The organism is Glaesserella sp., assembly GCF_041814905.1.
Taxonomy (GTDB): domain Bacteria; phylum Pseudomonadota; class Gammaproteobacteria; order Enterobacterales; family Pasteurellaceae; genus Glaesserella.
In genome coordinates this window covers 1-57671 of the sequence record NZ_JBGXYA010000002.1, presented here as the reverse complement: position 1 = coordinate 57671, position 57671 = coordinate 1, and the positions used below count along the sequence as shown (strand labels likewise).

Annotated in this window: 54 protein-coding genes and 1 pseudogene; 21 read left to right on the top strand and 34 right to left on the bottom strand. The window is 42.1% G+C overall.

The features are described 5' to 3' along the window. The first annotated feature begins 124 nt into the window (after positions 1–124). From ACEYJ7_RS00355 to ACEYJ7_RS00345, 3 genes are read left to right on the top strand one after another with little or no spacing between them, the layout of a single operon-like run. A complete protein-coding gene (locus tag ACEYJ7_RS00355; RefSeq protein WP_373777050.1) occupies positions 125–1102 on the top strand; it encodes a calcium/sodium antiporter in 978 nt (325 codons plus the stop codon). A gap of 20 nt (positions 1103–1122) precedes the next feature. Further along, entirely contained in the window at positions 1123–2856 is a 1734-nt protein-coding gene (locus ACEYJ7_RS00350) for a protein-disulfide reductase DsbD (protein WP_373777049.1), read from the top strand. A gap of 22 nt (positions 2857–2878) precedes the next feature. Continuing rightward, a complete protein-coding gene (locus ACEYJ7_RS00345) occupies positions 2879–3700 on the top strand; it encodes an SDR family NAD(P)-dependent oxidoreductase (protein ID WP_373777048.1) in 822 nt (273 codons plus the stop codon). Positions 3701–3762: 62 nt separating this feature from the next. Here the strand turns inward: ACEYJ7_RS00345 and ACEYJ7_RS00340 are convergent, their stop codons facing one another. From ACEYJ7_RS00340 to proQ, 6 genes are all read right to left on the bottom strand, one after another. Continuing rightward, positions 3763–4512: a VacJ family lipoprotein gene (locus tag ACEYJ7_RS00340; RefSeq protein WP_373777087.1), complete on the bottom strand. Its 750-nt coding sequence runs from the start codon at positions 4510–4512 to the stop codon at positions 3763–3765. A 7-nt stretch (positions 4513–4519) separates the two neighbouring features. Then, the gene (locus ACEYJ7_RS00335; RefSeq protein WP_373777047.1) at positions 4520–5155 is read right to left on the bottom strand and encodes an MBL fold metallo-hydrolase; all 636 of its coding nucleotides are present in this window, start codon (positions 5153–5155) and stop codon (positions 4520–4522) included. Between the two features lie 12 nt (positions 5156–5167). Next, entirely contained in the window at positions 5168–5728 is a 561-nt protein-coding gene (locus ACEYJ7_RS00330) for a DUF882 domain-containing protein (protein WP_373777046.1), read from the bottom strand. 156 nt (positions 5729–5884) lie between these two features. After that, positions 5885–7453, bottom strand: coding sequence for a L,D-transpeptidase family protein (locus ACEYJ7_RS00325; protein WP_373777045.1), 1569 nt, complete (start codon positions 7451–7453; stop codon positions 5885–5887). 87 nt (positions 7454–7540) lie between these two features. After that, positions 7541–9547, bottom strand: a complete 2007-nt coding sequence (gene prc / locus ACEYJ7_RS00320) for a carboxy terminal-processing peptidase (protein ID WP_373777044.1) — start codon at positions 9545–9547, stop codon at positions 7541–7543. A 41-nt stretch (positions 9548–9588) separates the two neighbouring features. Continuing rightward, positions 9589–10122 (bottom strand): RNA chaperone ProQ, encoded by a 534-nt coding sequence (proQ, locus tag ACEYJ7_RS00315; protein ID WP_373777086.1) that lies wholly within the window; start codon positions 10120–10122, stop codon positions 9589–9591. A 234-nt stretch (positions 10123–10356) separates the two neighbouring features. On the opposite strand from proQ, the gene ACEYJ7_RS00310 reads away from it, so the two are divergent. After that, positions 10357–10569: a cold-shock protein gene (locus tag ACEYJ7_RS00310; RefSeq protein ID WP_373777043.1), complete on the top strand. Its 213-nt coding sequence runs from the start codon at positions 10357–10359 to the stop codon at positions 10567–10569. Positions 10570–10626: 57 nt separating this feature from the next. Here the strand turns inward: ACEYJ7_RS00310 and trxB are convergent, their stop codons facing one another. From trxB to mdh, 4 genes are all read right to left on the bottom strand, one after another. Continuing rightward, positions 10627–11577 carry a thioredoxin-disulfide reductase gene (trxB, locus tag ACEYJ7_RS00305; protein WP_373777085.1) on the bottom strand — a complete coding sequence of 317 codons (951 nt, stop codon included), beginning with the start codon at positions 11575–11577 and terminating at the stop codon, positions 10627–10629. Between the two features lie 68 nt (positions 11578–11645). Continuing rightward, positions 11646–12494, bottom strand: coding sequence for a co-chaperone YbbN (locus ACEYJ7_RS00300; protein WP_373777042.1), 849 nt, complete (start codon positions 12492–12494; stop codon positions 11646–11648). Positions 12495–12550: 56 nt separating this feature from the next. After that, positions 12551–12805: a hypothetical protein gene (locus ACEYJ7_RS00295; protein ID WP_373777041.1), complete on the bottom strand. Its 255-nt coding sequence runs from the start codon at positions 12803–12805 to the stop codon at positions 12551–12553. Positions 12806–12907: 102 nt separating this feature from the next. Continuing rightward, the gene (mdh, locus tag ACEYJ7_RS00290) at positions 12908–13852 is read right to left on the bottom strand and encodes a malate dehydrogenase (protein WP_373777040.1); all 945 of its coding nucleotides are present in this window, start codon (positions 13850–13852) and stop codon (positions 12908–12910) included. A gap of 203 nt (positions 13853–14055) precedes the next feature. On the opposite strand from mdh, the gene argR reads away from it, so the two are divergent. After that, positions 14056–14517, top strand: a complete 462-nt coding sequence (argR, locus tag ACEYJ7_RS00285) for a transcriptional regulator ArgR (protein WP_373777039.1) — start codon at positions 14056–14058, stop codon at positions 14515–14517. Beyond that, positions 14517–15401: a TIGR01777 family oxidoreductase gene (locus ACEYJ7_RS00280; RefSeq protein ID WP_373777038.1), complete on the top strand. Its 885-nt coding sequence runs from the start codon at positions 14517–14519 to the stop codon at positions 15399–15401. The genes argR and ACEYJ7_RS00280 overlap by 1 nt, the downstream gene beginning before the upstream one ends. Positions 15402–15464: 63 nt before the next feature. Here the strand turns inward: ACEYJ7_RS00280 and ychF are convergent, their stop codons facing one another. The 3 genes from ychF to rsmC form a co-directional block, all read right to left on the bottom strand. Continuing rightward, on the bottom strand, positions 15465–16556 hold the full coding sequence (gene ychF / locus ACEYJ7_RS00275) for a redox-regulated ATPase YchF (protein WP_373777037.1): 1092 nt from the start codon (positions 16554–16556) through the stop codon (positions 15465–15467). A 129-nt stretch (positions 16557–16685) separates the two neighbouring features. Further along, a complete protein-coding gene (pth, locus tag ACEYJ7_RS00270) occupies positions 16686–17270 on the bottom strand; it encodes an aminoacyl-tRNA hydrolase (RefSeq protein WP_373777036.1) in 585 nt (194 codons plus the stop codon). 104 nt (positions 17271–17374) lie between these two features. Next, positions 17375–18364 (bottom strand): 16S rRNA (guanine(1207)-N(2))-methyltransferase RsmC, encoded by a 990-nt coding sequence (rsmC, locus tag ACEYJ7_RS00265; RefSeq protein WP_373777035.1) that lies wholly within the window; start codon positions 18362–18364, stop codon positions 17375–17377. A gap of 82 nt (positions 18365–18446) precedes the next feature. Between rsmC and ACEYJ7_RS00260 the strand changes: the two genes are divergently transcribed. From ACEYJ7_RS00260 to srmB, 3 genes are read left to right on the top strand one after another with little or no spacing between them, the layout of a single operon-like run. Further along, entirely contained in the window at positions 18447–18866 is a 420-nt protein-coding gene (locus ACEYJ7_RS00260; protein WP_373777034.1) for a DNA polymerase III subunit psi, read from the top strand. After that, a complete protein-coding gene (rimI, locus tag ACEYJ7_RS00255) occupies positions 18863–19300 on the top strand; it encodes a ribosomal protein S18-alanine N-acetyltransferase (RefSeq protein WP_373777033.1) in 438 nt (145 codons plus the stop codon). Before ACEYJ7_RS00260 ends, rimI begins: the two co-directional genes overlap by 4 nt. Before the next feature lie 8 nt (positions 19301–19308). After that, positions 19309–20637 carry an ATP-dependent RNA helicase SrmB gene (srmB, locus tag ACEYJ7_RS00250; RefSeq protein WP_373777032.1) on the top strand — a complete coding sequence of 443 codons (1329 nt, stop codon included), beginning with the start codon at positions 19309–19311 and terminating at the stop codon, positions 20635–20637. Between the two features lie 53 nt (positions 20638–20690). Here srmB and ACEYJ7_RS00245 read toward each other — a convergent pair whose 3' ends face one another. Beyond that, on the bottom strand, positions 20691–21224 hold the full coding sequence (locus ACEYJ7_RS00245) for a GNAT family N-acetyltransferase (protein WP_373777031.1): 534 nt from the start codon (positions 21222–21224) through the stop codon (positions 20691–20693). 205 nt (positions 21225–21429) lie between these two features. Between ACEYJ7_RS00245 and ACEYJ7_RS00240 the strand changes: the two genes are divergently transcribed. The 4 genes from ACEYJ7_RS00240 to ACEYJ7_RS00225 all read left to right on the top strand — a co-directional run bounded on the left by ACEYJ7_RS00240 (position 21430) and on the right by ACEYJ7_RS00225 (position 26901). Further along, a complete protein-coding gene (locus tag ACEYJ7_RS00240) occupies positions 21430–21717 on the top strand; it encodes a co-chaperone GroES (RefSeq protein ID WP_373777030.1) in 288 nt (95 codons plus the stop codon). Between the two features lie 25 nt (positions 21718–21742). Next, positions 21743–23386, top strand: a complete 1644-nt coding sequence (gene groL, locus ACEYJ7_RS00235) for a chaperonin GroEL (RefSeq protein WP_373777029.1) — start codon at positions 21743–21745, stop codon at positions 23384–23386. 140 nt (positions 23387–23526) lie between these two features. Beyond that, the gene (uvrD, locus tag ACEYJ7_RS00230; RefSeq protein ID WP_373777028.1) at positions 23527–25713 is read left to right on the top strand and encodes a DNA helicase II; all 2187 of its coding nucleotides are present in this window, start codon (positions 23527–23529) and stop codon (positions 25711–25713) included. Positions 25714–25998: 285 nt separating this feature from the next. Continuing rightward, a complete protein-coding gene (locus ACEYJ7_RS00225) occupies positions 25999–26901 on the top strand; it encodes an inorganic triphosphatase (RefSeq protein ID WP_373777027.1) in 903 nt (300 codons plus the stop codon). A gap of 50 nt (positions 26902–26951) precedes the next feature. Here the strand turns inward: ACEYJ7_RS00225 and ACEYJ7_RS00220 are convergent, their stop codons facing one another. After that, positions 26952–27863 (bottom strand): lysine exporter LysO family protein, encoded by a 912-nt coding sequence (locus tag ACEYJ7_RS00220; RefSeq protein WP_373777026.1) that lies wholly within the window; start codon positions 27861–27863, stop codon positions 26952–26954. A gap of 119 nt (positions 27864–27982) precedes the next feature. Between ACEYJ7_RS00220 and dinB the strand changes: the two genes are divergently transcribed. Together dinB and htpX are read left to right on the top strand one after the other, a co-directional pair. Continuing rightward, a complete protein-coding gene (gene dinB / locus ACEYJ7_RS00215) occupies positions 27983–29053 on the top strand; it encodes a DNA polymerase IV (protein ID WP_373777025.1) in 1071 nt (356 codons plus the stop codon). Between the two features lie 185 nt (positions 29054–29238). Continuing rightward, entirely contained in the window at positions 29239–30090 is an 852-nt protein-coding gene (gene htpX, locus ACEYJ7_RS00210; protein ID WP_373777024.1) for a protease HtpX, read from the top strand. A 35-nt stretch (positions 30091–30125) separates the two neighbouring features. Here htpX and ACEYJ7_RS00205 read toward each other — a convergent pair whose 3' ends face one another. From ACEYJ7_RS00205 to ACEYJ7_RS00175, 7 genes are all read right to left on the bottom strand, one after another. Beyond that, positions 30126–31178, bottom strand: a complete 1053-nt coding sequence (locus ACEYJ7_RS00205) for an AI-2E family transporter (RefSeq protein WP_373777023.1) — start codon at positions 31176–31178, stop codon at positions 30126–30128. Positions 31179–31267: 89 nt separating this feature from the next. After that, the gene (locus ACEYJ7_RS00200; protein WP_373777022.1) at positions 31268–31639 is read right to left on the bottom strand and encodes a cytochrome b562; all 372 of its coding nucleotides are present in this window, start codon (positions 31637–31639) and stop codon (positions 31268–31270) included. Positions 31640–31715: 76 nt separating this feature from the next. Continuing rightward, on the bottom strand, positions 31716–32933 hold the full coding sequence (gene fabB / locus ACEYJ7_RS00195; RefSeq protein ID WP_373777021.1) for a beta-ketoacyl-ACP synthase I: 1218 nt from the start codon (positions 32931–32933) through the stop codon (positions 31716–31718). A gap of 155 nt (positions 32934–33088) precedes the next feature. Further along, positions 33089–34387 (bottom strand): adenylosuccinate synthase, encoded by a 1299-nt coding sequence (locus ACEYJ7_RS00190; RefSeq protein WP_373777020.1) that lies wholly within the window; start codon positions 34385–34387, stop codon positions 33089–33091. A gap of 141 nt (positions 34388–34528) precedes the next feature. Beyond that, entirely contained in the window at positions 34529–35416 is an 888-nt protein-coding gene (hflC, locus tag ACEYJ7_RS00185) for a protease modulator HflC (RefSeq protein WP_373777019.1), read from the bottom strand. A 2-nt stretch (positions 35417–35418) separates the two neighbouring features. After that, a complete protein-coding gene (gene hflK / locus ACEYJ7_RS00180; protein WP_373777018.1) occupies positions 35419–36651 on the bottom strand; it encodes an FtsH protease activity modulator HflK in 1233 nt (410 codons plus the stop codon). Positions 36652–36745: 94 nt separating this feature from the next. Then, positions 36746–37786, bottom strand: a complete 1041-nt coding sequence (locus tag ACEYJ7_RS00175) for an MBL fold metallo-hydrolase (RefSeq protein WP_373777017.1) — start codon at positions 37784–37786, stop codon at positions 36746–36748. Between the two features lie 216 nt (positions 37787–38002). On the opposite strand from ACEYJ7_RS00175, the gene ACEYJ7_RS00170 reads away from it, so the two are divergent. Together ACEYJ7_RS00170 and trxA are read left to right on the top strand one after the other, a co-directional pair. Then, positions 38003–39307, top strand: coding sequence for a nucleobase:cation symporter-2 family protein (locus ACEYJ7_RS00170; RefSeq protein WP_373777016.1), 1305 nt, complete (start codon positions 38003–38005; stop codon positions 39305–39307). Positions 39308–39429: 122 nt separating this feature from the next. Beyond that, a complete protein-coding gene (gene trxA, locus ACEYJ7_RS00165) occupies positions 39430–39744 on the top strand; it encodes a thioredoxin (protein ID WP_373777015.1) in 315 nt (104 codons plus the stop codon). A gap of 136 nt (positions 39745–39880) precedes the next feature. Here trxA and sppA read toward each other — a convergent pair whose 3' ends face one another. Beyond that, complete coding sequence (gene sppA / locus ACEYJ7_RS00160) at positions 39881–41746, bottom strand: signal peptide peptidase SppA (protein WP_373777014.1); 1866 nt, start codon at positions 41744–41746, stop codon at positions 39881–39883. A 112-nt stretch (positions 41747–41858) separates the two neighbouring features. Between sppA and ACEYJ7_RS00155 the strand changes: the two genes are divergently transcribed. The 3 genes from ACEYJ7_RS00155 to kdsB are packed head-to-tail and all read left to right on the top strand — an operon-like array spanning position 41859 to position 43768. Continuing rightward, on the top strand, positions 41859–42422 hold the full coding sequence (locus ACEYJ7_RS00155) for a nitroreductase family protein (RefSeq protein WP_373777013.1): 564 nt from the start codon (positions 41859–41861) through the stop codon (positions 42420–42422). 9 nt (positions 42423–42431) lie between these two features. Next, positions 42432–42998 carry an elongation factor P hydroxylase gene (locus ACEYJ7_RS00150; protein ID WP_373777012.1) on the top strand — a complete coding sequence of 189 codons (567 nt, stop codon included), beginning with the start codon at positions 42432–42434 and terminating at the stop codon, positions 42996–42998. Positions 42999–43006: 8 nt separating this feature from the next. Then, a complete protein-coding gene (gene kdsB, locus ACEYJ7_RS00145) occupies positions 43007–43768 on the top strand; it encodes a 3-deoxy-manno-octulosonate cytidylyltransferase (RefSeq protein WP_373777011.1) in 762 nt (253 codons plus the stop codon). Here the strand turns inward: kdsB and priA are convergent. The 5 genes from priA to ACEYJ7_RS00120 are packed head-to-tail and all read right to left on the bottom strand — an operon-like array spanning position 43765 to position 49652. Next, on the bottom strand, positions 43765–45975 hold the full coding sequence (priA, locus tag ACEYJ7_RS00140; protein WP_373777010.1) for a primosomal protein N': 2211 nt from the start codon (positions 45973–45975) through the stop codon (positions 43765–43767). The two genes, kdsB and priA, sit on opposite strands and share 4 nt — an antisense overlap. 1 nt (position 45976) lies before the next feature. Then, positions 45977–46597: a LysE family translocator gene (locus tag ACEYJ7_RS00135; RefSeq protein WP_373777009.1), complete on the bottom strand. Its 621-nt coding sequence runs from the start codon at positions 46595–46597 to the stop codon at positions 45977–45979. Position 46598: 1 nt separating this feature from the next. Then, complete coding sequence (gene rarD / locus ACEYJ7_RS00130; RefSeq protein WP_373777008.1) at positions 46599–47459, bottom strand: EamA family transporter RarD; 861 nt, start codon at positions 47457–47459, stop codon at positions 46599–46601. 17 nt (positions 47460–47476) lie between these two features. Then, positions 47477–48376 (bottom strand): EamA family transporter RarD, encoded by a 900-nt coding sequence (rarD, locus tag ACEYJ7_RS00125; RefSeq protein WP_373777007.1) that lies wholly within the window; start codon positions 48374–48376, stop codon positions 47477–47479. A gap of 58 nt (positions 48377–48434) precedes the next feature. Further along, on the bottom strand, positions 48435–49652 hold the full coding sequence (locus tag ACEYJ7_RS00120) for a pyridoxal phosphate-dependent aminotransferase (RefSeq protein ID WP_373777006.1): 1218 nt from the start codon (positions 49650–49652) through the stop codon (positions 48435–48437). 141 nt (positions 49653–49793) lie between these two features. On the opposite strand from ACEYJ7_RS00120, the gene ACEYJ7_RS00115 reads away from it, so the two are divergent. Beyond that, a complete protein-coding gene (locus ACEYJ7_RS00115; protein WP_373777005.1) occupies positions 49794–51071 on the top strand; it encodes an isochorismate synthase MenF in 1278 nt (425 codons plus the stop codon). 51 nt (positions 51072–51122) lie between these two features. Here the strand turns inward: ACEYJ7_RS00115 and ACEYJ7_RS00110 are convergent, their stop codons facing one another. From ACEYJ7_RS00110 to ACEYJ7_RS00085, 6 genes and pseudogenes are all read right to left on the bottom strand, one after another. Further along, positions 51123–52103, bottom strand: a complete 981-nt coding sequence (locus ACEYJ7_RS00110) for a peptide ABC transporter ATP-binding protein (RefSeq protein WP_373777004.1) — start codon at positions 52101–52103, stop codon at positions 51123–51125. Positions 52104–52364: 261 nt separating this feature from the next. Next, on the bottom strand, positions 52365–53342 hold the full coding sequence (gene dppD / locus ACEYJ7_RS00105) for a dipeptide ABC transporter ATP-binding protein (RefSeq protein WP_373777003.1): 978 nt from the start codon (positions 53340–53342) through the stop codon (positions 52365–52367). A 10-nt stretch (positions 53343–53352) separates the two neighbouring features. Next, entirely contained in the window at positions 53353–54246 is an 894-nt protein-coding gene (locus ACEYJ7_RS00100) for an ABC transporter permease subunit (protein WP_373777002.1), read from the bottom strand. Positions 54247–54587: 341 nt separating this feature from the next. After that, a complete protein-coding gene (locus ACEYJ7_RS00095; protein ID WP_373777001.1) occupies positions 54588–55592 on the bottom strand; it encodes an ABC transporter permease subunit in 1005 nt (334 codons plus the stop codon). Positions 55593–55688: 96 nt separating this feature from the next. Then, complete coding sequence (locus tag ACEYJ7_RS00090) at positions 55689–57284, bottom strand: ABC transporter substrate-binding protein (protein WP_373777000.1); 1596 nt, start codon at positions 57282–57284, stop codon at positions 55689–55691. Between the two features lie 206 nt (positions 57285–57490). Further along, a pseudogene (locus ACEYJ7_RS00085) lies at positions 57491–57671 on the bottom strand (ABC transporter substrate-binding protein); the annotation flags it as partial.

Genomic DNA, 57671 nt, shown 5'->3' with positions numbered 1-57671 from the left:
AAGTTTTATGCATATTTATGCAAGGAGATTTGTCACTTTTGAGGCAAAAAACACAAAGTTTTATAGTAGCAAATCCGAAATTAACCTATACTATCCCTTGTTCATCATTCATTGAGGAAATATCATGTTACTTCCTGCTCTCGCTATTATCGGCGGTTTGATCATCTTAGTTTGGAGTGCCGATCGTTTTGTCGATGGTTCCGCCTCAACCGCCCGCCATTTTGGTATGCCGTCGTTATTAATCGGCATCGTGATTATCGGTTTTGGGACCTCCGCACCTGAAATGATTGTATCCGCATCCTCAGCAATGCAAGGTGCATCGGGTATTGCTCTCGGTAATGCTTACGGCTCAAACATCACCAATATTGCTCTGATTTTAGGGGTGACAGCAATATTACGTCCGATTACGGTTCATTCTGCGGTTATTTATAAAGAATTACCGATTTTACTTCTCGTTACCTTATTTTCAGCTTATTTACTTTATGATGCGACCGTAACCCGACTGGAAGCGGTAATTCTTTTAGCGATTTTTTCCGTTTACCTGCTTTGGACGATTGCATTAGGGGTCAAAAGCCGAAACGACCGTATTGCTCAAAGTGAATCCCTTGATGAGGACAATTTCAAAATGCCACTGACCAAAGCCTTATTTTGGATTGTTGTCGGCTTAGTTTTGCTTGTCGTCAGTTCCCAACTTTTAGTTTGGGGGGCGATTGAAGTTGCCCATTATTTCGGAGTCAGCGATTTAGTTATTGGTTTAACGATTGTCGCTGTCGGTACCTCGTTACCAGAATTTGCGTCATCGATTATTGCGGCTAAAAAAGGCGAATCGGATTTGGCATTAGGTAATATTGTCGGTTCTAACTTATTCAACGCTCTCGCCGTAGTTGGTGTCGCAGGAGCTATCGAACCAATGCAAGTTGCGCCTGAAGTGTTCTCACGCGATATGTTGGTGATGACCGCAATTACCGTATTACTCTTTTTCTTTGCTTATAGCTTTAAACGCAGACCCGGCAGATTAGGGCGAGTAAACCGAGTGGAAGGTACAATTTTCTTGCTCTGCTTTATCGCTTATACTGTTTATCTGTTTAAAACCGCTGTTTGATTATTCTAAGATTAAATTTTATGAGACACTTTTTAATTCTTTTATTTGGGATGTTGATTGCCTTCCCCGTTTTTACCGCCGGGCTAATAACTAAACAAAATAAATATCTTACCGATAATGAGGCCTTTATATTCTCGTCACAATTTGTCGAAGAAAAACTGCAACTGCATTGGCAGATTGCAGACGGTTATTATTTATACAAGAAAGAGATTGCTGTCCAAAGTAAGAATGCAACGTTGGGAGAACCGTTATTTCCACAAAGTGAAAGCCATCAGGACGAGTTTTTCGGTACAGTCGATATTTTTCGACATCAATTAAATATTGATATTCCGGTAAATTCCGTTCAACAAGATGCTTCCGTTGAAGTGCGCTACCAAGGTTGTACTAAGGGTTTTTGCTATCCGCCTAAAACTGTAGTGGTTGAACTTAATCAACAAGCGGTCGGTTTCGAGCAAAATTTTGCAAAAAATAGTAAAAAACTCACCGAAGAAGAGCAGTTAAAATCAGAACAGAATATCTTGATCGACAGGCTATACAGCGACAGCTTTTCCGTTTTTTGGTTCTTCCCGTTTGGTTTAGCTCTAGCGTTTACACCTTGCGTGTTGCCAATGTTGCCGTTACTTTCTGCGATTGTGATTGGACAGAAAAACCGTCCGAATACGTTACGCGCTTTTTTGCTCAGCTTTAGTTACGTACAAGGCATGGCGCTAACCTATACATTGTTAGGATTGGTTGTTACTGCCGTCGGTTTGCCGTTTCAAATTTTATTACAAAGCCCCCCGGTGTTAATCGCTATCTCTCTGTTATTTGTGGTTTTGGCGTTTTCGATGTTCGGCTTATACGATATTCGTTTACCGCATAGCTGGCAGCAAAAACTCAATAATTTAAGCCAACAACAAAAAGGCGGTTATTTTTCAGGCGTGTTCGTGATGGGGATTCTTGCAGGTCTCATTGCTTCTCCTTGTACTTCAGTTCCCTTATCTGCAGCCTTGCTATATGTAGTGCAAAGCGGTGATTTTTTCGTTGGTGGATTCGCTTTATATCTATTAGCGCTTGGTATGGGTGTGCCGTTAATGTTGCTCACACTGTTCGGCAATAAAATTTTGCCTAAATCGGGTAGTTGGTTACTGAAAGTAAAAACCTTATTTGGTTTTGTAATGCTAATGCTACCGATATTTTTGCTTTCTCGTGTTTTTCCGGCGTACCAAAGCACTATGTGGTCTCTATTAGCTATGTTTTTTTTCATTTGGCTCTTTCGTCAAATACCACAGACTAAAAGTTTCTTGATTAACTTTTTCCTTATTGTTCGATTTATTAAAGTCGTCGTATTCAGTGCAATTTTAGTGAGTGCCTGGATCATTATGAGCGAGTTACCCATTTTTAAAAATAATCAAGAAAACCCTGTTCCGTTTACTCAAATTCATTCTGTTTCCGATTTGGAACAACAGTTAGTAGCGGCTAAAGGTAAAAAAGTCATGCTCGATCTCTATGCCGATTGGTGTACTGCATGTAAAGAATTTGAAAATTATACCTTCCGTGCACCACAAGTACGGCAACAATTTGAAAAAATGGTTCTTCTACGAATTGATATGACCAGAAACTCGGCTGAAAATGATGAACTGATGAAACGCTTTCAAATACTCGGTTTACCGACTATTCTCTTTTTTGATGAACAAGGTAATGAACTGAGTTACGCCAGAGTAACCGGCTTTATGAAGGAAAAAGATTTCTCCGTATGGCTGAAAAAACTATAAGAAATAACGGATAGGAAACCATATGCGAACAATTTTAATCACAGGCTGCTCATCAGGTATTGGCTATGCCACTGCTCAACACCTCAAAAATGAGGGGTGGAGGGTAATAGCCAGTTGCCGTAAAGCGGAAGATGTTGAACGCCTGAAAAATGAAGGTTTTGAGGCAGTACAACTTGATGTCACTGACTCAAGACAAATTGCCGAGGCGTTTGATTACATCAATACAAGCGGTCGGTTAGATGCAGTTTTTTGCAATGCCGGTTATGGGCAGCCCGGTGCAGTGGAGGATATTCCCCGTGAAGCGTTACGTGAAATTTTTGAAACCAACGTATTTGGTGCTTGGGAAGTGATGAATGCCGCATTACAGATTTTCCGCCGACAAAATAACGGCAGAATTATTATTAATAGTAGTATTTTAGGCTTTGCCGCCATGCATTATCGTGGTGCATATAATAGTACAAAATTTGCATTAGAAGGCATGGCGGATACACTACGCCACGAGCTTTACGGTTCAAATATTTATGTCAGCCTATTAGAACCCGGTCCGATTCAAAGCCGTTTTCGTCCGAATTCGGTGAAAAAACTCTATCAATATATCGATATGGAAAACTCATTTCATAAAGCGTCTTACCGCAAACAGCTTGAACGCCTAAATACCAAAGGTAATGCAAACCCGTTTACTTTACCTGCTTTTGCCTGTGCGACGGTCTGCGCCAAAGCACTTAATGCCCGAATCCCCAAAGCACGCTACCAGGTTACTTCCCCGACCAAACTATTTTGGTGGCTACGACGCATTTTGCCAACCGTTATCTTTGATTATTGTTGCCGTAAAGGCGGCGGCTGACCTCTCCCAAAAATAAAAAGTCTCAAAAATTATTTGAGACTTTTTATTTCATCACTATTAATCTAATCAATATTTTTTAACTCATCTTCCGATAAAATTTCTTTTCCGTCATTGCCGGTGTTTCCATCTTTCACTTTAAATTCAAGATTTTGGAAATAAGCTTCGCGGAAAGTCACGTACGGATCTTGAGACTGTTTTAATATGGAATCTTGGTCAAGCAAGCTTGCTCGCGAGTCAATACTTTGAACACCCCATTTCGCAAATGTCCAAGGTGTCGTGAGTAGCGAAATCACCGGATAAGTACCATCAACGAGCCGACCTAGGTCTTGACGAGGTGTTGCCGGACCATAACCCGGCAGCATAACATAAGGACCTGTAGGTACATTATAAGTACCTAAAGTATCACCAAAAGTACGACGACCGTTTTCTAGTTTAAGATCATCCGTTAAGCTTGCAAAATCAATTAAACCGCCTAAACCGAAAATAGAATTAAACCAAAAGCGGGTAAAGTGAATCATCGCCTTTTCTCCTTCGCCTTCAAGTAATCTGTTTACAAAGCTTGCCGGCTCATCCAAATTATTTGCCACATTGACTAAACCTGTTTTTACTGGATTCGGCACATAATCGCGCCAACCTTTTGCAAGGGGCTCCGCAATATAAGGATCAAGATATTCATAATTTACTTTCCACATTGCTCGGTTAAATCCTTCTAACGGATCATTACGTTGCCCGGTTTCAGGATCAATAGAGGAGGAGCAAGCAGTCAACAACAGTGTAAAAGTGATAACTGTTAACGATTTGAATTTATTCATCATAATATTAAGTTTCTTTTAAAAATGGATTACTTTTTTTCTCACGACCAATAGTAGTGTGTGAACCATGACCGGGAATAATAATAAAATCATCTTCTAAATCAAATAATTTAGTACGTATCGAATGGATTAGCTGATCAAAATCACCTTTATAAAGATCGGTACGCCCAATACTATTTTGAAACAAAACATCACCGGTAAAAGCAATCCGGTTCTGGAAATCAAAAAAGCCTATATGACCCGGTGCGTGTCCCGGCAAATGGCGAACGTTAAAAGTTAAGGCGCCTACATTAATCTCATCGCCTTCATTCAACCAGTGATCAGGTAAAAATGCCTTTACCGGAGGTAGGCCATATCTTGCGCAAGTTTGCGGTAACATTTCGAATAAAGGTTGATCATCTTGCTGAGGACCAAATACTTCAACGTTAAAGCGCTGTTTAAGTGCCTCAACAGCCATAATGTGATCTAAATGACCATGAGTAATTAACAGTTTTTGAACATTGAGTTGTTGTTCTTCTACAAATTGAATGATTTTTTGCGCATCATCACCGGCATCAACAATTGCAGCATTTTTGTCACTATCCCAAATGATACTGCAATTTTGTTGAAATGCACTTACAAGAATTATTTGTAAATTGAACATAAATGACAATTATCAGGAACCGCGCCAAGTACGCACCGGACCGGTATCTACATGCACAAAGTTACTGCGAGGATAATAACCCACACCACCATTACTTAAACTTTCTGCAACGGATTTAATACGAGCCAGCGGTACGCCTTCAATACGGAAATCAATCGCTTTGCCTTGAATGTGATAACTGTTACTTGCCACCCCACGACTACGTTGGCGCATTTTGGCATTAGTTTGTGCTGAACGGTATCCACTTAACATCAAGATTTCGGAATTACGAGAACCCAAACGAGCTTGAATTTGAGTTAATTTAAAAAACAATCTTGGATCGATCGCTCGGACTTGATTAGTATGTCTGTCTCGCATGATATAGTTTAATTTAGTCAAACTTGAGCGGACAAAACCTGTCGGTAAGTAAGGGACTGAAAGTTTTTCTCCGGTATTTAAACTACGGATACGTAGTACCAGTGGTTTTGGCGTTGATACAATTGCACTTGCAACATTAGGCAAGAGTGCTGCACCTAACATAATTCCCCCGAGAGAGAGCCATCTTCTGCGTTGTAAATTTGGTTGCTGTTCCATCATTTTCCTCATTATTTTATATTTTAAATAATGATCTATCGTAAATAGTCTCCTACAATATACTCACGATAAATCATTCGCTTGAATTAGTAGTTTTATAAAAAATAAAGTTCCGAGAAGCAACATTTTCTTCTCGGAAATTTTTTAATTTATGAGCTAGATCACACTTTTTACTTTATTCCAATCCAGCGTAACTTTTGGAAGGTTTTTATCAAAACGATAAATATCCGGTAATGTATGTACTTTTCCGCCTTCAACCCAGGCAGTTACATAGTAAAGATAAACAGGATTATCCGAACGAATCGGTGCCGATGTCGTTTTCTTACTATTTAATACGTTATTTTTTTTCTGTTCCGACCAACCGGCTTCTTTAAGTAACAAGGTTGCTAATTCATCTGATTTTGCAACACGAATACAACCGGAGCTTAATGCGCGATCACTTTTATTAAATAAAGCACGGTTTGGTGTATCGTGTAAATAAATTGCATCTGAACTTGGCATATTAAATTTATAACGCCCTAATGCACTATCGTCACCGGCTTTTTGACGAATATGATAAGGGAAATTTTTATTCGGACTATCATATGCCGCCCAATTAATAGAGTGAGGATTTACCTTTTTACCGCTGCTATCAATAATTTCATAACCTCTGCGTTCTACATAGCTCGGATCTTTACGCATTTTAGGCACAAGATCTTTATTTTTAATACTCGCAGGCACATTCCAAGGCGGATTCACTACCACATTACTTAGTTTACTGTACATCACCGGTGTACGTCGGTCGTCACGACCGACAATAACTTTTGATTGTAAAACTAGATTGCCATCACGGAAATAATAAAGTTGATAACTTGGAATATTCACAAAAATCCCATCACTAAAACTAGGAATTAAACGCAAACGTTGTGCATTTAATGCTAATTTCGTAAAAGAAGCATCCGCTGAATTCTCTTGTTCGTTTTTCTGTTTTTTCCCTTTTGCCGATTTTTTCTCCGAACCACTGGTTGCTGCAACAGCAGAACCATGAGGAGAAAGAGCAAATATTCTATTTACCGTTTCCTGATAAATATGATTGCGTGGAACAAGATTCGAAACAAATTGTGCGTTAGTATCACTTTTCACCGATCTCACCCAATTGCTAATTTGCTCGTCTGTCGGGGACTTCGGTGAATAACTGCCTAAATTATATAGCCACTGATTTGCATATTTATCTACATTCTTACTGTAATAAAGATAATCCAAGAAGCTATCAGTCAATAAAATATCTCGAGCAAATCCATCTTCCATATTCAAAATTTGTTGTAAAGCAGCAGCCGATTTGGCAGATATACCGCTCACTGCAAATAACGCATATTCTTTTAAAAAGATCTTCTCCGCATTTTTATCTTCCCATAATGGAGCAAAGTCACTCTCTAAATAAGCTTTTGCGGTTGCTGCACTTACTAATAATTTATGATTGCCTACTTCATGTTGAATACGGCTTTGAGCAGCCGCCAGTTTTTCCGCTGCAATGCGTTTTTCTTCTTCTAATTGGATAGCGTATTCGGCTTGTTTAGCCAATGCTTTTGCTCTCGCCTGTTGAGCTTCAAAACTTAATTGTGACAAAACAGGATCTGCCACAGCCGTCTGTGAAGTCGTAGAGCCAGGTAACGCCGCAACAGCGGTTGTTTCGGCAATTGCCATACCTGACAACATCATAATAGGTAAAAACTTAAGTGCTTTCATGTAATAAGAATCCGATTTGAAAAAAATTTAATAAAACAGACCGCTTGTAGAGCGGTCTGCAAAATGCTCGTATTATAAACGATTTTTTTATTTTTTATCAATTTGTAACCAATCAACCATAATGTTCTCAGCTTCCGTTAAGAAGAAGTCCGGACCTTCATAATCTTTTGGTAATTGATCAATATTTTTTAATGCCTTTTTACCTTCTCGTTTAAAGCGAGCATTAAGATCTTTCAAACGTTTCGCCTCATCCGCGTCGTACTCTTTTAGACGCTCTTCTAAATTTAAAGAGGTAAACTTACGTTCATCACGTTCTTTACGAATCGCAATATCTTCTTTTAAGGTAATAAATTCAGGTTCTTTCTCAATACGTTCTTCATGCTTTTCAGTCAACGCTGAAACTGCATTGCGAGCATTTCCAACTTCTTTATAGTTAGCCGCCGGGATTTTATCCCATGGTAACGCATTATCTTCAAAGCTTTCACCCGTTTTTGCCGCATCAATAATTTCAGGGAAACGGATATCCGCCTCTACCCCTTTAAGCTGAGTACTACCGCCATCAATACGATAGAATTTCTGAATCGTATACTGAATAAAGCCTAACGGTTCTTGATCCAAATCATAAATAAAATTCAGAGAACGGCTTTGTTGCACTGTTCCTTTACCGAAAGATTGCTGGCCAATCACAATAGCACGATTATAATCTTGCATCGCTGCAGCAAAAATTTCTGAAGCAGAAGCACTATGACGGTTAATCATCACAATAATATTGCCGGTATATTGAACCCCGATATCCGGATCTTCATGGACTTTAATTCGATTAAAGGCATCACGAACCTGTACAACTGGACCTTCTTTAATAAATAACCCGGTTAAATCCACTACTTCGCTTAATGAACCACCGCCGTTCTCACGTAAATCGATAATTAAGCCGTCTGCTTTTTTGGCTTTCATCTCATCAAGTAACTTACGGACATCTTTGGTCAAACCAATATAGAACCCTGGAATTTTAATAACTGCAACATTTTTGCCACCAACTTTATCGATGGTTAATTTTGCCGCGCTGTCTTCTAAGCGAATCTGATCACGCACTAATGTCACAATTTTCGTTTTGCCGCCTTTTGCCGGCTCAATTTCAAGGTAAACTTTCGATCCTTTTTTACCTTTAATTTTGTCAACTACATCATCTAAACGCCAGCCGATAACATCTTCAATCTTATCCGCAGATTGTCCGACACCGACAATTTTGTCGTTAACGCTGATTTTTTTACTACGTGCCGCAGGCGCCCCCGGAACCAGAGATTTAACCTGAGTAATATCATCTTCCATTTCAAGAGTTGCACCAATACCTTCTAAAGAGAGATTCATGCTTTCTTGGAAACGTTTTGCCGCTCTTGGCGATAAATAACTGGTGTGTGGATCAATTTCTCTGGCAAAAGCGTTAAGATAAATTTGTAAAATATCATCCGCTTTATTTTGAGTTAAACGGCGAATCGCTAAGTTATAGCGTTTAATCAAGGTTTTTTGAATTTCAGGCCATTTTTTATCTTTTAAATAAAGATTGATGATGTCATTCTTAACACGTTGTCGCCAAAGTTCATCCGCTTCTGCCGTTGTTTTAGGGAAAGGGGCATGTTCACGATCATTTTCAATTTGATCGTGACCTTTTAAATCAGGTTCTTTATCTAAGAGAGATAACACATATTTATAACGTTCATAACGACGTTTAGTCATTAAATCGTACATCTCAAAAGCAATGTCTAATTTCCCTTCATATAACTCGTCATCCAGTCGATTGGCATATTTTGCTCGCATTTCATCAACATCTGATTGCAAAAAAGTATTATGTGCGCCATCAAGCCAATCAACATAACGGTTAAAAATCTTCTGGGAAAACTCATCATTTAATTGAAATTTATGATAATGAGATTGTGTTAAGCGGGCAGTTACACGTTTGGTTGATAAACTGTGTTGTTCTGTCGGCTGCGGAAGTACAAGCTCGCTTTCTTTAATGGTTGGTTCAACCGCAGATGTTGTTAATGTAAATACACCAAACAAAACACCGACAGCATAACTTAATCTATTGTGTTTCATGTCATTCCTATCATTAAATAATGGTGAAAATAAACGGAGAATTATTTCTTACCTTTTCCGAATTTACTTTCTAATGCAGCCAAACTCTCTAATGAAGCTTTCGGAGCTTGTTCTGTTTTTTTAGATTCCGCACGCTTTTTCGCATTTTGTTCTCGCGTTTTTTGTTTGAAAAATGCTTTGCGTTGTTCTTTCTTCTCTTTTAATTCCTGTGCTTTACGTTCTGAATAAGCAGCTTTCGCTTCCGCTAATGAATGTGCCGCATGTTCTGCCTGCATGGCGTCCACCACACCCGCATCCTCACCATTCAACCCGACACGTACCGCCCCTTCTTTACATGCATGCAAATAACGCCAACTCATAGTATAAGTTCGCAGGGCTTGGCGTAATAACGTTTTACTGACTTTATCATCGTTTGCCAATGCGGTTGCCAAATCTTGAAACAGCCCTACTTTCAATGGTTTAGCTTCTCCTTCCGCAATAAAACAAAGCGGAAACTGCTCAACCAGATAGTGAATGACTTCTTTTGTCGTCAATGCTGTTTTTTGATTTTGTTGTATTTCTTGTTGTTCAGACATAATATTTTCCAGTAATAATTTCATGGGGAGAAAAAATAGTGCTTACTATATTTTATTTACCCAACCTAGTCTATAGAGTTAAAGCTGAAGTTTCATTTAGACCCCAAGAAAATTTCAGTTTGTGTAAAAATTTATTAAATTTAATTTGCCTTCATTCAGGATAAATGCTCTAATCCCGTTTGGCGATGATTAATTTATCGCCACTTATTTTATTAATTTATTGAAGGACTATGTATGTCAAAATTAACAGGCACAGTTAAATGGTTTAACTCCGTTAAAGGTTTCGGTTTTATCACGCCGGAACAAGGTGGCAATGACGTTTTCGTTCATTTTTCTGCCATCATCAGTGAAAATTCTTATCGTAATCTTAAAGACGGCGATAAAGTAGAATTTGAAGTTCAAGCATCGGATCGTGGTCCTTCTGCAGTTAACGTAAAAGTACTTTAAGCTTTTATAAATATAAAGATAAAGCCATTAGCAAAACACTAATGGCTTTTTTGTCGGTTAAATCTGAGCGTCTAGAAATCTCTCCGCATCTAATGCAGCCATACAGCCACTTCCCGCAGAAGTAATCGCCTGACGATAATTATGATCCATAACATCACCCGCTGCAAAAACACCTTCTACGCTGGTTGCCGTGGCGTTACCGTCTAAACCGGATTTTACCACGATATAACCGTTTTTCAGTTCAAGCTGATCTTTAAATATATCCGTATTCGGGCTATGTCCGATTGCAACAAACACACCGTCTAAAGTTAACGACTCGGTATCACCGCTTTTGGTGCATTTAATTCTCACACCAGTTACCCCGGAATTATCGCCCAGCACTTCGTCTAATACACTATCGGTATGCAGAATGATTTTTCCTTCTTCTACTTTTTTCATTAAACGTGCAATTAAGATTTTTTCACTACGAAAAGTGTCACGACGATGAATTAAATGCACTTGTGATGCCACATTAGACAAATACAGCGCTTCTTCCACTGCGGTATTACCGCCGCCAATCACAGCCACCGGCTTATTGCGATAAAAGAAACCGTCACAGGTTGCACAGGCGGAAACGCCACGTCCTTTGTAATGTTCTTCCGAAGGCAAACCTAAGTATTTAGCCGATGCTCCGGTTGCGATAATTAATGCATCGCAAGTAAAAGTATTAAAATCACCCTTTAACGTAAACGGGCGTTGAGATAAATCAACGCTGTTAATATGGTCAAAAATAATTTCCGTATTAAACTTTTCCGCGTGTTTTTGCATTTTATTCATTAATTCCGGACCGGTAATATCTTCAAATTCACCCGGCCAGTTTTCAACCTCAGTCGTGGTGGTTAATTGTCCACCTTGTTGAATTCCGGTCACTAATACGGGATTCAAATTTGCACGTGCCGCATACACCGCTGCGGTATAACCGGCAGGACCTGAGCCTAAAATTAAAAGTTTTGCGTGTTTTGTAGTCATCATTCTTCTCCGAAAGCCGTCGTTTAAATTTGCAAAGTTTTAGTCAAAAACGACCGCTTGTAAATTAATTAATATAATAGGGAATAGAGCTGTCTGCGAAAGCGGGGGACTAGCGGGTCCGCATTTCCCATCGCCGACAAAATAGCTAAAAATTGTGTTTTTACTTCACCGTTACCGGCGGCTAAATCCTGTTTCAACCATTCAAACAACAGGGCTAACGCTTCTTCATTACGTTTAACCTGATGTAACTGATTCGCTAATTTTACTGCAATATCAGGGCGTTTCGTTTTAGCATAATCTGCTTGTAATTGTTGAATTTCCGGTGAATCCGCCGCTTGCTCAAGTAAACTGATTTGATCTTGCAATCCTTGCCAACGACTATCGCGATCTTGAATCGGAATCTGAGCTAAAACGGCTTTCGCTTGTTCAAGCTCTTTCATTGCGATATAAGTTTCCGCATAAAGCAAAGCAAAATCACTGTTCTTTTTGTCGGTTAATTCCCACGCTGATTTCAATAGCGGCAATGCCAAATCATACTGTTCCGCCTCTAAATACTCGAGGGCTTGATGAAACTGAAGCTCCTCTTCTTTCGGCAAAATATTACTCAAACGGACACGCAATTCCTGCTCACTGACCGCACCTTGAATCGCATCAACCGGTTGCCCGTTTGCAAAAAAATAGCTGGTTGGCACCGCTTGTACACGGAATTGAGCCGCAACCATAGGATGCTCATCACAATTCACTATCGCGAGCAAAAACTGCTTCGGATATTCATCCGCCAAACGGCGAAACAACGACTCCATTTCAAGGGATGCCGGCTCTCGAGGAGAAATAAAATGAAAAACCACAGGCACTTCGGCTGTGGCATTGATGACTTCACTAAAATTCGTTTCGTTTACGTTAATGATATATTCCATATTTCCCTTAAAGCGGCAATATCTTAAAAGACATTGCCGCTTTCTACTTAAATAGTTTAATTAGCGTGATAGCGCTTAATGACTTTAATTGCACCACCGTGACCTAAACAAGCCGTATCGTCCTTAGCAACGGAATAACTACCGTCTCGACAAACAGCCGTAACTTCCGGCGGCAAATCTTTTGAAGAGGTGAGTTGAATCGTGGAGGAATCGTCAGTCGGCGTATTCACCACATCAACTTTTTGCCCGGCACTACATGCAACCAAACCTGTTGCAATCACAAGAATCGTAAGAAAATTATATTTTTTCATAACCAACTCCCTAGGTTCTCACAATTTCATTATAAAAAAGGGTTGAAAACAAACGTTGTTCTCAACCCACATAATGACGCTGTTTATCTTAGAATTCAAGCATTATCCGTTAACAAATTTTTCGCCTAATTCGATATCTGCTTTTAAGGTCGGAATCATTGCTTGAATCGCCGCCTCCTCATAAGCACTCAAGGTGCCGATTGGCAACAACTCTTCTACACCGTTTAAACCTAAACGGACAGGTTGGGCAAAGAAACGGGCATATTCGCCGTTACCTTCAACATAAGCATATTCTTTAACTTTCTCACCGGTTAAGCCTTTTAATACAGAACTTGCAAAACGTGCTGCCGCTTGTGCCATAGATAAAGTTGCCGAACCGCCGCCAGCTTTTGCTTCAACGACTTCAGTACCCGCGTTTTGGATGCGTTTGGTTAACGCTTCAACTTCCTCTTGGGTGAAGTCGATTTTATCTTCTTCATGCGCTTGAGAAAGCAATGGAAGAATAGTTACGCCAGAGTGACCACCGATTACCGGGATATTCACATGATGAACATCTTTGCCTTTTAATTCCGCAATAAAGGTTTCGGAACGTAGCACGTCCAATGAAGTAACGCCGAATAATTTACGCTTATCATATACACCGGCTTTTTTCAAAACTTCTGCGGCGATTGCAACCGTCGTATTTACCGGGTTAGTAATAATACCGATACAAGCATTCGGACAAACTACCGCAACTTTTTCAATTAAGTTGCGTACAATACCCGCATTAATATTAAACAAATCCGAACGATCCATCCCCGGTTTACGAGCTACACCGGCAGAAATTAATACTAAATTCGCGCCTTCAAGTGCAGGTGTCGGATCTTCACCGCTGAAGCCAACCGCTTTAACCGGTGTCGGAATGTGACTGACATCAACTGCAACGCCCGGAGTCACTGGTGCAATATCATACAATGCAAGCTGTGTACCCGCCGGAAGCTGCAATTTTAATAATAGTGCCAATGCCTGACCGATACCGCCTGCCGCACCTAATACTGCTACTTTCATAAAAAATTCTCCTTGGATTGAGTTATCGATAATGAGATAGTTAAAAGTGTATGTAAAATGAAGCAAAGATTCAAACGGCAAAGTGTAATTTTGAGAGATAGTGCAAATTTTCAAGAAAAAATTTCGCTGAGGATTGATTTATTTGCATAAATAAGCAAAAATTCTGCATATTTAAAAAATAAAATGAATAAAAAGGATACGATGTGGAAAAATTTGATTCACTGGCTGAAGCGTTTAAATCATTATTACGCGAAGCAAAATTCAGCTCTCAAAGTGAAATGGTTACCGCATTACAAGAACTTGGCTTTGAAAACGTGAACCAATCAAAAGTATCGCGTATGTTATCCAAATTCGGTGCAGTACGCACCCGCAACACAAAAATGGAAATGGTTTATCAACTCCCTTCGGAGTTAGGTGTGCCGACTACGTCCAGCCCGCTTAAAAACTTAGTAATTGATATTGATCACAACGACTTTTTGATCGTCATTCGTACAAGCCCGGGAGCCGCACAACTTATCGCACGTTTGCTCGATTCCATCGGCAAAGCGGAAGGGATTCTAGGCACCATCGCCGGCGACGATACGATTTTCGTCACCCCGACCCAAGGCACATCAATCAAACTATTGATTGAAAATATTACGGAGCTCTTCGAGAGTACACTCTAATGAAAATTTTAATCACCGGCGGCACAGGCTTTATCGGTAAAGTGTTGGTAAAGGCGTTAGTGGATTCCGGCCATCACCTCACACTATTAACCCGCCAAAAATTGGCCGATACACAAGCGGTCAGTTATTGCCAAAATTTTGCAAATTTCGACAATCTAAACGCGTTCGATGCCGTAATCAACCTTGCCGGCGAACCGATTTTCGATAAAGCATGGAACGAGCGGCAAAAACAGAAGCTCATCGCAAGTCGGCTTGAAATCACGCAACAACTCGTTGAATTAATTGCCAAAAGTGAGCATCCTCCGCATACACTGATTTCAGGCTCTGCAACCGGTTATTACGGTGATCTGCCATTTGCAAAAAATTACGACGAACAGACCGCTTGCGGTTCTTCCTTTGCCGCACAAATATGCCAACACTGGGAACAGACCGCCTTACAAGCTAAAAGCGACAAAACCCGTGTTTGTTTAGTCAGAACAGCTATTGTCTTAGATAAAAACGGAGGTGCGTTAAAACGAATGCTACCGCTTTATCGTTTAGGGCTTGCCGGGAAATTAGGTTCAGGCAAACAACATTGGGCATGGATTTCTCTCACCGATGAAGTACGTGCCATCCTGTTCTTATTAGAAAACGCCGACTGTCACGGCGCTTATAATTTTGTCGCGCCACAACTTACCACCAACGCCGATTTTAATCGCACGCTTGCTCAAACCTTAAAACGCCCTGCTATTTTTGCAGTGCCTGCTTTTATATTGAAATGGATATTGGGCGAACGTTCTCAACTGCTCTTGGACAATCAACCGCTAGTGCCGAAACGGTTGTTAGCAGCTGGATTTGAGTTTGAAGATACTGATTTAGCAGCATTTTTCCGCAAAAATCTATAAAAAAATCGGCACATTAACAAACCGGGAAAGTCCGATTGTTGATGTGCCAATTTTTCGATGAATTTAAACATTAAAACGGAAGTGCATCACATCACCGTCTTGTACGACGTAATCTTTCCCTTCCAAACGCCATTTACCTGCTTCTTTTGCGCCATTTTCACCTTTGAACTGAATGAAATCTTCATACGCAATCACTTCTGCACGGATAAACCCTTTTTCAAAATCGGTATGGATAACCGCTGCCGCTTTTGGCGCGGTTGCCCCGACAGCAACGGTCCAAGCACGAACTTCTTTCACACCGGCGGTGAAATAGGTTTGCAGGTTTAATAACGCATAACCGGCACGAATCACACGGTTTAAACCCGGCTCTTCGATACCTAAATCTTGTAAAAATTCGCTTTTCTCATCATCTTCAAGCTCAGCGATTTCCGCCTCAATTGCCGCACACACCGGCACAACCACCGAACCCTCTTTTTCCGCAAATGCACGTACTTGCTCCAAATACGGGTTATTTTCAAAGCCGTCTTCGTTAACGTTCGCTATATACATTGTTGGTTTTAAGGTTAAGAAATTATAGCTTTTAATTGCGTGTAACTCTTCTTTATCCAAATTAATCGAACGAATCATGCCGGCATTTTCCAATACCGGTAAAATTTTTTCCATCACCGATAATTCAAATTTTGCGTCTTTGTCTCCGCCTTTGGCACGTTTTTGTAAACGTTGAATCGCTCGCTCGCAACTGTCTAAATCCGCCAACGCCAATTCTGTATTAATCGTATCAATGTCATTTAACGGCTCAATTTTACCCGCAACATGAACAATATCATCATTTTCAAAACAACGTACAACATGACCGATCGCATCCGTTTCACGAATATTCGCCAAAAATTTGTTACCTAAACCTTCACCTTTACTTGCACCGGCAACTAAGCCTGCAATATCCACAAATTCCATGGTGGTTGGTAATACGCGCTCCGGTTTCACAATTTCTGCCAAGGCATCCAAACGAGAGTCCGGCATCGGTACCACTCCGGTATTCGGCTCGATTGTACAGAACGGATAGTTTGCCGCTTCGATACCCGCTTTGGTTAACGCATTAAATAATGTTGATTTACCGACATTCGGTAAACCGACGATACCACATTTAAATCCCATTTTTTGTTTCCTGTTATTTTTTAAACTTTGACTTCCACCCTGCTTGTAGGAAGAATAAGCGAATTTGCAAAAAATCAGCAAAAACCGACTGCTTGTTCCCACCCCCGCAAACGAGGGCAAAATAACTGATTACGCCTTAAACGTATTTAAGCGATTGGTCGCTTTCACAATGCCGTCTTTAAATAATATCTCAACACAACGACTTGCTTCGTCAACAGCTGCCTCGATTAACGATTTATCCGTCGGTGACGGTTTACCAAGCACGTAAGCAGCGACCAAATCCTTATGCCCCGGATGACCGATACCGATACGCACACGGAAAAAATTATTACTATTGCCGAGGGCTGCCACAATATCTTTCAAACCATTATGTCCGCCGTGACCGCCACCCTGCTTGATTTTGGCTACGCCGGGCGGTAAATCCAGTTCATCGTGGGCAACTAAAATTTCTTCCGGTTTAATTCGGTAAAAATTCGCCAATGCTCCGACTGCCTTACCGCTTAAATTCATAAAGGTCGTTGGCACTAATAAACGCACTTCGCCTTGCGCTGTATTGATTTTCGCCACTTTGCCGAAGTATTTTGATTCTTCTTTCAAGCTCACATTGAACCGACGGGCAATCTCGTTAATCAACCATTCCCCCGCATTGTGGCGGGTTTCTTCATATTTTGCTCCGGGATTGGCAAGCCCTACAATTAACTTAATTTGCGACACAATATTCTGCCTTGTAAATAAAAGGCGGTATTGTAGGCAAAACGAGGGAATTTAACAAGGAAGAAAAATTTGAAACCCAAAAGGGATATCCCTCATTGATTGATTTAACCGCGCACCGAATACACCTTAAATTTATTCGATTTGGCAAGCAGCTGATGCTTACCGAACGCTTGATCCAATAAATCGGGATACGGTAAAAAAGCGTTCGCGACAATCCGTAATTCACCACCTTTGTTTAAATGATTTTTCGCTTGAGCAATAAGCTCCTGCACCGCACGATAAGCGGTGTCTATACCATCATGAAACGGCGGATTGGACACGATCAGGTCGAAACGTCCGTTGATATGTGAAAACACATCGCTAGCCAATACTTCCCCTTCTAACCGATTTTCTGCCAACGTACGGCGACCGGACTCAATTGCCATCGCATGAATATCGGACATCGTCAGTTTAATTTTCGGAAATCGTTGTTTCAAAAATGCCCCGATGACTCCCGCGCCGCACCCAATATCCAACACTTTTCCGGTTAAACGATCCGCTTTGTCAAAGGTGGAAAGCAATAATTTGGAACCGTTATCCAACTCTGTCGAACTGAATACCGCAGGTAATGCAAAAATATCCAGCTCTTGCAAGCGGTAGGTTTTCCAGAATTTTTTGCAATCGAAACCCGGCAGAGTTTTCAGCTCAAATTGATACAACCCGCAACGGCGGGCAGAATCAATTTTATGAATATCACCGAACGGTTCCAGCAGATTTTCCACCGAACGTACACCGGCACGGTTTTCGCCGATAATCAACAGACATTGTCCGATCGGCGCTTGCGACAACCATTGAAACAGTTGAAACTGACATTCTTGCTTGTTTTTAGTCCAGTAAAAAACAGCCAAATCCGCCTGAATACGGCACGTCAAGCCAAATTCAACATCCGCGTGCAAACGGGCGTAATCAAAATAACTGCTAAAAGTCGCAACACGGGTTGCTTCGGCGTTAATCCGATCGGCAAAACGGTCGCGAATATCGCCAAACAGCAGCACCGATTTTGCGTTAAACAACTGCAAATGCCGTTCTAATACTTCACTTTCAATAGATAACATAAATTTCCAAAATTGATACGAAATAATTTCGCCATTCTACCGATTTTTGCTACCATTCCCCAACTTTTTGTGAGGAAAACCGATGAATCGACGCGATTTACTGCTAAATGAAATGAATATTACCCAGTGGGTACTGATAAAACCGCAGGTTTTGAAGGGCGATGCACAAATTCGCCTCTCCGAACAGGTTAAATTTGTGGTAGTGTGCGAAGAAAATCAACAACAAAGCGGCTTTTTTCAGGATGTGTTGCGTGCATTAGATTTAAAAAGTGATGAATATCAATGGCTGACATTGGAACAAACAATGCGCCTTGCATTTGATCATTCACCGATTTTCTGGCTGATTCAAGCGGAGGAACAATCCGCAAAATTTGCAAAAAAATACCCGAAACAGACCGCTTGGACACAAACCTCTTGGCAGGAAATCCACCAACCGCAACAAAAACGCCGACTTTGGCAACAAATGCAACCTTTTTGCCGACATTTTGAGGATAGTCAGTGATAGAACCGATTTCCGCTTATGATTTCGAACGTTTGTTTGAGATTGAACAACAAGCGCATAGCGTGCCGTGGTCGAAAGGAACCTTATTAAACAACCAAGGCGATCGCTATCTTAATTTAAAATTATCCATTGAAAATCAAATTGTTGCCTTCGCAATTTGCCAAACGGTATTAGACGAAGCAACGTTATTTAATATCGCCGTCGCACCGCAATGCCAAGGCAAAGGTTACGGCAAACGGCTTTTACAAGGTTTAATCGGGCAACTCAAGCAACAAGGCATTCTCACCCTTTGGCTTGAAGTCCGCCAATCCAACACCACCGCCCAAGGTTTATACCATGCTTTAGGCTTTAATGAAGTCGATATCCGCAAAAACTACTACCCGACCGCAAACGGCGGGTGCGAAAACGCGGTTGTGATGGCTTTGTATTTATAGAGAGAATTATGACAACACTCCAAACTTTTCAAGAATTTGACCTTAACCCGGAATTACTTGAAGCCTTAGATAAAAAAGGTTACAAACGCCCGACCGCAATCCAAGCCGCAATGATTCCGGCTGCGTTGGAAGGACGTGACGTACTCGGTTCGGCGCCGACCGGCACCGGCAAAACTGCCGCATTTTTACTGCCGGCCATCCAACATTTGCTCGATCATCCGCGTCGCAAGCCCGGTCCGCCGCGCATTTTAGTGTTAACGCCAACCCGAGAACTCGCGATGCAAGTCGCAGAGCAAGCGGAAGAAATTGCCCGATTCACCAATCTGAAAATCGCAACCATCACCGGCGGTGTTGCCTATCAAAACCACGGTGAAGTATTTAATACCAATCAAGATCTGGTTGTCGCCACGCCGGGACGTTTACTGCAATATATCAAAGAAGAAAATTTTGATTGCCGTTCGGTTGAAGTGCTGATTTTTGACGAAGCCGACAGAATGATGCAAATGGGATTCGGGCAAGATGCGGAAACCATTGCAGCAGAAACCCGATGGCGTAAATATACGTGGTTGTTTTCCGCAACGCTTGAAGGTGAATTATTGGTTGATTTTGCCGAACGCGTTCTTAATGACCCGGTGCAAGTTGATGCGGAACCAAGTCGCCGTGAACGTAAAAAAATTCAACAGTGGTATTATCACGCCGATAATCTTGATCACAAAACCAAATTATTGGCTCGCCTTATCAGTGAATTTGATATTGAACGTGCGATTGTGTTCGTCCGTCGCCGTGAAACCGTACGTGAACTCAGCGAAATTTTACGTAAACGCGGTATTCGTTCTACCTATTTGGAAGGTGAAATGGCGCAAACCCAACGTAATCAAGCAATTACCCGCTTAAAAGAAGGCGTAGTCAACGTGTTGGTTTCTACCGATGTTGCAGCTCGTGGAATTGATATTGATGATATCGATTTTGTAATTAACTTCGATTTACCCTACAGTGCCGATACTTATCTGCACCGTATCGGACGTACTGCACGGGCGGGCAAAAAAGGCTCGGCAGTTTCGTTAGTGGAAGCGCACGATTATAAACTGCTCGGTAAAATCAAACGTTACACGGAAGAACCGTTAAAAGCCCGTATAGTGGAAGGCTTGGAGCCTCGCACCAAAGCCCCAAAAGACGGCGAAGTCATTTCGATCAGTAAAAAAGAAAAGGCTCGGATTAAGAAGAAAAAAGAAGATAAAAAAGATGCGGATAAGAAAAAAGTTAAAGTTCGCCATAAAGACAGTAAAAACATTGGTAAGCGCCGCAAACCGACGAGTAACAAAACGGAAACCGAATAACCTACAAGCGGTCTGTTTTTGCAAATTTTTTGCAAATTCGGACCGCTTGTTCATTATCCTTTACGATACAGATTCTGGGCATACCATGTATCGCCGATTTTTTCCGCGTTTTCCACCCGTTCCACAAGCTGAAAACAGCAACGTTTTGCCACAGCATTGCTGCGCTGATTATGAACTGCGCATTTTAAAAAATAGTGGTCGAAAATCGGATGTATTTCTTCCATCACGCGTTGGATGCTCTGAGTCACAATGCCTTTTCCTTGTACGTCCGGCGAAAGCCAATAGCCTAAATAGACCGTTCGATTTTGCCAATCAATCGGTTTATTCAGGCTCAATGTGCCAACCGGATTATTCCGATAACAGATAGCCCACACATAAGAAATCCCCTGTTCTGCATCCTGTTCGCTGGCTTTCACAAAGTTGACGGCATCCTCTATTTTCTGTGTAAACGGCGTCCAATTCACAAATTGCGCCAAATAATCGCGATGACGAACGATTTGTTCAAACAGCGCTTGACTGTGCCGCAGCGCAATTTTTTCCAGCATAATGTCCGAAGTCACTGCAATGATAGCGGGCAGTTTTTGCATAACTTTCTCCATGAATATGGTCGTCTTTCGACAAATTTACGAAGAAATGATAGGCAGTTCAAGAGACAAGCGGTCTGTTTCTGCAAATTTTTTGCAAATTTTTAACTTTTCCCCTTGAAATTACGATCCATCGTCTCAAAATAGCACCGCGTTATGGTCGCGCGAGCGACCACATTTATTTCATGTCAATCTTAGGAGTAATTCAATGAAAATTCGTCCGTTACACGACAAAGTAATTTTAAAACGTGAAGAAATCGAAACTAAATCTGCCGGCGGTATCGTTTTAACCGGTTCTGCGGCAACTAAATCTACTCGTGGTACTGTGATTGCCGTTGGCAATGGTCGTACTTTAGATAATGGCACCGTACTTCCGTTAAACGTGAAGGTGGGTGACGTAGTTATTTTTAACGAATACGGAGTGAAAGAAGAAAAAATTGACGGTGAAACCGTGTTAATTATTTCTGAAGACAATATTTTGGCAATCGTTGAATAATTGAGATATTAAAGGATAAATAAAAATGGCAGCAAAAGATGTAAAATTTGGTAACGACGCTCGTGTAAAAATGTTAAACGGCGTAAACGTATTAGCAGATGCAGTAAAAGTGACTTTAGGTCCGAAAGGGCGTAACGTGGTATTAGACAAAGCCTTTGGCGCACCAACGATCACTAAAGACGGTGTATCTGTTGCTCGTGAAATCGAATTAGAAGATAAATTCGAGAATATGGGCGCTCAAATGGTTAAAGAAGTCGCTTCTAAAGCCAACGATGCGGCAGGTGACGGTACCACTACAGCAACCGTATTGGCTCAAGCTATCGTAAATGAAGGCTTAAAAGCGGTTGCCGCAGGTATGAACCCGATGGATTTAAAACGTGGTATCGACAAAGCAGTAGCGGCAGTTGTTGAAGAGTTAAAATCGCTCTCTAAACCGTGTGAAACATCAAAAGAGATTGAACAAGTCGGTACGATTTCTGCAAACTCAGACAGTACAGTGGGTAAATTAATTGCTCAAGCAATGGAAAAAGTGGGCAAAGAAGGCGTAATCACTGTTGAAGATGGCACTGGTTTAGAAGATGCATTAGATGTGGTTGAAGGTATGCAATTCGACCGTGGCTACTTATCACCATACTTCATCAATAAACCGGAAGCCGGCACAGTAGAATTAGAAAATCCATACATTCTTTTAGTGGATAAGAAAATTTCAAATATCCGTGAAATTCTGCCTGTATTAGAAGCGGTGGCAAAAGCGGGTAAACCGTTATTAATTATCGCAGAAGATATTGAAGGCGAAGCATTAGCAACTTTAGTTGTGAACACGATGCGTGGTATCGTGAAAGTAGCCGCAGTGAAAGCACCTGGCTTTGGCGATCGCCGTAAAGCGATGTTACAAGACATTGCGATTTTAACTGCCGGTACGGTCATCTCTGAAGAGATCGGTATGGAACTTGAAAAAGCGACTATCGAAGAGTTAGGTCAAGCAAAACGTGTGGTGATTTCAAAAGACAACACCACCATCATTGACGGTGTAGGTGATGAAGCACAGATCAAAGGTCGTGTGGCACAAATTCGTCAACAAATCGAAGATTCAACCTCAGACTACGACAAAGAGAAACTCCAAGAACGTGTGGCTAAATTAGCTGGCGGTGTTGCAGTCATCAAAGTCGGTGCAGCAACTGAAGTTGAAATGAAAGAGAAAAAAGACCGTGTAGATGATGCGCTTCACGCAACCCGTGCGGCTGTGGAAGAAGGTATTGTTGCCGGCGGTGGCGTGGCATTAGTGCGTGCGGCAAGCAAAGTGGCTGATGTAGTGAAAGGTGATAACGAAGAACAAAACGTGGGTATCCGTTTAGCACTTCGTGCAATGGAAGCACCGCTTCGCCAAATCGTGACAAACGCAGGTGAAGAAGCATCTGTTGTTGCTCGCAACGTAAAAGACGGTAACGGTAACTACGGTTATAATGCCGCAACCGAACAATACGGCGATATGTTAGAAATGGGTATTTTAGACCCAACTAAAGTAACCCGTTCTGCATTACAATTTGCGGCATCTATCGCAGGTTTAATGATTACGACTGAATGTATGGTCACAGACCTGCCGAAAGAAGAAAAAGCTGACTTAGGCGCCGGAATGGGCGGTATGGGGGGCATGGGCGGAATGATGTAATTTTGCCTAAACCTTAAACTTTGAAAAATGCCATCGGTTATTCGATGGCATTTTTATTTGCAAAAAATCTGCCAAAACCGACCGCTTGTAAGCTATAATAACGCAAATCACTGTATAAATTCACATAAAGAGGCGTAAGAATGGATTTTTCCTTATTGCTCGATGGCTTAAACGATAAACAACGCGAAGCCGTTGCCGCACCTGTCGGCAACTATTTAGTCCTTGCCGGAGCCGGTAGCGGTAAAACCCGCGTACTCACACACCGTATCGCGTGGTTAATCGGTGTTGAAAATGTGCCTGAATCCAATATTTTAGCCGTCACCTTTACCAACAAAGCCGCGGCAGAAATGCGTCACCGCATCGAATATACCCTTTCCCAAACCGGTCATCACCGCCTGTTCGGTATGTGGGTCGGGACGTTTCACAGCATTGCCAACCGTTTGCTCAGAGCCCATTATCTGGATGCCAATCTGCCGCAGGATTTCCAAATTATGGATACCGAAGATCAGCAACGCTTAATCAAACGATTACTGAAGTTACATAATATCGACGAAAAACATTTCCCGCCCAAGCAGGTCAGCTGGTTTATCAATGCCCAAAAAGATAAAGGCTCACGCGCCAAGGATATTGAACACCATGGCGATCAAAACACTCAAAAATTGGTGCAGATTTATCAAATTTATCAAGATGCCTGTGACCGTGCCGGGTTGCTGGATTTTGCCGAATTACTGATTCGTTGTTATGAGTTATTTAAAAACAAGCCACTGATTTTGCAGCGTTACCAACAACGTTTTCAGCACATTTTGATTGATGAATTCCAAGATACCAACAACATTCAATATGATTTGATTCGCTTGCTTGCCGGCGATAAAAGCAAGGTGATGATTGTCGGAGATGATGATCAATCCATCTACGGTTGGCGGGGAGCGCAAGTCGAAAATATTCAACGCTTTTTAAACGACTACCCGAATGCGGAAACGATTCGACTTGAACAAAATTACCGTTCGACCGGCAATATCTTAAATGCCGCTAACGCATTGATAGCCAATAATGACGATCGTTTAGGCAAAAATCTGTGGACTGACAGCGGTGACGGCGAACCCGTCGACATTTACTGCGCCTTTAACGAATTGGACGAAGCCCGTTTTGTTGCATCACAAATCAAACAGTGGAAAGAAGATGAAGGCGAGTTAAATCAATGCGCCGTGCTTTATCGGAGCAACAGTCAATCCCGTGTGATTGAAGAGGCGTTAATTCAAGCTAATATTCCCTACCGTATTTATGGCGGTATGCGCTTTTTTGAACGCCAAGAGATTAAAGACGCTTTAGCATATCTGCGTTTAATCGCTAACCGCCAAGATGATGCGGCATTTGAACGGGTCATCAACACACCGCCGCGCGGTATCGGTGATCGCACTTTAGATACGTTGCGTCAATTAACCCGTACCCGTCAAATCACTTTATGGCAAGCGATTCAGGTTGCCGTACAGGAAGAACAGCTGTCCGGACGGGCTGCCTCCGCATTGCTCCGCTTCGTGGAATTAATCAATGCCCTTGAACAAGAAACCGAACAAATGCCGTTGTTTGAGCAAACCGATTACGTCATCAAAAAATCGGGGCTCTATGACATGTACAAACAGGAAAAAGGGGAAAAGGGCGAAGTGCGAATCGAGAACTTGGAAGAATTGGTGACGGCAACCCGCCAATTTGTCAAACCGGATGAAGCCGAGGAAATGAGTGATCTCAGCGCCTTTTTAACCCATGCCTCACTGGAAGCGGGCGAAACCCAAGCTTCCCCGCATCAAGATTATGTGGAATTAATGACGTTACATTCGGCAAAAGGATTGGAATTTCCCCGTGTTTTCATTGTCGGTGTGGAAGAAGGGCTGTTCCCAAGCGGCATGAGCTTTGAAGAAGGTCGTTTGCAGGAAGAACGCCGTTTGGCTTACGTCGGCATCACGCGCGCCAAAAAGAAGCTGACCATCAGCTATGCGGAAAGCCGTCGCTTATACGGTAAAGAAGAGCGCCATTTGCCTTCACGTTTTATTGCCGAATTACCCGAGCAACATATTCGTGAAGTACGTTTACGCGGTACCATTAACCGCCCGGCACAATTTGCAAATTTCCGCACGAATCCGACCGCTTGTAGCGCACCGCAAACCGAAGCCGCATGGAAAATGGGGCAAAAAGTCCGCCATGAAAAATTCGGACAAGGGACTATTATCAACGTCGAAGGCAGCGGCGATCAAACCCGTCTGCAAATTGCCTTCGTTCAACAAGGGATCAAATGGTTGATCGCCAAAATTGCCAAATTGGAAAAGGTCTAGATTGATGAATTCAATTTACGACGTTGTTCCGAATTCGGCAACATAGTAGAATATAGAGGCGAATAACGGACTGTCAGCGAACATCGCTACCCTGTCGTTACTTTCGATCATTCAACAATCGGAGGTAGGGGTTTTGCGTTTTCCGGCGTATTCAATCACAAGAGATTTTTTAGCTCTACTTGCTCGATATCTTATGCGAATGGATGAATATTGAATACGCTGAAATCTGTCGTATCGCAATAAATTCCGATTACGGCAGAAAGCAAAACAATCGGAGAATAAGCCATGAAACATGAAATCGAACTCAAATTGACACTTGCCGAGTCAATCATTCCAACGATTAGGACTTGGTTAGCACAATTACCTACTTTTGGGTATGAAAAACAACCGCTGGAAAACAGCTACTATGATAATGCGGAACGCTTTTTTGCCTTAAATGACATTGGGTTACGCGTCAGAAAAAAAGCCCAACGGTTTGAAATGACACTAAAAACCGGCGGTAAAACGATAGGCGGATTGCATATTCGCCCCGAATACAGTGTCGAACTTCCGAACGAAACACCGGATCTCCAACGATTAGCCGCCGCGGAAGGGCTACCGTTTCAGGCAGATCCGAATAGCCTGCAATCTTCACTCCATCTTTTGTTTAAAACAGACTTCATTCGAGAAAGATGGCTTGTGGTGCAAGATTTGGCACAAATCGAAATCTGCCTGGATCAAGGCGATATAACCAACTCATTGATCAAAGAAAATATCTGTGAATTAGCGCTGGAATTAATCGAAGGAAACCCGATCGAGCTTATTCAGCTGCTCAGAACAATGCCGATAATCGACGGAATATATTTCAGCGCATTAAGCAAAGTCGAACGCGGTTATTTACTGAATGACGCCGAAAAAGCATCGAAAGATGTTGAGCAGTTACTACAGGCCGATATTATTGAACGCCCGTTTATCTGCCTCTATCAAATTGAACAATATATTGCCGATTATCTGCGTCGATTGGATTACCATCCGCAATTGCTGGGTAAATTCTTAGAAATTCATCAACGATACAACCAACAATTACATTTTAAGTATGACACGGGCAAAGAAAATTGGCGAACCGTACAACATTTTTTAGCCAGTGCCGAGTATTTTAAATACAACCTGAATTCCCTTGAGCGAATTTGCCGGGAAAACATCAAATAATCTCTCCTACGCTGTGAAAACTGCAGAACCGTTTTCACAGCGTCACTTTGTTATTTGTCAAGTCCGATAAAAAATGCCAATAAAATTGGTACAACCAAATTCACAATAAAGCCAAAACTGATTGCGAGCGGCACTATTTGGATTCCGCCCGTTTTTTGGATAATCGGCAAGGTAGCATCAAGAGATGTCGCTCCACCCAATCCAACTGCCGTCGACGGAAAAAACCGCATAAAGAATGGAATCGCAAACAGGCAGAAAATCTCCCGTGATAAATCGTTAAAAAAGGCAATACTGCCGTAAACTGCTCCCCAAGCATCGTTCACCAACACACTGGAAAGAGAATACCAACCAAAACCTGATGCCAATGCTAAAGCTCGAATTAACGGCAAATCCAGCAAATAAGAGGCAATCACACCTCCAATCAAGCCACTTCCCATAAATACTAATGAGGTAAAAATACCACGTTTGTTTAAAAAGACTTCTTTAAGCGGAATTCCGCTGTTTCTTAATTGGATGCCGACACAAAAAATCATCAAGACCAAGACATAAGTGCTGGAATGTAATGGAAAATCAATGATTCCCTTGGTAAAAAAACCGAATAACGCCCCAACGAGTACCGTTAAACAGAGCTGTAAGGATTCCGATAATACTTTCCAACGGGAAGGTAAATCTTCCAAGCGATGAGTGCTACGAGCCATCGGATAGAGTTTATCAAAGACAACGAGGGCGATAATATTACAGCCGTGTAAGATAGCGGTAAGCCCGAAAGCAATAGCACCAATTTGCGGTAATTTGGTAGTCAGTTCGTCTAATTGCCCGAGGGAAATCCCCATAATCAATAAAATCAGATAGAGGCAATACATGGTAATTCGGTTTACCCACTGCAATAGAATTTGGTTCGAAATACGAAACAAGTAGCCCAAAAAAAGTGGCACAAAGGCGATCATTAAGCCGTAAATCATTTTTTCTCCTTATTTTTGAGAGAAGCATTCTAACGCTTATCCGACAAAACAAAACTGTTTTTATATACAGTTATTTGTTATACTACAAGCGGTCATTTTTACACAATATTTTGCAAATTATGGATCCTCAACGAAAAATCATTCACATCGATATGGATTGCTTCTACGCTGCGGTGGAAATGCGTGAAAACCCAAGTTTGGCAGGTAAACCGGTTGCCGTCGGCAGTAATGTAAAGCAACGCGGAGTCTTGACTACCTGCAATTATGAAGCGCGTAAATTCGGGCTACGCAGTGCAATGGCGACGGCACAAGCGTTGAAACTCTGCCCTCATTTAATATTACTGCCAGTTAACATGGTGCTGTACCGAGAAGTATCTAAACAGATCCACCACATTTTTAGACGTTATACCGAAATTATCGAGCCGCTTTCGCTAGATGAAGCTTATCTGGACGTGACCGATTGTACTCAATGTAGCGGTTCCGCTACTTGGATCGCAAGTGAAATTCGCCAAGCCATTTGGGATGAGCTAAAACTTACCGCCTCCGCCGGTATTGCCCCGTTGAAATTTTTGGCGAAGATCGCCTCAGATCAAAACAAACCAAACGGGCAATTTGTGATCCGCCCCGAAGAAATTACCGATTTTGTATCCAAATTACCGCTTAAAAAAATTCCCGGTGTCGGCAAAGTCACTGAAGAAAAGTTAGCACAACTCGGTTTGCATACCTGTAGAGATATTCAACAGTCCGAACAACAAGTCATTTATCAGCAGTTCGGAAAATTCGGGCAACGTTTATGGAACTTCAGCCACGGGATTGATCCACGTAACGTTGAAGTGAATCGACCTCGGAAATCCATTGCCGTGGAAAATACTTTATTGAAAGATATTGAGCAGCTCAGGGAGGCTGAAAAGATATTACATGAACAATTTCATCAGCTGATTTACCGTATTCAGCGTCACTGGGGTGATAAATCACCGGTGGATTTTAAAAAATTGGGAGTAAAATTAAAATTCGACGATTTCACTCAAACCACGCTGGAACGGACAACTGACGGACTCACCGAACAACGGTTTATTGAATTGCTCCACCAAATCTGGCAACGGCGAAACGGTAGAAAAGTCAGATTATTAGGAATAAACGTTCATGTTCCCGAACAAAAAGTTACACAACAACTAAATTTATGGGAATAATTTTTGTCATAGTCTTGAATTTTATGAAATTCATCATTATTTTAAACGCTCGGTAAATAACCGACCGGAAATAATAGAATTGTTGGTGTATCGGTCACAAATAAATTATTTTTTATTGCAGTCATACCACAATAAACAAACTGATTTCTTACTTGCTTAACTACTTACTTTGGAGAATTATCTATATGATGCGTATTGCTCTTTTCCTCGCAACCAACTTCGCTGTGATGATTGTGTTGGGAATTATTTTAAGCGTAACAGGAATTGCGGGGAACAGCACCGGCGGTATCCTGATTATGGCACTACTCTTCGGTTTTGCCGGCTCTTTAATTTCCCTATTTTTATCCAAGACAATGGCATTGCGTTCTGTCGGTGCTGAAATTATTAAAGAACCGCGCAACAATGCAGAGCGTTGGTTAGTTGAAACCGTAAAACGTCAATCTGCACAAGCTGGTATTCCGATGCCGGATGTGGCTATTTATCATTCTGCGGACGTAAATGCGTTTGCCACAGGGGCCACTAAAAGTAATTCGTTAGTCGCTGTGAGTACAGGCTTACTCAACAACATGACACAAGATGAAGCGGAAGCAGTTGTTGCACACGAAGTCGCACACATTGCGAACGGCGATATGGTAACAATGACGTTATTACAAGGTGTATTAAATACTTTCGTTATTTTCTTATCACGTATGATTGCCAGCGCCGTTGCCAATAATCGTAGCGATAGTGATAGCAGCCAAAACTCAGGAATCTATTTCTTAGTTGCAATGGTACTTGAAGTATTATTCGGTATTTTAGCAACCATTATCGCAATGTGGTTCTCACGTTACCGCGAGTTCCGTGCCGATGCAGGTTCTGCAAGCCTTGTCGGTAAAGAGAAAATGATTGCGGCGCTTGAGCGTTTACGTAAAGTACACGAACCGCAAGAGATGGAAGGTTCCTTAAATGCCTTTATGATTAATAGTAAACGCAAAGAGCTCTTTATGAGCCACCCACCGCTAGAAAAACGTATTGAAGCGTTAAGAAATTTACCGTAAAAAAATCAGGATGCTTTTGCATCCTGATTTTTTATCTATTTTTCCAATTTCTCTTCCGATATATCACCTAATAAGCCAGCGTAACGCACCGTTTTCGGGCTTGACTCTAAGGCGATTTTTAACGCCATGGTCAGAGGAACGGAAAGTAGCATACCGACCGTACCTAGCAACCATCCCCAAAACAATAAAGAGAGGAAAACGACCAAGGTAGAAAGCCCTAGGGATCTTCCCATCATACGCGGCTCCATAATATTGCCGATAACCATATTAATCGCGATAACACCTACCGCAACACCTAAACCGACGGAAAAACCGTTAAGCAACAAGGCTTGTACGATGATCGGAACTGCCGCAATAATAGAACCGATATTTGGAATATAGTTAAGTAAGAAACCTAATGTTCCCCAAAGTACTGCATATTGTACGCCGGTAAATTCAAGTAATGCCCAAATACAAAAACCGGTCAATAAGCTAATGACTGTTTTGACGCCCAAATAGTTGATTACCCCTTGTAAGATTCTGTTGATATGGCTTTCTTTTGAAGCAACATCATTATTTCCGCTTAAAGCAACTGCAAAGCGGTGTTTTGCCATAGGCGCTTCCAATAACATAAACACAACTACGAGCAATAACACAAATATATTGGTGACGACACCGGAAAAACTGAGCAACAAACGGCTCACAAAATTCATAATCAAGCTTGGGTCAAAATGTTCTAACACCGTTTCACGGGAAATCGTAATCGGAAGATTCCACTCCGTAGCCAGCTGCGTAAGGGTGTTCACTCTTTCTATGAGTAACGTTTTATATTGTGGAATGGAAACAGTGAATTCTCTCACGGTGCTATTGATTAATCCGGCGAGAAAAACGGAAATCACCAAAAACAGAACAAATAATAAGGTAATTGCCAGCCAAAGCGGTACTTTACGATCCGTCATAAACTTCACAATCGGTGAACAAATAATCGCAATAAATAAGGCTAATAAAAAAGGCACCACAATTTCGGCAGACAGTTTTATGCCGGCTAAAATAACGATAATTGCTGCGGTAGCAACTAAAATTCGGGTAAGGGAGGAGCTTTCTTGCATAGGATTTCTCTAAAAACTTATGGATACAAGCGGTCATTTTCATCACATAATTTGCAAAAAATTGCGCAAAAAAGACCGCTTGTTTCAGGTTATTTATATTCTGCGTGATAGGTTTTTTTGAGCTGATTCAATTTTGTTGCCGTAGTTTTCGCTTCTTCAAGCTTTCCTTGCTCTGCTAACGACTTTGCTTCCGTGACCACATCAATCACTTCCTGCATTCCTTTCTGATAACCGGCAAAACGGGTTTGATCGCCGTCTAAGCTTTTCGGCATGGTTTCTTGCGCTTTTTTTGCCGCCGTCAAAAATTTATCCGCACTTTGCTGAAAAGCTTCTACCGAATCTGCTTTTAATAACTGATTGACTTCTCGATTCATCTGGAACATATCGCCGGAAACATTAGCAACCGCCACTGTGGAAAACGCCACACATAATACTGCAAAATACTGTTTTAATAATTTCATAAATCACTCCTAATAAAAAACGTGGGGAAAATCCCACGTCTTTATAGCAAATTTAAGCAGATAATCAATCTTTTGATTAACCTTTATATTTTTGGAATACCAAACAAGCGTTGGTACCACCAAAACCGAAACTATTTGACATTACGGTCGTTAACTCCTTGTCTTGACGTTCTGTCACGATGTTCATGCCCTCAGCTTGTTCGTCTAAAGTTTCGATATTAATACTCGGTGCGATAAAGTTATTGTGTAACATCAATAATGAGTAAATCGCTTCATGAGCACCCGCTGCACCTAAAGAGTGACCGGTCATTGATTTGGTTGAAGAAATTGCCGGAGATTGACCTGCAAACACATTGCGAATCGCACCAAGTTCTTTGACATCCCCCACCGGAGTTGAAGTTCCGTGTACATTGATATACTCGATTTCACCGTTTACCGTTGCCATTGCTTGCTTCATGCAGCGCTCCGCACCTTCACCGCTTGGCGCAACCATATCGTAACCGTCTGAGGTTGCACCGTAACCGACGATTTCAGCATAAATTTTCGCACCGCGCGCAAGAGCGTGTTCTAATTCTTCAACCACAACAACAGCACCACCGCCTGAGATCACGAAACCGTCACGGTTCGCATCATAAGCTCGAGAAGCTTTGGTCGGTGTTTCATTATATTTACTGGAAACGGCACCCATTGCATCAAATTGCGCCGCGCCTTCCCAACATAATTCTTCCGCACCACCGGCAAAAACAACATCTTGTTTACCTAATTGGATTAACTCCATTGCGTGTCCGATACAGTGTGCAGAAGTTGCACAAGCGGAACTGATACTGTAGTTCACACCATGGATTTTAAATGGTGTCGCCAAACAAGCGGATACGCTCGATGCCATCGTTTTAGTTACCGCATAAGGACCGATAGCTTTCACACCGCGCGAACCACGAGCTGCGTCGCAAGCCGCAACTTGCCAACGGGCAGAACCGGTACCCGCACCGATCACTAAACCGGTACGCTCATTAGAAACTTGCTCTTCGGTTAAACCTGAGTCTTCAACCGCTTCTTTCATGGAAAGATAGGCATAAGCCGCTGCATCGCCCATAAAACGAAAAATCTTACGATCAATTAACTCTGACGGATCTAATTTTACGGTACCTGCCACTTGGCTACGCATACCCGCTTCCGCAAAGCTTGGTACAAATTCAATACCCGATTTACCTTCACGTAATGAGGCTAATACTTCTTCTTTGTTGTTGCCGATACTTGAAACGATACCTAAACCGGTGATTACCACTCTTTTCATTCTTTTTCCTCTTGAATTTGTTGTTTAGATTAAAAAAACCTATTTATTTTACCCGATTTCACCCTCGGGCAGAACCGATTAATGCCCGCAAGTGGTCAGATCTGAAGAATGCGCAATAAAAGAATTCCCCCTGAAAAAAGGAGGAATTTTCTTCATTACGCCGCAAACGGATCGCGTAAAATCATTGTTTCCACACGGTCCGGTCCCGTTGAAAGAATATCGACCGGAACTCCCAGTACTTCCTCAATACGTTTAATGTAATTTAGTGCATTTTGCGGTAAATCTTCTATTTGAGTCACTCGGAAAGTATTTTCCGTCCAACCCGGAAGCATTTCATAAATCGGCTCAACACCTTCCCAATCTGCGGCGGCTAATGGCGAATATTCTACGATCTCACCATTTGGCATTTTGTATGCTACACAGATTTTTAACTCTTCAAAACCGTCTAATACATCCAATTTAGTCATACAAAAACCTGAAATCGAGTTAATTTGGATTGCACGACGAACCGCCACCGCATCAAACCAGCCGCAACGACGAGGACGACCTGTCACTGCACCGAATTCATTACCTTTACGTGCAATTTCCGCACCGATTTCATCAAATAATTCCGTTGTAAACGGACCTGAACCGACACGAGTACAATAAGCTTTAATAATACCTAATACATAATCAAGATGACGCGGACCAAAGCCCGAACCGGTCGCAACGCCACCGGCGGTAGTGTTTGAACTGGTCACAAACGGATACGTTCCGTGGTCGATATCCAGCATCGTACCTTGAGCCCCTTCAAACAAGATATTGTCACCGTTTTCGCGCGCTTTATGGATAAGCGTAGTCACATCCGCAACCATACCGGTAATAATATCGGCAACAGCAAAGACATCATCTAAGGTTTTTTGATAATCAACCGGCTCGACTTTGTAGTAGTGAACTAATTGGAAATTATAATATTCCAAAATGTTTTTGAGTTTTTCGGCAAATAATTCACGGTTAAAAAGATCACCAACACGTAATGCGCGACGGGCAACCTTATCTTCGTAGGCCGGACCGATACCTCGACCGGTGGTGCCGATTTTGTTTTTACCCAGTGCCGCTTCACGCGCATGATCCATCGCAACGTGATAAGGTAAAATTAACGGACAAGCTTCGGAGATTTTTAAACGCCCGCGTACATTAATCCCACGGGATTCTAACTCTCCCATTTCTTGCATTAATGCCATCGGCGAAAGTACCACACCGTTACCGATTAAACATACAACATTATCGCGTAAAATACCCGATGGAATTAAACGAAGCACCGTTTTTTCACCATTGATGATAAGAGTATGACCAGCATTGTGCCCGCCTTGATAACGCACCACGTATTTCACGCGATCCGTTAATAAATCAACAATCTTTCCTTTACCTTCGTCGCCCCATTGTGCGCCTAAGATAGCAACACTTTTACCCATAATAAAATGCCTCTTGAGTTAAGTTAATTAATGATATTCTGCCACCGTTTTGCAAAAAATCGGCTAAAAACGACCGCTTGTCAGTGCATTGTGGATTAAACACATAAAAAGACCCGATAAACTCGGGTCTTTTGGATACAGTTATTTTGTCGGAGCTTTCATAAAGCGGAAGAATTCGCTATCGGGTTTCAATAACATAATGTTGTTTGAGCCTTCTGCAAAACTTTCTTCATAGGCTTTTAAACTACGTACAAAGCTATAAAACTCAGGTTCTTGGCTAAATGCATCCGCATAAATCTTAGCTGCTTGCGCGTCCCCCTCACCTCGTAATTCTTCTGAAGTTTTATTGGCATTGGCTAAAATCAGAATTACTTTTTTATCGACTTCGGCACGAATAAATTCTGCTTTTTCTTCACCTTGTGAACGATGTTCACGGGCAACGGCAGCACGTTCCGCCTGCATACGTTGATAAATGGAAGAAGAAACTTCATTCGGTAAGTTGATCTGTTTAACGCGTACATCCACGACTTCAATCCCTAAACGCTCTGCGCCGTCTTCACCGTCATTTAATGCTTTCTGTGCTCCAGCCATCAGTTCGCCGCGAGAACCGGAAACGATATCTTTAATGGTACGTGAACCGATTTCCGAACGTAAACGGTCGTTAACTTTACGACGCAAAAGATCGGCCGCTTTTTGATAGTCACCGCCGGTTGAAGTGTAGAACTGCCCAAAGTTACTGATACGCCATTTTACGTAAGAGTCTACAAGCAAATCTTTTTTCTCGACCGTGACGAAGCGATCTTCCTGTCCATCAAGTGTTTGAATACGAGCATCCAATACGCGTAACTGGTCAATCATCGGGACTTTAAAATGTAAACCCGGCTCGTAAACAACCACACGGTTGTCCGCATCACGATGCACTTTATTAAAGCGCAACATAATGCCACGCTGACCTTCCTGCACGACAATCACAGATTGGTATAGGACAAACGCAGCAATTGCAATTATTGGTAATAATAGTCTACGCATGATTAAAATCTCCCTTTACGTACCGATTCCGATTGCTGTTGTTGTACCGGCATACTTTGTGGTTGGACCGGTGCGGTTTGAACAGGCGGAACGTATGGGGTCTGCGGAGTAACATAAGACGAGTCACTTTCGTTTTCAGCCGGTTTTGCTATCAGTTTATCAATCGGAAGTACAGCCAAATTATTGCCGTTTGAACCATCCATTAATAACTTCGGCGTATTTTTCATTACTTTTTCCATTGATTGGATATATAAACGCTCACGAGTCACATCCGGTGCCGCTTTATATTCAGGAAGTAATTTAGTGAAACGCTCCACTTCCCCTTGGGCATTCAAGACAACTTGCTCTTTATAAGCGTTGGCTTGTTCTAAAATACGTTGCGCCTGACCACGAGCAATCGGTTCTTGACCACGCGCATAGGCTTCCGCTTCACGGATTAAACGCTGTTCGTCTTCTTGAGCTTTAATCGCATCGTCAAATGCTGCTTTAACCTCTTCCGGCGGACGAGCATATTGGAAGTTAACGTCAGTGACGAATAACCCCATATCATAGGTTTTAATAATATTGCGTAACGTACTCCACGTTCTTTCACGAACAACGGCACGACCGGTAGTTAAAATATCATCCATTGTCATATGACCGATCACGTAACGCAATGCACTGTCCGTTGCCTGTTTCAAGCTATCATCCGGGTTACTCACACTAAAGAGATATTTAGCCGGATCTTCAACACGATATTGAACCGTCATCTCAACCAAGACCATATTTTCGTCTTGAGTAAGCATTGAACCGTTAGTTTTAAGTTCCAAAACACGTTCAATATTTACCGGAGTAACTTGATCGATAAAAGTAGGTTTCCAGTTTAAACCCGGTAATTCGATATTATGTAGCTTACCAAAACGGGTAACCACACCACGTTCCGCCTCTTGAATCGTATAGAAACCGGACACTCCCCAAACAATGGCACCAAGACCTAAAATCACGGGTAAAAATTTGCCTAGCGAAGAGAATGAGGAGCTACCGTTATTTGGGCTTTTTCCATTACCGCTTCCGCCCCCCATTTTTTTCAGCAAACTATTAAAAACTTCTTCTAAATCAGGTGGTTGTTGGTTAGATTGTTTGTTTTTAGGATCTTGTTCCGGTTGCGGTCCCGAACCTTGCTGTTCTTGTTCAGGCTTCTTTTGCCCCGGTCTACCCCAAGGATCTTGTTGATTGCCTGATTCGTTCCACGACATAATTATCTCCAAAGAAAAATGAATTCACATTATTCAAAATGCAAGCGTTGGATTGTACCTATTTGCATAGGTTTTGGCTAGGTTAATATCAAAATTATTTGACTTCAAGCCACCAATAACGGGTATTGCTTTCTTTATCAAAGACTTGTCCTAATAACGGACTCACGACTTTAATTCCATATTGTTCGACCAACGGCACACTTTGCAATACCGGCTCATTCCACGAATGAAGAGCTAAAGGATAAGCGCCCCAATGCACCGGCATAAAACGCTTCGTATTAACGCGCTTAGCGACATCTGCCGTTTGTTTCGGCATTAAGTGGTTATCAATCCAAGTCAAGTTATATTGCCCGTTTTCGATCAATGCGAGATCAAAGCCGCCAAAGCGCTCCGCAATCTCTTCAAATTGAGAGCCATCTCCCCAAGAAGTATCGCCCGAATAATAAATTTGTTCCGTTGAAGTTTTAAATACATAACCCGTCCATAAGGTTTTATTACGATCAAACAAGCCACGAGCGGTATTATGTCTGGCCGGAACGGCAAATAGTTCAAAATCACCAAGATTAAGAGACTGCCACCAATCTAATTCCTGAATACGATCAGCACTTACTCCCCATTTTTGCAATAATACCCCCATACCAAGCGGTACGATAAAGCGAGTTTTTTGCAAAGCAAAATAACGTACAACATCTTCATCCAAATGGTCATAATGATTATGGCTATAAATGATCACATCGACCGGCGGCAATTCATCGAGGGTTGAAGGCGGAGCTTGAAAACGCTTCATCATTATCGGAATCGGTGAAGCATATTCGGCAAAAACAGGATCAACAAATACCGTTTTAGAGCCAATCCTAGCAAGAAAGGTACTATGTCCAAACCAAATCAATTTAGCCTTTTCACTTGGTGCTAAAAATGCCGAAAAATCAGGTTTAACCGAAGGCAATTCAGAAGGCGGAGCAAATTTTTCCGCATCCACAATCATTTCCCACAATGCACGACGTAATTTAGCGCTGTCCATTTCACTGTCAGGCACTTTGTTAAAAAATGTCTGCTGTTGTACCGAATAATGATCACTTTCCGGATAGATCGGGTAATTGTCAGGATAAAGCCAATAAGTAAAACTACCCAACATAATCAAAAGGATCAAAAAATATTTTTTAGAAAGAAAAAACATAAATTAAATTCATAGTAAAAAAGTAAGGTGTAACAATATGATAACAGATTAATTCTTTTCAAGTCCTATTCCATAAAATTTGTAAAATCACCAAACGCAATCGTTTGCGTTAATCAAAAAATCCCTTATAATCCGTGCTCTTTTTCACTTTCCTTAATTTCAATTCGGTTTTATATGCAAAAATTACTCTACCCTGTTGATTCTAAGCCACCTTTCGGTTTAAGCCTGTTACTTGCAGCCCAACATTTACTTGCCGCCTTAGGCGGTATTATCGCCGTTCCCTTAGTATTAGGCGGTGTTCTAAAACTTCCGACGGAAGATACTATTGTTCTGGTTAATGCTGCATTACTGATTTCAGGTGTAGTGACCATTATCCAATGCCAAGGTATCGGTCCTATCGGCTTACGTTTACCCAGTGTAATGGGAACGAGCTTCACCTTTGTTGCAGCTGCAATTGCTATCGGTTTTGAACATGGTGTGGCTGGAATTCTAGGTGCCTCACTCGTCGGCTCGTTAGTGATGATTATCGGTAGCTTCTTTATGCCTTATGTGCGCAAACTGTTTCCACCGATTGTTACCGGTGTGGTTGTTATGATGATTGGTCTTAGCCTTGTACCTGTCGCTGTAGACTGGTTCGCCGGCGGTCAACGCGGTGATGCCCATTATGCCGATCCGTCAAACCTTGCAATGGCAACTTTCGTATTAATTATTGTTGTCGGTTTAGTGCAATGGGGTAAAGGCATTTTCTCGGCAGCGGCTATCGTTATCGGAATTATGATCGGCTATGTTGTTGCTCTCGTATTAGGTTGGATCAATTTCGACAGTGTAAAAAATGCAGATATCGTTGCCGTTCCTCAACCGTTACATTTTGGCTTAGCATTCCCGATTTCCGGCATTATTGGTATGAGTATTGCCTATCTGGTCACGATTGTAGAGTCCAGCGGCAACTTCCTTGCTCTCGGTAACGCAACCAGAACAGAAATTACCGGCAAACATTTACGCGGAGGCGTGTTATGTGACGGTTTAGGCTCTGCATTAGCGGCAATCATGTCCACTACTCCGTTCTCGTCTTTCTCACAAAATATCGGAGTAATTTCTTTAACCGGCGTAGCCAGCCGCTATGTTGTGACCATTATGGGAATCCTATTAGTGCTTGCCGGTATTTTCCCGATTTTCGGTGCATTAATTGTTTCGATTCCAATGCCGGTACTTGGCGGTGCGGGTTTAATGATGTTTGCGATGATTATCGCGGCTGGTATCCAAATGTTGGATAAAGTTGCACGCAGCAAACGCAACGGCTTGATCATCGCCATTTCTATCGGCTGCGGTTTAGCGGTGACAACCCGTCCTGAGCTGTTAGATAAACTTCCTGCGTTCTTTAAAGAAATTTTTGGTTCGGGAATTACCGTCGGTTCATTACTGGCATTAGTGTTAAACTTAATTTTGCCGGAAGATAATGAAAAACAATCAGAAAACTAATTACAACGATTTTTAATTCCTACTTGAAAAGACGGAAATAATCACTATATTGTGAATTATCTTAGCGCCTCCGGTGTGAGGCGTTTCTTTTTTACCTTATTTATATTAATTGGAGAATTATTATGAGCACTGTTATTCACACCACTGATGCAACATTTGAACAAGACGTATTAAAATCGGATGTGCCGGTATTATTAGACTTTTGGGCGCCATGGTGCGGTCCTTGTCGTGCAATCGGTCCGGTTTTAGATGACTTAGCGGCACAAGTCGGCGATAAAGCAAAAATCGTCAAAATGAATGTGGATGAGAACCAACAAGTTCCGGCACAATTCGGCGTTCGCAGCATTCCGTTCTTAGCGATCATCAAAAACGGCGAAGTCGTTGCACAACAAGTCGGCGCACAAAACTTAGCGGCATTTTTAGAAAACTTAGCTTAATCATAACTTGACGATATTGAAAAAGCGCAAAAGAGATCATCTTTCGCGCTTTTTTTACCGGTATGACAAGCGGTCTGTTTTGAAGAAAAATTTGCAAATTATTTGCTGAAAAAGACCGCTTGTTATTACGTTAACACTACTTCACCGTACCGCAGGTTAAACAATATAAATACTGTTGTTTCGGATCATTAAAACGGGAAAGCTGCCCTAATTGCGATTCTAACTTCTGTGAAACCGGTAAATCCAGCAAGCCGGAGAGATTAACCTTTAATTTGAGTTTAAAATCACGCATGATTTGGCTGATGAAATCATCCTTTTGATCAACAAACCACTGCGTATTGAATTCCTCAATTTCAGATTGACCTTTTGCCTTACGTTGTTGGTTAACCAATTCCGTTACAGTCAAATATGCCTCGTCAAAATCACCTAATTTATCGACCAACCCGTTCTCAAAAGCGCTCTCACCCAACCAGACTTGCCCTTGTGCAATTTTATCCACCTCATTTTTAGACATTTTTCTTCCACTACTGACAAGATCCAAGAAGCGATCATAACCGTGTTCTATACCGATTTGGATGACTTCACCCACTTCGTTAGATAATGTTTTTAAACCGGACATATTCGCCAATGGAGAGGTTTCAACGCCATCTTCACTCACGCCGAGATTTTTAGCCGTTTTTTCAAAGGTCACCGCTAAACCGAAAATGCCGATAGAGCCAGTCAAGGTATTTGGACTTGCGACAATTTTATCACTGGTAGCGGCAATCCAATAACCGCCCGATGCCGCCATGCCACCCATTGATGCTACCACCGGTTTACCTGCAAGTTGAATCGCTTCAGCTTCCTGACGAATTAATTCTGATGCCATCGCACTACCGCCCGGGCTGTTAATACGTAAAATCACGCCTTTAACACTATCATCTTCACGAGCTGCACGTAATAGCGGCACAATCGAATCGCTACCGGCAACATATTCATCACTTTCACCCCAAACAATTTCACCTTCCACATTGATAACGGCGATTTTATTATCCGCTTGGACATCAAAACGGTCGGTTAAACCGGTGACATAATCGAAGAAATTGATATGGTTATATTGCCCTTCGCTATTTTCTCCGAATTGTTCAATTAACAACTGTTGCATTTGTGCAGTTGTGACCGTTTCGGTCACCAATTTTTGATTTAGCGCATATTGCGCATCATCTCCCTTAGCCTGTCTGAATTGTTCAATATATTGAGAAGCTTCCGGCACGACATTTTCTGCCTTCACATTTCGATTTTTCGCAATATCGGTACTGAAATTTTTCCATAATTTACCTAACCATAGTTGCGCATTTGTACGAGCTTCCGGCGACATATCATCACGCATAAAAGGCTCTACTGCGGATTTGTAAGTACCGACACGGAAAATATGCGGAACCGCCTCGATTTTCTCAAATAGAGATTTAAAATAGAGATTCGAATAACTTAAACCGTGTAAATCAACAAAACCGGCTTTATTCAAATAAATTTGGTTGGCAAAACTGGCGAGATAATATTGTGGTTGGCTGTAATATTCACCGACAGCAATTACCGGTTTGCCGGATTGTTTGAAACGTTCTATCTCTTTTCCGACAAAATTTAATGAAGGAATATCACCGCCTTCAAAGTAGGTTAAATCAAGCACTAATCCGGTGACTTGATCATCTGTTCTCGCTTTGCTCAATGCGCGAACCACATCAAAAGTAGAAATTTTCAATACTTCTTCCGTACCGCCAAACTCTGACTGTAAGAAACGGTGAAAATCGCTGAATTCATCATGGTTATCCGCCAAATACCCATCTAAATTTAACATTAATGCCCCTTTGTCAAATTCAATCGGTTGTTTCTGCGAATTTGCTTCTATCCCCCACAAAGTTGTTAAAACAAAGCAGATTAATACGAATAAAATAAAAAACAGGCTCATCACAAATTCACGTATACAACGGAAAACCTGATAAACCCCTTTCAAAAAACTCAGCATTTTGGTTCCTTTATTTAAAAATAAAATAAGCGACTAAACTACCACAAAATAAGGCGAAATTTAACAGAATATGCTATTCTTTTGCGTAATTTTTTACAACGGGAAATACTCAATGGAAACATTAACGCTATTACAACGCCGTCGTTCTTCGAAGAAATTCAGTCAGATTGCCCCGACAGCCGATCAGATAGAGGCGATGATCCAAGCCGCTTTGCGAGTACCGGATCACGGTCACCTAAAACCTTATCATTTTGTCATCATCGATCAGCAAGCGATGGGAACATTACATCAACATCTCGTCTCCGCAGCACTAGAATTCAATATGGGAGAAGAAGGAATAAAAAAAGCGGAAGGTATTGTACAAAAATCGCCGATGATTATCGGTGTTGTCGCCAAAATTACAAAAAATATTCCTAAAGTACCCGCTTGGGAGCAAATGCTCACTGCCGGATGTGCAGCCTATGCAATACAATTAGCCGCAAATGTACAAGGCTTTGAAACCTGTTGGATCAGTAATAAATGGGTGGACGGTTCTGCGTTACGTCATGCTTTCGGTTGCACAGAAAACGATAAAATCGTTGCTTTAGTGATGATTGGTAAACCGCTTGACAGTGAACAGATTACGACAGCAAGCCAAGTAGAAAACACCGATGGCTTTATCAGTTACCTTAAATAGGGAGTGGTGATGAATCAAAATAATCACGATTATCACGATTTAATCGCTATTTTCAATCGCTGTTTTTCTGAAAGCTACAATACTCGCTTAGAGCCCGGTAGGGATTATCCTATCTATCTACCGGCATTCACCGACGAAGAAAATAAACCGAGTGAACGCCCTTACAATGTTATTCTTTTTGCTCACGGTTTTTACAGCAGTGCATTACACGAAATTGCCCATTGGTTAGTCGCAGGTAAAGCTCGTCGTGAACTGGAAGATTTCGGTTATTGGTATGAACCTGACGGACGTTCTGCCGAGCGTCAACGTGAATTCGAGCAAGTTGAAGTCAAGCCGCAGGCAATTGAATGGATCTTAGCCACTGCCGCTAATTTCCGTTATTTTGCCAGTGCCGATAATTTAACCGGCGATGCAGGTGATAATTCCGCATTTAAACAAGCGGTTTACCAACAAGTACGATATTACGTACAAAACGGTTTGCCGAAACGCGCCGAACAGCTCCGCCAAGCACTCAGTGAATTTTATCATACCCCCAATAAGATCGAGTTGCAGAAATTCGATCTCTCTAAGATTTAGGAGTTTATATGCAGTTTACTGTGATTATCCCTGCACGTTACGCCTCTACCCGTCTTCCCCGCAAACCGTTATTGGATATCGCCGGCAAACCGATGATTCAACATGTTTGGGAAAAAGCACAACAAGCCGGCGCAAGCCGCGTTATTATTGCGACCGATCACGAGGAAATCGCCCGAACGGCAATCGCTTTCGGAGCTGAAGTTTGCCTAACCTCAGACAAGCATAATTCAGGTACCGAACGTTTAGCCGAGGTGATTGAAAAAATGGCAATGGCTGATGATGAAATTATCGTGAATATTCAAGGCGACGAGCCATTGATTCCGCCGGTTATCGTCGCTCAAGTGGCAGAAAATTTAGATCGTCATCGAGTGAATATGGCAACGTTAGCGGTAAAATTGACTAGCCAAGAAGAGTTATTTAATCCGAATGTGGTAAAAACACTCACGGATAAAAACGGGATGGCGCTTTATTTTTCGCGGGCACCGATTCCGTTTGGCAGAGATCATTTTCCGCAGTGCGGCGATGAATTTGTACAACAATACCACTATTTACGTCATATCGGTATTTACGCGTATCGTGCCGGTTTTGTGAAACAATATGTAGCGTGGAATCCGACCCAATTGGAACAGTTGGAATCGTTAGAGCAGCTAAGAGCACTATGGTACGGTGAAAAAATTCATCTGGAATTAGCCAAAGAAGCCCCGCAAGTCGGTGTCGATACGGCTGACGATTTAGAACGCGTACGCCGAATTCTTACGGCAAAAGCCTAACCGAAATCCTGCGGATCGATATCCACCGTCAGCCGAATATCGTTACGCAAAAAGCGATCGCGCACCGTATCAAAACGATCTAATAATTGCTGCAGTGCGCTACGCGATATATGCTGTACTAATAGTTGCCAACGGTAATGCCCTGCTTTTTTTGCCATTGGCGCACTGAACGGACCGAGAAATTGAAAGTTCTGCCAATGGTCTTCAGCAATGGTTTGCTGTAAACAAGCGGTCAGTTCCAGCAAAAAATTTGCAATTTTCTCTTCTTCTTTACCCGTTGCTCGAAACAACACTTGAGCGGAAAAAGGCGGTAGTCCCATCACGTTGCGCATCGCTAACGCCTGTTTAGCAAAAGCTCCGTATCCTTCATGTAATAGACTTTTCAATAACGGATGATCGGGATAATGCGTTTGTAACACCACTTCTCCTTGTTTCTCAGCGCGTCCCGCTCTACCCGCTACTTGTATATAAAGCTGAGCCAAACGTTCTTCGGCACGGAAATCCGTTGAAAACAGACTACTATCCACGTTAACCAACGCGACCAGCGTAACATTCGGAAAATGGTGTCCCTTCGCAAGCATTTGAGTGCCGATAAGAATTTGGCTTTTCCCCGCCTGAATCGTATTTAAATGATGTTCTAACGCCCCTTTTCTCGCCGTACTATCACGGTCAATTCGAGTGATACTATATTGCGGAAAGCGTTGCTGCAATACTTGTTCCAGCTGTTCAGTCCCCACACCGGTCGTGATCAAATTGGTTGAACCGCAGTGACCGCATTGGCGCGGAATAACTCGTTGTGTTGCACAGTGATGGCAACGCAACACCCGATTTTTTTGATGGTAGGTGTAGGGTTTTTCGCACGAATCGCATTGGCAAATCCATCCGCACTCATGGCAAAGTAATACCGGTGCAAAGCCACGCCGATTTAAAAACAACATGACTTGATTGCCTTTTTCTAAATGGCTTTGCATCAGCATAAGTAGCCGTTCGGATAAACCGGAAAAAACCCGCTGTTTTTTTAAGTCAATCACTTGCTGTTGAGAAAATTGAGCGTTACCGGCACGGCTACTCAAGGTCAGTTCGGTAAATTTGCCGTTTTGTACATTTTGTAGGCTTTCCAAACTTGGCGTTGCCGAGCCGAGAATAATCGGGATATCGCAGTTTTTTGCCCTTAATACGGCAAGATCACGCGCGTGATAGCGCCAGCCATCTTGCTGTTTAAACGATCCATCGTGTTCCTCATCAATAATGATTAACCCCAAATCGGAAAATTGGCTGAACAGTGCAGAACGGGTGCCGATCACAATCGCACTTTCGCCGTTTTTTGCGCGTAACCATACATTCAAACGTTGACTGTCATTAAGATGAGAATGCAGCGAATCCATTTCTACATTAAAACGACTTTGGAAGCGTTGAATCGTTTGTGGGGTTAGCCCAATCTCCGGAACAAGCACTAACACTTGCTTCCCGCGTTTTAACACTTCTTCAATCACTTGCAAATACACCTCGGTTTTCCCCGAACCGGTTACACCGTTAAGCAAAAAAGCGCCAAAACCTTGCTGAAAAGCCAATTTGCTCACGACCAAAGTTTGCTGTTTATTTAAAGTTAAACGACTGAGTGGATTGCAGATCGGCTGTTTTCCTAACTTTTCCTGCCAAGATTGTACTAAAAACGGCTGTTCGACTTTTTCCAAATAACCTTTTTCAAGCAATGCTTTCCACACTGACGGGCTACAAGCGGTCGGTTTTTCAAAGAAATTTGCAAATTTTGCTAATTCCTTCAACAATTCGTGCTGCTTTTTAGCTTTGACTGTTACGCCGTTTTCAAGGGCGTTTTTTCCGATTTCAGTAATGTGGAAGTAATCTGGCAACGTTCGTTCAGCGCTTTCACCTTGGCGTAATTTTACCGGTAACGCACTTTGTAAGACTTCGCCTAACGGTGCGTGATAATAGTGCGCCGCCCATTCCAACAGTGGAAAAATTTCTGCATCAAACAGCGATTGACTGTCTAGTACAGCGTCAATCGGTTTTAGTTTTTCTACCGGAATATCGCTATCCTGTGGAAAATCGATCACAATGCCGATTTTGCGTTGATTACCGAACGGCACAATGACCCGAGCGCCTTTCACCACGCTCAGGCTCTTTGGTAACAAATAATCGAAATAGCGCGCCAATGGCACCGGTAAAGCAATACGGATTAGATTCATGTTATTTTTCCAACGCGATTTTTAACCCTAATCCCATAAATACCGTTCCGCAAATACGGTTCATCAATGTGCCGATCTTGCTGTTATTACGCAATAAATTGCCGATTGGTGAAGCACATAACACTAAAAACAAACACCATAATGTGCTCGTGGTTAAAAAGGTCAACCCCAATAACATAAAAGGAATAAAACTATTTTCGACCTCCCTCGAAACAAATTGAAGCAATAAGGCTAAGAAAAATAAAATCACCTTAGGATTCAATACATTAGTGATAACGCCTTGGCGGAAAATTTTAGCCCGCGGTAATGAGGCAAGAACCGTAGTATTCACGCTTAGCGGTGTGCTATACGCTTTAACCCCTAAATAAATAAGATAAGCGGCTCCGGCATATTTAATGAGGGCAAATAGCACAGGAGAATGAGCAACGACTTGTGATAAACCGAGGGAAACCGCCACAATATGTAAAAATATCCCGACCAAAATGCCTAAGGCAGACATAATTCCCGATTTCCATCCTTCCCCGATACTACGCGTTAAAATATAAAGCGTATCCGCCCCCGGGGTGAGATTTAATACAATCGATGCCATAATAAAACCAAGATAATTCTCAACACCGTACATGTTATCTCCTTCTAAAGCTATCTATTGTTAAAAGTATAATCGCAATACTCAAACAGATCATCAATATATAAGATTTGGAATCCAGCACTTCGCCGATAGCAAAAGAAATCAATAACATCACTAACGGCTCGGCATATCCTAACAGCCCCAATACATTAATCGGCAATAAATTGCTCGACGCGATGTAGAGGACAAATGCCATACAATTGACCAATCCGAATAATCCCAAATAGAAGTAAATTCGCTCATTTTCAAGCATTATCGCGGACATATCGACATTTGAGATGAAATAAAACGCTACGGGTAATAGCAAAGTGAGTTCTATAAAAAAAGTAGCTAGATTGTTGACCTGAAAATAGCGACGTAAGGAAATATAGATCGGGTAACCAAACCCTGCCACCAAGGTTGCCCACGACATAGTACCGGTTAAAATTATATTAGTTGATACACCGATAACGGCAAACAATAACGCCCCCCATTTCAACAGCGTGAAATATTCTTTAAACACCAGTTTGCCTAACGTGACTGATACCAGCGGTAGCAATAAATAGCCAATAGAAACCTGTAATGCTTGCCCGTTATTCGGTGCCCACATAAACAGCCATAACTGCACGCCGGTATTTAATGCCAGTAATAAAATAACAAGAATCAGACCGGGTTTTTGCTTGATTCTATACCATAATGCTTTAAACGCCTGTTGTTGAGAAAATAAAAAAATGGCAAAAAGAATAAACGGTATCAGTATTAAAATACGGAAGCCGAACATATTTTCACCGTCTAGCGGACGAAGTAAAACCGCAAAATAAAAACCTGTACCAAATAAAATATTGGCACTTAATGAACAGAGAATTCCTTTTAACATTAAATTGTGTCTTCCTGTTATACCGAATTTTTCTCTCTTTTTATATTTTTCTGTCTTCGTAAGGCTGTTATGCCGTCTAACATCAAAAGAATAATGGCGATAATCAAACAGGCCATCAGTAAATAGCTGCCTTTATCGAGCGTTTCGCCGATTAAAAACGAAACGACTAGCATCGAAGCGGGTTCCAAATAACTGATCAACCCTAATACATTGATGGGTACTAAGCTGCTCGCCATGACATAAGAAATCAATGCCGTACCGCTAACCACGCCTAATAATGCCAACCAAGCATAAAAATAGGGATTTTGGCTTTCAACAAATTGAATATCCGTTTTCCACACAAAATAGCTTGCTGCAGGGAGCATTAAGATCACTTCACAAACAAAACTAGATAAATGAGAAATTCCAAAATATTTACGTAAACCGAAATAGACCGGATAACCGATTAACACCATCAACGTCGCCCACGAAATAGAACCGGCAGTCATTAAAGTGGCACAAACGCCAATGCCTGCAAACAGAATAGATGCCATTTTTAAAGAAGAAATACGTTCTTTAAATAAAAATCGACCTAGTGCAACCATCGCAATCGGCATTAATAAATAACCAATCGAAACTTCAATCGCCGCACCGTTATTCGGCGCCCACAAAAACAGCCACATTTGCGAACCGGTAATCAATGTGGTTGCAAACAGAACTAAAATCAATTTCGGCTCAAGTTTTAAACGCAGCACAAACTGTTTAAATTCATCAGTTTGTTTAAATAAAAACAGCGCAGCAAGTACAAAAGGCAAGCTCACCCAAATTCGATAGCCATAAATTCCTTCTCCCGAAAGAGGCTGAAGATAGGTAGAAAGATAGTATAAACAACCGAAAAGAATGGAGGCCGTAACAGAAAAGAAAACGCCCTTTAACATTGTATATCCAGATAAATCAGCGCCTCCGCTTTTAACAACAGCGGAGGCTTAGAGGGGATTAGTCTTGACGATAAGTGCGTAAGAATTTAGCTAAACGACCGATTGCAGCTTCCAGTTGATGGATATACGGCAAAGTCACAACACGGAAGTGATCCGGTTTGGACCAGTTAAAACCCGAACCTTGCACTAACAACACTTTCTCCTGCTGTAACAGGTCGTAGATAAATTTTTTATCATCTTTAATTCCGTACATTTCCGTATCAATTTTCGGGAACATATACATCGCGCCCTTTGGTTTCACACAAGTAATACCCGGAATTTGAGTTAACAATTCATAGGCTTTATTACGCTGTTCCAATAAACGACCGCCCGGCAAGATAAACTCGTTAATACTTTGATAACCGCCTAACGCTGTTTGAATCGCGTGTTGCATCGGCGTATTTGCACATAAACGCATTGACGAAAGCATATCCAAACCTTCAATAAACCCTTTTGCTTGAGATTTCGGTCCATGTAACACCATCCATCCTTGACGGAAACCGGCAACACGGTATGCCTTAGATAAACCGTTGTAAGTTACGGTCAACACATCCGGTGCAAGCACCGCCATATGATGATGTACCGCACCGTCATAGAGAATTTTTTCGTAAATTTCATCAGAAAAAATCATGAGATTATGTTGGCGGGCAACTTCTGCAATATCTAATAAAATTTGGCGACGATAAACCGCGCCCGTCGGATTATTTGGGTTAATCACCAAAATTGCCTTCGTCTTCGGAGTGATTTTGGCTTTAATATCTTCGATACTCGGTTCCCATTCGTTTTCTTCATCACACAAATAGTGCACCGCTTTACCACCGGCAAGGGTTGCCGCCGCAGTCCAAAGAGGATAATCCGGAGACGGAATTAAAATCTCATCGCCATCATTTAATAAAGCCTGCATCGACATCGTAATCAACTCGGAAACACCATTACCGATATAAACGTCGCCCACGTCTAAATTATGTAACCCCTTTAATTGATAATATTGCACAATCGCTTTACGTGCGGAATATAACCCTTTTGAGTCACAATATCCCTGCGAAGTCGGGAGATTGCGAATAACATCGACAAGAATCTCTGCCGGGGCGTCAAAGCCGAAAGGGGCGGGGTTTCCAATATTCAGTTTTAAAATTTGATGCCCTTCTTCTTCAAGGCGCAACGCCTCTTTATGAATCGACCCACGAATATCATAACGAACATGAGCCAACTTATCGGTTTTTGTAAAACGCTCCATAATTATCTTCCTAAAAATATCTGAATGTTAAATTGAAAAAATAACTCACTCTACTCTGATTTTTTAGGAAAAAAAAGAGGAAATGAGATAAAATGTAATTCTTTTTTCAACAAGCGGTAAGATTCAGCCCGAAATTTGCAAATGCCACTTTTTAATCCATTAATAGAACAGCTGACCCAGCAATTACAACAACTTAATACAACAAACGGTTTGGTCAAACTCCAAGCTGAAATCGTGGTATCCGTTGAAAACCGTGAGCTAGTAGCAAGATTAAAAACGCAAACGCAATTTCCACATTTTTTTTGGCTGAGCCGCAACACGCAATTAACCCTCGTCACGATAGGTAAAGCCCGTCAATTCGACACGCTTGAAGAAGCAGATCAATTTAGTCGGCAGACTCAATGCCAATTAGTCGGTGGCTTGCAATTCGAGGGGAAATGTCGTTTTGTGTTGCCGCGCCTTATTTTTGCAAAAAACAGCGGCAAACTGACCGCTTGTCTCTATTTAAACAGTCAGAATCTAACGCAGGAACGGCAAGATTGTTTACAGATTTTATCGCAACTGAGTAAAACACCTCCCGTGACTGCGCAGGATAACCCGTTAATATCCGCCAAAACCGCCTGTGATTTCCAAACGTGGAAAAAGCATATTGAGCAAGCCGTTACCGAAATTAAGCAGCAACAATTAAATAAAGTGGTACTTGCCAATGCTAAAACGTTGACCTTTGAAAAACCGCTTTCCGCTTATGATTTACTGACTATCAGTCTTCGCAAAAATATCGGCTGTTACCATTTTTTATGGGCGGAAGACGGTAACAGCGCTTTTATCGGCTCCAGCCCCGAACGACTCTATTTACGTCAAGATCGCCGATTCTATACCGAGGCTTTAGCCGGCACGGTTGCGGTAACGGAGAATACGGAAGAAACAGAACGCAATGCATTGTGGCTGCTCAGTGATCATAAAAATATTTATGAAAATTTATTGGTAGTCGATGATATTTGCACGCATCTTGCCGATTGCGCCGAAGATATTGAGGTTGGCGAAGCGGAGATCAAACGACTGCATAATGTGCAGCATCTACGTCGAAAGATCCGCACGGTATTAGCACCGCAGGTAACCGATGCCAATTGCCTTGCCAGAATTCACCCGACTGCCGCCGTAGCCGGTTTGCCACGTTCTGCCGCCAAACAATTCATTCGGCAGCATGAACCGTTCGAACGCGGATGGTACGCCGGAGCATTAGGTTACTTCACGCCGCAATCCGCCGAATTTTGCGTCACGCTACGTTCTGCATTAATTGAACAAAACCGCATTACGGTCTATGCCGGAGCCGGAATTGTTGAAGAATCCGAAGCGGAATCGGAATGGGCGGAAATCGAGCGAAAATCGTTGGCAATGGCAAGCCTATTCGTAAAATAAAAAGCGGCACAATTTGCAAAATTTTTGCCCATTCGTACCGCTTGTAAGCCGTTATTCCACCATAAAACAAGCTATCTTCGTGCCGTTTTCATAGGTTTTTAGCTCAGGGCGTTCTTGTTGACAACGCTCTGTCGCCAAACGGCAACGGGCGTGGAACGCACAGCCTTTCGGCGGATTAAGCGGACTTGGTAATTCGCCCGTGAGTTTAATCCGCTCACGGCGATGTTCCGCTTCCAAACGTGGTGTGGCTGATAGCAAGGCTTGGGTGTAAGGGTGGCGAGGGTTGCCGAAGATCGCTTTGGTGTTGCCTTGTTCTACGCAACGTCCTAAATACATTACCATCACTTCATCGGCAATATGCTCTACCACCGATAAATCGTGAGAGATAAATACATAGGACAGTCCAAGTTCTTCTTGTAAATCCATCATCAAGTTTAATACTTGCGCACGAACGGATACGTCAAGGGCTGACACAGGTTCGTCCGCCACCACAATATCAGGTTTCAACATTAAACCACGAGCAATCGCAATACGTTGACGTTGTCCGCCTGAGAACATATGCGGATAGCGGTCGTAAAATTCAGGTTTTAACCCCACTTTTGCCATCATTTCCAACACTTGAGCCTTACGCTCTTGTGCAGATAATTCGGTATTGATAAGCAACGGCTCTTCTAAAATTGCCCCGACTTTTTTGCGTGGGTTGAGCGACGCATAAGGGTTTTGGAAGACGATCTGAATTTTTTTACGGCGTAATTTCTCTGTTTCCGCATCGCTGACTAAGAAATTTTGTCCGTTGTAGAACAATTCCCCTTCTGTTGGTGGTTCAATCATGGTGAGCATACGCCCTAAAGTTGATTTTCCACAACCCGACTCGCCCACCACGGCAAGGGTTTTGCCTCGTTCAAGGGTAAAAGAAACACCGTCCACCGCTTTTACTAGTTTCGGCTTGCTAAACATTCCCTTTTTTACAGGGTAGTATTTTTTGAGATCCACCGCATTGAGAAGCGGTGGGTTTTGGGTATTGTTTTGCATATTTATTCCAACTCAGTGGTTTATCCCCAAATTTTGTTATTGAAGTAAAATCATTATTCTACTCCGATCAAACTCCCCTCTTTAGCAAAGAGGGGCAGGGGGAGATTTGGCAGAAGAAATTACAGAGAAAATAAGGCATTAAATTCAAGATACTATTTGTTGAAATAGAGAAAGACTATTCACTCTCTCACTTCGTTATCTTAATCTGCCAAATCTCCCCTAACCCCTCTTTGCTAAAGAGGGGAACTGACCTATTCAAATTTATTGTGGCAATCCACTTTCATTCAACGGCGTATGGCATTTCACTTGTCTGCCGTTTACCGTGCGTAGCTCAGGTTCTTTTTGTCGGCATAAATCCGTCGCATACGGACAGCGTGGGTTGAGCAAGCAACCTTGCGGACGGTCATATTTACCCGGCACGACACCCGGTAGTGACTGCAAGCGAGATTTGCCTTCCGCAAACTCAGGCAACGCTTTTAATAACGCTTGGGTATAAGGATGAAGCGGTGATTTGAAAATCTGTTTGGACTTGCCTTCTTCCACCACTTGCCCTGCATACATCACGATAATACGATGAGCCGATTCGGCGACTAAAGCCAAGTCGTGAGTAATCAAAATCAACGCCATATTTTCTTTGCGTTGCAACTCAAGCAATAAATCAATAATCTGTGCTTGAATAGTGACATCTAACGCTGTTGTCGGTTCGTCAGCAATCAATAATTTCGGGTTACAAGCAATCGCCATTGCGATCATCACACGTTGGCTCATACCACCTGAAAGTTGGTGTGGATAGACATCTAAACGAGATGTTGGGTCAGGAATGCCGACCATCGTTAATAATTCAATCGCACGCTCTTTTCGCCACGCTTTTGAACCGCCTTGATGAACTTTCAAGGCTTCCATAATTTGATAACCTACTGTGTAACTTGGGTTCAAGCTTGTCATTGCATCTTGGAAAATCATCGCCACATCAGCACCGACAATTTTCTGCTTCTCTTTCGGTTTTAAATCGAGCAGATTATGTCCGTTGAAACGTAACGAATTTGCCATTACACGCCCTGGGAAATCAATAAGCCCCATAATTGCAAGGGAACTGACCGATTTACCTGAACCTGACTCGCCCACAATGCCTAACACTTCGCCTTCATTGACTTCATAACTTACTCGATCCACCGCTCTAAACGGGGCTTTTTTATCGCCAAAGTGAACGGAAAGTTCATCTACTTTTAATAATGCCATTTCGTTCCCCTTACTGTTTTAATTTTGGATCAAGTGCATCACGCAAGCCGTCACCCATTAAGTTAAAGGCAAGCACGAGAGATAAAATCGCTAAGCCTGGGATTGTCACCAACCAGTTTGCCGATTGCATAAAGCCACGAGATTCGGCAAGCATTGTGCCGAGTTCCGGTGTCGGCGGTTGTGCGCCGATCCCCAAGAAGCCAAGTGCCGCAAGCTCTAAAATCGCATTAGAAATCCCCATTGTCATCTGAACAATCAGTGGTGCTAAACAGTTTGGCAAAATCACAATAAACATCAAACGCCATATACCAGCTCCAGCCACACGGGAAGCGGTCACATAATCACGATTTTTTTCACTTAACACAGAAGCACGGGTTAAACGCACATAGCTTGGAATAGACACCACTGCAATTGCAATCGCCGCATTCAGTAGCGAAGGACCAAGAATGGTAACGACGCCGATGGTTAATAATAAGCTTGGAATAGCAAGCATAATATCGACGAAACGCATAATCACAATATCAATAGTGCCGCCGTAATAACCTGCCAACAGACCTAAAATAACCCCTAGAATACAGGACATCACTACGATCAACAGACCGATAAAAATCGATAATCTTGCTCCATAAATAATACGGGAAAGAATATCACGCCCAATGTCGTCCGTACCGAGTAAATAGGCAGAATTGCCGCCTTCAAACCACGCAGGTGGCAATAGCAATGCACTGCGGTTTTGCGTAATCGGATCGAAAGGCGCGACAAATTCTGCAAAAATACAGGCAAGCCCGACAATCACAATAAAAGTTAAACCAATCACCGCCCCTTTATTTTGGCGGAAATAGAGCCAAAATTCTTGTAAAGGCGTTAGTGGGGCTGGTGAGGTTGTTTCTACTTGAGAAGACATTCATTACTCCAACAAATAAATCTATTTTACATATTCCCCCTATATTCTTTCCCCTCCCCCGTTTACGGGGGAGGGTTAGGGAGGGGGGACTGCCCGTAGGGGCAACTACAAGCGGTCTAATTTTATAAAAATCTTGCAAACTCCGTTTTCAATCCCCCCTTTCCATTTCCCCTATATTATTTCCCCTCCCCCGTTTACAGGGAGGGCTAGGGAGGGGGGGATTGCCCGTAAGGGCAACTACAAGCGGTCTAATTTTATAAAAATTTTGCAAACTCGATTTGCAATCCCCTCTTCCGCACCTTCCCCCGTAAACGGGGGAAGGGATTATTAGGGGGAATTTTTTAAGTATGTCTAATCCGAGGATTAACCACGCCGTAAATTAAATCTACGGTTAAATTCACTAAAATAATCAAGGTAGCAATAATCAGCACTGAACCTTGTAGCACAGGATAGTCACGCGAGTTAATCGCATCAATAATCCATTTACCAATTCCTGGCCAAGAGAAAATATTTTCAGTTAAAACCGCACCTGATAACAGTTGTCCCACAATTAAACCGACCACGGTCACCACCGGAATTAACGCATTTCGCAAAGCGTGAATAATCACAATACGCGTTGTGTTTAACCCTTTCGCTTTGGCTGTGCGGATATAATCTTCACCCAATACTTCCAACATAGATGAACGGGTCATACGGGTAATAATCGCTAATGGAATAGTACCGAGAACAATCGCAGGTAAAATCAACGATTTAATCGCTGCAACAAATGCCCCCGGCTCGTTAGAATTCCACGTATCAATCAACATAAAACCGGTTTCAGCTTCGATCCAATATTCTGCCGGTAAACGCCCTGATGCCGGTAAACCGAGCGGCGTGGAAACATAGAGAATTAAAATTAAGCCCCACCAGAAAATCGGCATGGAGTAGCCGGTTAAAGAGATCGACGAAATGGCGTGGGAGAGCCACGATTCTTTCTTCACCGCAGCAATCACGCCAAACAAAATTCCGGCAATCAATGACCATAATAATGCAAAAAACGCTAATTCCACAGTTGCGGGAAATAACGTAAAGAATTCTTTTAACACAGGTTCATTATTACGAAACGAATTGCCTAAATCCCCCTGAAACACACCCTTGATATAGTTAAAATATTGTTCGTGTAGAGGAAGATCTAGACCGAGTTGTGCCATCATCTGTGCGTGAACTTCGGGGGTCAAACCACGCTCACCCATTCGGATCTCAATCGGATCACCCGGGATTAAATGCACGAGAGCAAAGGTAATCAAGGTTATCGCAATAAAGGTTGGGATAACCATCAAAAGACGTTTAAGAATAAATTGAAACATTCAGTATTCTCTATTTTTAACTACAAGCGGTGAGATATTACAAATTTTTTGCAAAATCTCACCGCTTTAATTGTGCCTAAGAGGCGTGAGCTAGAATTATTCCGCTAAATCAACACCGTAGAAATTATGTAATGAGAACGGACTCACTTTATAACCGATCACTTCTTTACGTACCGGGAAGTGGGTTGTTGAGTGTGCAATCGTTACCCATGGTGCTTGTTCTTTGAAAACAACTTGAGCTTGTTTATAAAGCTCTACACGTTTTTCGTGGTTAATTTCTTGAGCGGCTTGTGTAACTAAATCATTAAACGGTTTGTAACAGAACTTCGCATAGTTAGAACCCTGCTCAACGGCAGCACAACTTAACAACGTATTTAAGAAATTATCCGGGTCGCCGTTATCGCCGTTCCATCCCATCATACCGGTTTGATGGTCACCTGCACGCATACGTTTAAGATATTCACCCCATTCATAGCTAACAATTTTCGCATTCACACCGACTTTTTTCCAGTCTTCTTGAACAAGTTCCGCCATACGACGTGCATTCGGGTTATACGGACGTGATACCGGCATTGCCCATAAATCCGTTTCAAAGCCTTGCTCAAAACCCGCTTCTTTTAACAACGCTTTCGCTTTTTCAGGATTATATTCATAATCTTGTACTGCATCATTATAGCTCCACATTGTCGGCGGAATCGGGTTCTTCGCTTTTTGTCCCGAACCTTGATAAACCGCTTCTAAAATAGCCTCTTTATTGATGGCATAGTTTAATGCTTGGCGCACTTTTACATTATCAAACGGTGCTTTTTGCGTATTGAAATGCAAATAACCGACATTCAATCCCGATTCACTCATTAACGTGATATTCGCATCCGTTTTTAACTTCTCGATATCCGCCGGATTCGGATATGGTGCTGCGTGACACTCGCCTTTTTGCAATTTCGCATAACGCACCGACGCATCAGGCGTGATTGAGAAAACTAAACGATCGATTTTTGCTTTACCTTGCCAGTAATTTTCAAAGGCTTTATAACGCACTTGTGCATCTTTTTGGTAATCAACAAATTGGAAAGGACCTGTTCCAACCGGGTTGTTGTCCACTTTTTCCGGTGTTCCCGCTTTTAACATATTATCGGCATATTCTGCAGATAAAATAGAAGCAAAGTCCATCGCTAAGTTAGCTAGGAATGGTGCATTTGGCACTTTTAAGCTGATTTTTACCGTGTAATCATCGACTTTTTCCACTTTATCAATGATATTTTGCATATCCATACCGATAAAATATTCGTAGTTACCGCCAGAGACTTTGTGATATGGGTGGTTAGGATCTAATTGACGGTTAAATGAAAAAAGCACGTCATCAGCATTAAAATCACGACTTGGTTTGAAATCTTTCGTGGTATGGAATTTAACGCCTTTACGGAGATGGAAAGTATAGGTTTTACCGTCTGCAGATACTTCCCATTTTTCTGCTAAAGACGGGATAATATTCGTTTCACCCGCTTCAAAATCCGTTAAACGATTGAACATCGCTTGACCTGAAGCATCTAAAGTCGGACCATCCGTGCCGAATTGAGGATTAAAGAAAGACGGCGAAGCCTCCATACAATAAATAAATGTTTTAGGAGCCGCCATGGCAGTGCCTGATACGATCGCTAATGAGATTAGAGAAAGTTGCGCTAGTTTTTTCATTTTCACTCCATTATAGTGTTTGTTTGGTGAATTGTTATTAAAATGTTAATTTTCTATAGCCGGAAAACTTTGAATATACAAGTTTTTTTATGAACTGCAATAGTTATTTTAATGCAAGCGGTCTGTTTTCGGCTGAATTTTACAAAATTATCAGCATATGTGATCGACATCACATATGCCAAACATTTATTTCTCTGTCGGCTAATTTATTTTAGCTCCACTAAATAAAAATTATGCGCCATAAATGGGCTTTGCACATAACCCGTGACTTCTTTACGAATCGGGAAATAGACCGTAGAGTGAGCGATCGGCAACCACACCGCCTGCTCTTTAGCGATTTGTTGCGCTTGGCGGTACAACTCGGTGCGTTTAGCCTTATCACTGATT

Excerpts from the sequence above, each read along its gene's own strand:
- kdsB (WP_373777011.1), top strand. The coding sequence starts at position 43,007 with ATGCAGTTTACTGTGATTATCCCTGCACGTTACGCCTCTACCCGTCTT.
- ACEYJ7_RS00110 (WP_373777004.1), bottom strand. The coding sequence starts at position 52,103 with ATGCAAAACAATACCCAAAACCCACCGCTTCTCAATGCGGTGGATCTC.
- ACEYJ7_RS00190 (WP_373777020.1), bottom strand. The coding sequence starts at position 34,387 with ATGGGTAAAAGTGTTGCTATCTTAGGCGCACAATGGGGCGACGAAGGT.
- ACEYJ7_RS00100 (WP_373777002.1), bottom strand. The coding sequence starts at position 54,246 with ATGTCTTCTCAAGTAGAAACAACCTCACCAGCCCCACTAACGCCTTTA.
- ACEYJ7_RS00355 (WP_373777050.1), top strand. The coding sequence starts at position 125 with ATGTTACTTCCTGCTCTCGCTATTATCGGCGGTTTGATCATCTTAGTT.
- ACEYJ7_RS00330 (WP_373777046.1), bottom strand. The coding sequence starts at position 5,728 with ATGGAACAGCAACCAAATTTACAACGCAGAAGATGGCTCTCTCTCGGG.
- ACEYJ7_RS00220 (WP_373777026.1), bottom strand. The coding sequence starts at position 27,863 with ATGATTTACGGCTTAATGATCGCCTTTGTGCCACTTTTTTTGGGCTAC.
- trxA (WP_373777015.1), top strand. The coding sequence starts at position 39,430 with ATGAGCACTGTTATTCACACCACTGATGCAACATTTGAACAAGACGTA.
- ACEYJ7_RS00335 (WP_373777047.1), bottom strand. The coding sequence starts at position 5,155 with ATGTTCAATTTACAAATAATTCTTGTAAGTGCATTTCAACAAAATTGC.
- prc (WP_373777044.1), bottom strand. The coding sequence starts at position 9,547 with ATGAAACACAATAGATTAAGTTATGCTGTCGGTGTTTTGTTTGGTGTA.
- ACEYJ7_RS00340 (WP_373777087.1), bottom strand. The coding sequence starts at position 4,512 with ATGAATAAATTCAAATCGTTAACAGTTATCACTTTTACACTGTTGTTG.
- ACEYJ7_RS00175 (WP_373777017.1), bottom strand. The coding sequence starts at position 37,786 with ATGTTGGGTAGTTTTACTTATTGGCTTTATCCTGACAATTACCCGATC.
- rsmC (WP_373777035.1), bottom strand. The coding sequence starts at position 18,364 with ATGTTATCTATTGAAAGTGAAGTATTAGAACGGCATTTGCAGTTGTTT.
- ACEYJ7_RS00135 (WP_373777009.1), bottom strand. The coding sequence starts at position 46,597 with ATGTACGGTGTTGAGAATTATCTTGGTTTTATTATGGCATCGATTGTA.
- uvrD (WP_373777028.1), top strand. The coding sequence starts at position 23,527 with ATGGATTTTTCCTTATTGCTCGATGGCTTAAACGATAAACAACGCGAA.
- ACEYJ7_RS00325 (WP_373777045.1), bottom strand. The coding sequence starts at position 7,453 with ATGAAAGCACTTAAGTTTTTACCTATTATGATGTTGTCAGGTATGGCA.
- htpX (WP_373777024.1), top strand. The coding sequence starts at position 29,239 with ATGATGCGTATTGCTCTTTTCCTCGCAACCAACTTCGCTGTGATGATT.
- rarD (WP_373777008.1), bottom strand. The coding sequence starts at position 47,459 with ATGTTAAAAGGAATTCTCTGTTCATTAAGTGCCAATATTTTATTTGGT.
- ACEYJ7_RS00090 (WP_373777000.1), bottom strand. The coding sequence starts at position 57,284 with ATGAAAAAACTAGCGCAACTTTCTCTAATCTCATTAGCGATCGTATCA.
- proQ (WP_373777086.1), bottom strand. The coding sequence starts at position 10,122 with ATGTCTGAACAACAAGAAATACAACAAAATCAAAAAACAGCATTGACG.
- trxB (WP_373777085.1), bottom strand. The coding sequence starts at position 11,577 with ATGACTACAAAACACGCAAAACTTTTAATTTTAGGCTCAGGTCCTGCC.
- ACEYJ7_RS00295 (WP_373777041.1), bottom strand. The coding sequence starts at position 12,805 with ATGAAAAAATATAATTTTCTTACGATTCTTGTGATTGCAACAGGTTTG.
- ACEYJ7_RS00200 (WP_373777022.1), bottom strand. The coding sequence starts at position 31,639 with ATGAAATTATTAAAACAGTATTTTGCAGTATTATGTGTGGCGTTTTCC.
- ACEYJ7_RS00350 (WP_373777049.1), top strand. The coding sequence starts at position 1,123 with ATGAGACACTTTTTAATTCTTTTATTTGGGATGTTGATTGCCTTCCCC.
- ACEYJ7_RS00245 (WP_373777031.1), bottom strand. The coding sequence starts at position 21,224 with ATGCAAAAACTGCCCGCTATCATTGCAGTGACTTCGGACATTATGCTG.
- ACEYJ7_RS00170 (WP_373777016.1), top strand. The coding sequence starts at position 38,003 with ATGCAAAAATTACTCTACCCTGTTGATTCTAAGCCACCTTTCGGTTTA.
- priA (WP_373777010.1), bottom strand. The coding sequence starts at position 45,975 with ATGAATCTAATCCGTATTGCTTTACCGGTGCCATTGGCGCGCTATTTC.
- ACEYJ7_RS00225 (WP_373777027.1), top strand. The coding sequence starts at position 25,999 with ATGAAACATGAAATCGAACTCAAATTGACACTTGCCGAGTCAATCATT.
- ACEYJ7_RS00095 (WP_373777001.1), bottom strand. The coding sequence starts at position 55,592 with ATGTTTCAATTTATTCTTAAACGTCTTTTGATGGTTATCCCAACCTTT.
- ychF (WP_373777037.1), bottom strand. The coding sequence starts at position 16,556 with ATGGGATTTAAATGTGGTATCGTCGGTTTACCGAATGTCGGTAAATCA.
- hflC (WP_373777019.1), bottom strand. The coding sequence starts at position 35,416 with ATGCGTAGACTATTATTACCAATAATTGCAATTGCTGCGTTTGTCCTA.
- fabB (WP_373777021.1), bottom strand. The coding sequence starts at position 32,933 with ATGAAAAGAGTGGTAATCACCGGTTTAGGTATCGTTTCAAGTATCGGC.
- ACEYJ7_RS00155 (WP_373777013.1), top strand. The coding sequence starts at position 41,859 with ATGGAAACATTAACGCTATTACAACGCCGTCGTTCTTCGAAGAAATTC.
- ACEYJ7_RS00345 (WP_373777048.1), top strand. The coding sequence starts at position 2,879 with ATGCGAACAATTTTAATCACAGGCTGCTCATCAGGTATTGGCTATGCC.
- mdh (WP_373777040.1), bottom strand. The coding sequence starts at position 13,852 with ATGAAAGTAGCAGTATTAGGTGCGGCAGGCGGTATCGGTCAGGCATTG.
- groL (WP_373777029.1), top strand. The coding sequence starts at position 21,743 with ATGGCAGCAAAAGATGTAAAATTTGGTAACGACGCTCGTGTAAAAATG.
- srmB (WP_373777032.1), top strand. The coding sequence starts at position 19,309 with ATGACAACACTCCAAACTTTTCAAGAATTTGACCTTAACCCGGAATTA.
- ACEYJ7_RS00205 (WP_373777023.1), bottom strand. The coding sequence starts at position 31,178 with ATGCAAGAAAGCTCCTCCCTTACCCGAATTTTAGTTGCTACCGCAGCA.
- ACEYJ7_RS00310 (WP_373777043.1), top strand. The coding sequence starts at position 10,357 with ATGTCAAAATTAACAGGCACAGTTAAATGGTTTAACTCCGTTAAAGGT.
- sppA (WP_373777014.1), bottom strand. The coding sequence starts at position 41,746 with ATGCTGAGTTTTTTGAAAGGGGTTTATCAGGTTTTCCGTTGTATACGT.
- ACEYJ7_RS00300 (WP_373777042.1), bottom strand. The coding sequence starts at position 12,494 with ATGGAATATATCATTAACGTAAACGAAACGAATTTTAGTGAAGTCATC.
- ACEYJ7_RS00120 (WP_373777006.1), bottom strand. The coding sequence starts at position 49,652 with ATGGAGCGTTTTACAAAAACCGATAAGTTGGCTCATGTTCGTTATGAT.
- ACEYJ7_RS00260 (WP_373777034.1), top strand. The coding sequence starts at position 18,447 with ATGAATCGACGCGATTTACTGCTAAATGAAATGAATATTACCCAGTGG.
- dppD (WP_373777003.1), bottom strand. The coding sequence starts at position 53,342 with ATGGCATTATTAAAAGTAGATGAACTTTCCGTTCACTTTGGCGATAAA.
- ACEYJ7_RS00240 (WP_373777030.1), top strand. The coding sequence starts at position 21,430 with ATGAAAATTCGTCCGTTACACGACAAAGTAATTTTAAAACGTGAAGAA.
- ACEYJ7_RS00115 (WP_373777005.1), top strand. The coding sequence starts at position 49,794 with ATGCCACTTTTTAATCCATTAATAGAACAGCTGACCCAGCAATTACAA.
- dinB (WP_373777025.1), top strand. The coding sequence starts at position 27,983 with ATGGATCCTCAACGAAAAATCATTCACATCGATATGGATTGCTTCTAC.
- ACEYJ7_RS00150 (WP_373777012.1), top strand. The coding sequence starts at position 42,432 with ATGAATCAAAATAATCACGATTATCACGATTTAATCGCTATTTTCAAT.
- rarD (WP_373777007.1), bottom strand. The coding sequence starts at position 48,376 with ATGTTAAAGGGCGTTTTCTTTTCTGTTACGGCCTCCATTCTTTTCGGT.
- ACEYJ7_RS00280 (WP_373777038.1), top strand. The coding sequence starts at position 14,517 with ATGAAAATTTTAATCACCGGCGGCACAGGCTTTATCGGTAAAGTGTTG.
- hflK (WP_373777018.1), bottom strand. The coding sequence starts at position 36,651 with ATGTCGTGGAACGAATCAGGCAATCAACAAGATCCTTGGGGTAGACCG.